Here is a 57493-nt window from a genome sequence, read left to right as displayed (position 1 = left end):
GGAAGGTTGTTTGTTTTTTGCTTGCAGATAACGGAAAGGGGCTTTGCGAGGTGCGGGCTACTGTAAACCGAAAGTCGGGAGGAGAACCAATCTCTAGCAAAAACCATTTTCATTTTTTCAAATTTACAAAAAAAATGAAATGGTTTTTTGCGGGTATTTTATAGAATATTTCTATGATTTCCTTCAACCCCGCATCTTGCAAAACCCATGTTAGCAGAAGTAGTTTTTTCTATTCAACAAATCTTGCAAATCCATTTTTGAAGGGGTATAATTGCTTATAATCATTATTAAAAACATTTTGTCCTCTTTCATTTATGAAAGTATAATTTCCATTTTCTAATTTTACTAAGGCAATATTATTTTTAAAAGGGAATGCCTCTTTGTAAATATTCGGTATAATAAAATTACCAACTTTGTCTATATAGCCATACTTTTCATCTTTTTTTGCAACAGCAACTTCGTTTTTAAAATTTCCATACCAACAAAATTCTAAGTCAGGTTTGATAACAATTTGATTGGAAAGATTTATATAACCTATTTTTTTACTGTTTAAGTCTTTACTGAAAAATGTAATATTTTCATGGAATGGATTTAAATAGTTATATTCAAAAGGAATAATTATATTGTTACTCATATCAATTGCTCCCCAAAAGCCATCTTTTTTTGTAATTATTTTATTTTCTGAAATATCTTTAACTTCATCATAAATTAAGGGAATTACAACATCCCTGATTTTATTGACATATCCTATTTTTCTGTTTTTAACCACTTTCATTAAACCATTTTCAAAATAACCTGAAATTTCATCGTAATCAGAAAAAGAGAGTAATTTGTGATTTTTTAAATCATATAGGTTTTCAGGAAAGTCACTGCCTTTTACTTTTGTCATAAACTCTGTCATTCCTGTTGTAATTGAAGTTAATTGTCCTTTTTTAATTTTATTTTTTTTCGTATCACTTACCAAAACAAGATTGTCTATTATAGGTTTGTATGAAGTTTCTAAATTTTTTAGATATTCAATTTCCTTTCCTTTTTTATCAATATAAAACCACTTTGCACCTTTTTTTACTGAAGCAAATCCTTTGTAAAAAGGAAATGCATCATCATAAATTAAAGGGACAATAACTTTGCCTTTCCTATTTATAAATCCATATTTATCTTTTTTTATTGCTAAACCTAATTCATCTTCATTCCAATAAGTTATTGAATATTCAGGAAAATATTTTATTTTTCCATTTTTAAAAATTAATCCAGGAATGCTATCTTTAATAATGTTTGCATAATTTCCTCTAAAATCAGATGCATAATCAAATTCAGCAGATTTAAAAACTTTTCCATTTTGAGAAATAAAACCGAATTTTCTATCTTTTTCTTTTTCTCCTGTTGTCATTAAGAAATTCATTATTTCAGAATAGTAATCAGCAACACCTTCAATAGGATATGAATTTATTTTCAAGAATTCTCTTTGTGAAACATCGGAGTAATTTTGATTTTGCGCATTTAGTGTTATTGAAAATAAAAAAAACAATAATAAAATTTTAGTCTTCATTTTTATAGTTTTAATACGGATTTTTGGTTACTATTTCTGCTAACGGAAAAAGTATTGGCGAAGTGCGGGCTGAATTTAACTGAAAGTTCAATTCAGACTGCGTGTAGCCGATGCTTTTTCAGATTGTTAAATTACACAAAAAAACAATATGAAAAGCAGCGGCGGCTAAATATTTCGAATATTTCAACTTAGACTTTCCTCCCGCATTTTGCCAATACAATGTTATCTGCAGTTATTTTATTCTTTTCCAATCTCTATCATAAAGTTTCTTCAATTTTTCCTTTACTTCTGTTTGAAAAACTTCTCTTGGTAGCTCTGATTTATCCAAAACAACTTCATAAGTCAATATTTCATCTTTGTCATCAAACAAATTATTGCCGTTGCTATCTTTTGTCGAAGTCATTATAACTTTATTTGAAGTTTGAATATATTTCCAACTATTTATGCTTGAATTTTTGGGTGAAATTTGTCTAAAGTTCTTACCAAATCGATCTGAAACAAACAAATAAATTGGATCTTTTTCATTTATTAATTTGTCTTTGTTATAATCTACGCTTCTAACATTATAAAAAATATGATTAGTTTTTTTCGAAACATTAATTCCTTCCTCAGCATTATATTTATAATCATAATCTAAAATTAGAATTTTGTTTTCCGTAAGTAAATGATATTCATTTGTATTTGAATTAAGAAACATTATATTCCAGAATCCATTATTTGGCATTTCTTTGTATGAATAATTTCCATCTTCTCTTGGATTCTGTCCCATTTGCAAGGGAAAAATTAAAACTCCAGTACTGTCAATTTCTGTAAAAGAATTCATTTGAATGTTTAGATTTTCAATTGAAGAAGGTTCTGTTTCTACACTTGAAGAGCTTTCTAAATTTGGCGAATTTTTGCTACACGAAAATAAAGTTAGTGTTAAAGTGAAAATGATAAAATTTGCTTTCATAGACAGTGTTTTGTGATAATTGCAGATAACGGGAAAGGGCTTGGCGAAGGCGGGGATAAGAAAGACATAAACTTCAACTGAACCCGAACCGAGCAAAAACCATTTTCGTTTTTTCAAAATTACAAAAAAATAAAAAAACGAAATGGTTTTTTGCGGCGAAAAGTGCTGAAATCTTCTAAATGATAACTTCACCCCCGCTTTTGCCAAACCCATGTTATCTGCAGGCATTATTTTCCCTTAAAGTCTTCAATTATTCTTTGTGTTGTTTTTTCGGTTTGAATAATATCAATTAATATCATTTTTAGCGTTTCCTTTTTGCTTTTTTCGGTTTCATGAAAGTTAGAATATAGAAATGTCATTAGATATTCAGTTTTATCTTTTAAGATTTCCTTTTGTTCTTCAATATTTGATAAAGAGGCAATTCTCTCATAATCTACTAAATCAATTTTTGAACTTGAAATCGCTTTCCAAGCATTTATCTTTATTTTTGGAATTTTTATTCCTTTTGCTTTTTTTACTACGTCCAAAATTGTAGCGTTTTTATAGTTTGCATACAACTCAAGACTGTCAGTTAATGCTTGTTGTAAAGGAATTATGTCTTTTATTTCCTCATTTGTTTCATTTAGTTCACTATTAACTGTAGCAAAAACTTGTTCAACATACTTTTTATCTTTCCGAGTTTCACTCCAATTATTAATAAAAAGCGCAATTAAAATACCTGCGATTACAGGTATTATTTCTTTTATAAAATTTTTACTATAATTCTTGATTTTCTCTTTCATAGACGCTGTTTTGATATGCTTGCAGATAACGGAAAAAGTATTGGCGAAGTGCGGGCTAAGAATGACTGAGTGGTCTATTGTTAACTGCATAAAGCAAAAAACTTTTTCGTGGAACTAAATTACATAAATTATGTGGAACGAAAAGTTTTTTTGCGACTAAATACACCTAATCCTCCTATTATACATTTTACCCCGCATTTTGCCAATACAATGTTAGGCGATCGCCCTTTTTTTGATGTTGCTTTGGGTTTTGATTCGGTGGGTGGAATAATTGTTTTTGCGGTCATGATAAATGTAATAGCGGATGCAATAAATATAAATGCGGATGCTATAAATTAAACTGCGGATGCTATAAATGTAATTGCGGTTGTAATAAATGAAAGTGCGGAAGCTATATTTTAGTTTGCGGATGCTAGTTTTATAAATGCGGTTGCAATATTTGTAATTGAGGTTTTGAATTATGCAACCGCAGTTCTTAGTATTATACTTACGGTATCTTTCTTTTAAAAATTGGTAGCTAACTTTATAAATAGGGTAGCTGTATTTGTTTTAGTGGGTTGTTGTTATTTAGGCTTTTTAAATTCTATTCCTTTTACTTGTGCGAATTCTGGACTTGTAGTACCGAAGATTGATTTGATGTATTTCTTAACTTCGGATGCGACTTCAAAAATGCTATCATCTTTTGTATATAATGTAGCATTTCTTGCGATGCGTGAATTGCTAATATCTGTATATGATATTGCAACTTCGTTATTCTTAGTTGCTAACTCGGTTTGTTTGGCTTGTAAGGTTGCAATTTGTAAATCGGTTTCGTTGGGTGTATAACTTGCTTCGCTTTCTAATACTGATATAAGACCTGCTAAATGTTGAATCTGTTGTGTATAAGATTGCTGACTTGTAGATATGGTTGTTGGTGCAGGTGTATTGGGGTCGGTTGGGGTAGTGGCACTTGGGGATACTCTTTGCCCTTGCATTTTTCTGTTATATCCTTTGGCATCTTTTATTAACTCGTCTGATGCATCGGTTGTTTGTAATGCGTTGACTAAACGAGTGGATAAAGATTTTAAACCACTAAAAGCGGCTTGACGTTCGTTAACCTTGGTGTTGTATGCCGTATTTTTCGCCACGACATCCGATAGTTTTGCTTCGGCATCCGCTAACAAGGCTTGTAGTTGTGGAAGTTTTAAAGCATTTTTTGATGGGTTGTAAGTTGCTCCATAGCCTTGTACAAAGGCAATTAGGTTTTGGAAGTTCGCAACATTTTTTGCGTGTCCTGTTTCACTCACAGATGCTTTTGTTTTTGTGGTGTTCGTGCTTGATAAGTCTTGAGTTGAAGCCATTTGTGTAGTTTTTATTGATTAATCTATTAAAGTTACTAAAAAAAACAATTGGTTAATAGATTGATATTAAAATAAATAGCTAATCTTTTGGATTAGCTATATTATTTTTTATGCGATAAAGGTTTTCAATAAATAATTGACTCGTTTATTCTTTTAAAAACTCGTACTCGTAGATTTTAGGTTTTATTTTGTCTGCGAGTATATTCAGTTTTGTTTTTAGTTCGGCGTTTAGTTCTGTGTACTTTTCGTCGGAACTTTTGGCGTTCATTTTTCCTTTATCATTTCTGCCTTGGAAATATTCTCTAATGTCGTAATAACTTGCATTAACATTAACGCTTGGTTGTTCATGATAATAACGCCATAGTTCTTTACCTGCTTCGAAAACGGCTTTTGCTTCTTCTGAAAATTCTAAAGCTTCATTTTTTTGTGTGGTATTTTCGAACAGAGTAACTTCGTTTGTATTTGGAAGTTTTCCTTTTATGAAGTTGGTCATAAAGTTACTTGCAAATTTTTCTTTCGCATTTACATCTTGTTCAGTAAAGGGAATCCAATGGTTGATGCCTTCACTTGTGGTGATTCTGTTCTGACCATGAAATAATGTAAATGCTAAACAATCTGTTTTGAATTCATTATCATTTTGCCAAGCATCTTTGGGAAATAAAAACTGGTCTCTGTCATTAAGCCAAGAAGCAGGAATGCTATGGCGAACTGCAAAGAAAACACATGTTTTCACTAAATTTTCTTTTTCAATATTTAAAGTACTTCTATATCTTCTATTTGATCTATCTGATATTTTTACAATATATGAGTTAATATTTACTGAACTTTGACCTTGAAAATCATTACCACCTCTACAACTCAAATGTCCAATTTTATTTTCGACATCTAATTTTTCGAAAATCCAATTACTAATAGGTATCCCAGAATTATATATGCTCTTTTGTTGTAAATATCCATTTTTAGTAAATATTTCAGCTTCTATTTCTAAGAATTCATCATTCTTTTCTGTATCCCATATTTTAAATCCAATTGGAAAGTCACCTTTTACATTATCAAAGGTATTAGCTGGAACTAAAAAAATTTTTTCGAGCTTCGCTCGATAGACATTTCTGAAATCCGAGAAGTTGGGAGATTGCAGAATTTTCAAAGTTGAAAATTCTGCAATCTTACATTGAGGTATTTCTCGATAAATTCTCATTAAAAATTGGGCAAAAAGTTCATTACTCCCTTTTTTCATTAAGGACTTATACTTTTCAACAATTTTAGTTTGTGAAACTCCTGTCTTATTTTGTTTATCTCCTTTTGAACCTACTTCCGCATAAGGAGGATTGATATAAATAACTAATTTTTTACGTTTTTCTGGATCGTTGATGATGTCTTGTAAACTTTGGGGAAGTTTGGAGAAATCGTCATTTAAGAAATCGAATTGAAAAACATGGCTTTGCAATAAGTTGGCACCGTGTTCTATACGTTCGTGCATTACATTAACATCTGCTTGGTCTAACGTACTTGCGTAAATGTTGAATTTATTAGTTAATCCCGCTAACAAATTACCCGTACCTGCGGCACAATCCCAAATATAATAATCGTCTTGCCAGTTCTCGCCAAGATAGTCTGTAAGATACTTTTGCGAAAGTTCTACCCATTGTCTTGGGGTAAAGAAAGCACCTTTGCGCTCTCTAATGTCTTGGGGAACGAGTAGGTCTCTACGCTCGATAATGTATTCTTGGTAGCTTTTGATAGGTGGTCTTTTGTAACGCTTCCAAAATTGTTGATAGGTTTCTTTGTTGCGAATGTTGATAGTAGCATCAAACATTTGCTTGATGTTTTCTTTCGCAATTTTGTAGCCTTGGTTTTGATAAATAACAAATAGATTGTCCCTAACTGTGGAATCGTCTTCTATCTTTTGCGTGTCTTTGTCATCTACAAAAAGGTCTGCAAGGTAAAAATCGGAATCGAGGATATTGGCTTTTTTAAGGTCGTCCCAATTGACTTCGATATTGGGTTTTACAAATTCTAACCAGCGGAGATAAATGGGGATAAAGTTGTTTTTATCTATTTTTATTTTTGCGGTTTCAGTAGCTTTTGCAATGTTATTGGCGATGAAGAATTTTAGTTCTTTTGCATCTTTTTCGTAATCGTAAACGTAAGAGCTTTGCTTTAAGTTAGCTTCTACACGTGTTTTGATGAGTTTGAATTCTTTTGTATCGTGGTTACTGGGCGTAACATTCCAATTGAAATCGTTAAGATAAAATATATCCTGAATGCTGATGTACGATACGAATGCAATTTTTTTGAAATCGAACGCTCCTAAAAATGCGGGTGGTAACGTTTTGTCGAATGTTCTCGCCTTACCAATTGTAAGGATTAATTGCACAAACATGGTGACTTCGTCATAGTTTCCTGTTTTGGCTTCCGCCCAAAGCAGGGGAGTTCTACCGAATAAATTGTCTTGTTTTGGAAATACGGAGAAATCTATATTTCCGATGATTTCGGTTGTATCAAAGTTCTTGAACCATTCTGCACCAACTTTATTTTTTAGTTCTTCTTCTCGGATGTTTTTGTATTTCATAGTGGTTGTTCTTGCAGATTTGTACGTTTTTTTGATGTTGTACAAAAGTAGTTTTTTTAAACTGATTTTAAAATATGAAAAGTTCCACTTTCGTGAAACTTTTGTTGCTATTTTCTTATTGTAACGATTGTAAATAGGGTGTCGCCTAACTCTCAAATATACGAAATAAATTAAAATCACAAAAATTTTTAAAACATTGACTATCAGTAGACTAATTTTATTTAACTTTAGTGCTATTCAAAAAACGAATAACCAAAATTATACAAAATGCGAACTACAAGGATTGTGAAGTCGTTGGATTCTAGTTTCGAGGCTTCTTGGTTTCACGCTGCTCCCGATTTTTTTAAGGGTAAGGAGATCATTTGGGTGGCTTTCAAGAATGAAAAAGCATTAATTGCGATGCTTCGCGAGCATTTTTTTGCACAATGGTCATCGAGCGAAAAGAAATGGTATGTCGCCGATACGAAACACAATCGTGAAAAACTTCAACTTCCTGAAAAGTGGATCGGAAAACGCTCTCTAGACAAAATCGCAGAAATCAATCAAAAAGAATTAATAAAATATCAAAATTACTTGGTTTTACAAGGGCTTTCGGGAAATACGATACGAACTTATTTGGCGGAGTTTGCGCAATTGCTTTACGAGATCAAAGAGTTTCCGGTGTATAATTTAACAGCTTCGAAACTTCAAAGTTACTTCCTTTTTTGTGCGAAGGAAAAGGAACTTTCGGAGAATCAAATTCACAGTCGGATGAATGCAATCAAATACTATTTTGAGAAAGTTTTGCATCAGCAAAAAATGTTTTTCGATATTCCTCGACCTAAAAAACATCAGCAATTACCGAAGTATTTTAACGTTCGTGAGATTAAGAAAATGTTCAATTCTATTGACAATCCCAAGCATTTAGTGATGCTAAAACTTTGCTACGGTTTGGGATTACGTGTGAGTGAGATTGTCCATCTTAGAATTGAAGATATCGACAGCGGTTCTATGAAAGTTCTTATCCAAAGGGGGAAAGGAAAGAAAGATCGCTATGTTAATTTGCCCAAAAGTATTTTGGAAGAATTACGCAATTATTATCGAACATATCTGCCGAAAGTCTATCTTTTTGAAGGCAAAATTCCTGGTGAACCACTGAATATTAGAACGGCTCAAATGGTTTTTCGTAATGCATTGTTGAAGGCTAATGTGAAAAAGAAAATTGGAATTCATGGACTTCGACATTCTTATGCGACGCATTTGCTGGAGTTGGGAACGGATATTTCTTTGATTCAGAAATTACTTGGTCATGAAAACATCAGCACAACGTTGACGTACACACAAGTCACGGATCCTATTGTTAATAATGTGATTTCGCCTTTAGACAGAATCTGAAATCGTCTCGGGATTTAATTTTTGACCAGTAAGTCGAGTAACCAGCATCGCAGCAACCGTATCTCCCGTAGCATTCAGTACCGTAGCCAAAGGATCAACTAAAGTTCCGATAATCATCACCGCAGGAATGGCTTCTGGAGGCAGACTATACACAGATATCATCAACATTTCGCCAATATAACCGCCATTGGGGATTCCGCCAGCAACAATACTTACGAAAACCGTGATTCCCACTGCTAAAAGTAGATTGCTTGGTTCGAAAAAGTTTTCACCAATAATTAAAAAAGCTACGTAAATTTTAATAATAGATGAGATGGACGATCCGTTCTTGTGAAGTGTCGTTCCAATAGGGATAACCACATTGGCAATGGAGTCGGGTATGCCAATTTTCTGAGCCGCTTGCAAATTGATAGGCATCGTTGCGAAGCTACTGCACGTACTCACCGCCGTTAGGGAAGGGTAAATATTGTTTTTCCAAAATAAGCGAACGCCTTTTTTTCCAAATGCAGCGAAAGCATATAAACTAAAAAATACGAAGAAATAAATGATTCCAGCAGCATAATAGAGGCCTAAAGGTTTGGCATAAAATCCAAATAATTCTGGACCTACAGTAGATACTTGAAAAGCGAAATACGCTCCTAAACCTATTGGTGCACCTTTCATAACCAGCAATAAAATTTGCTTCATGACTTCATAGCCAGAATCTAAAAAGTTTTTGAAGAAAACGCCTTTTTCACCAGACCGTCGAACTGCCGTGCCTAAAAGAAATGCGAAGATGAGTAACGCCAACATATTTTGGCGGGAAAATAATTGCGTGAATTCCCCAACCGTGAAAAAGCTTACAATTCGGTCGCCCCAATTTTGAGTTTCTGCAGGCGAATCTAAATGAACTAAATCATTGGAAGCTAACGCTTGTGTTGGGAATAACCATACTACAACTATAGTATAACAAGCGGCGATAACAATGAATGATAAAAACGTAATCGCCATACTAACCAAGATGCGACCAAACTTTCCTTGCTTTTCGACATCCGCAATAGAGTGGGCAACTGCAAAAAATACGAGTGGAACTACAGAGACAAAAAGCAAATTCAGAAAAATATCACCAATTGGTTTCAATGCAGGAACCACTTCTGGCCAATACAAACCAATGCCGCTTCCTACAAGAATTCCAAGTAAAAGTAAGATGATTCCAGAATAATTTTGAAACAGATTTTTCACACTATTTTTTTTCAAAGATAGGATTCTTCTCGATTTTGAAATCTTTTTTGTTTTAAATTTTTGAAAATCATTCGTTTATGGTCAAAAATTGAAAAACAATATTTCTTAAATATTTCTAAAAGTTAAGGGTGTAGAATTTTAATTTTTTGTTAAATCTGTAAAAATTACCACAGTTCTGATTTTTTTGGTAGGATTTTGGCTTTTTGTTTTAAAGTAATACAAAATACATAATCAGAAAAAACAGCGAGTGGTAGAAAATCAACTTTTTTAAAATAGAAACGAAATAGAACAAAAACCTAAAGTAGAATTTAGACTAAAAAAGTGGTTATATGTTGGAGAAATTGTATGTGAAGTATATGCCTTTGTATTTTTTTGGCTTGGTATATATGATGTTATTTGGATGCGGGAGAACCGCAGGAGAAATCGGGAATTTGCAGTTGAAACCTTTTCACATGATTCTCAATTTTACAAGCTTCAAAGTTCCTTTTGAAGATTTTTTCTTAAATATTGTTTGTAATGTTGTCGTGTTCATGCCTTTCGGATTTTTAGGTTTGATTCATAAAAACTGCAGAAATATTGGGATTTTACTTCCCCTTTTTATTTGCGGAATTATTTCAATAGAATTAACACAGCATTTTACAGGACGTGGCGTTGCCGATATTGACGATGTTTTCCTGAATACAATAGGAATGCTTAGTGGCTATTTTTTATTTTCAAAACTGCCTATTTCCGAGGAAGAAGAAATTCACGATTTGGAATGGCAGACAGAATCTTAATATAGAAATCGCGAATTCATTTTGATTCGCGATTTTTTTTCGATAATTTTATTCATCATAATTAGACAAGTATGGCCTACATCGATTATTATAAAATATTGGGCTTAACAAAAACTGCATCGCAAGATGATGTAAAGAAAGCCTACCGAAAATTAGCTCGAAAATACCATCCAGACCTCAATCCGAATGATAAAGAAGCGGAAAAACGTTTTAAAGAGATTAACGAGGCAAATGAAGTTCTTAGTAATCCCGAAAATCGTGAGAAATACGATAAATACGGTGAAAACTGGAAATATGGTGAGGAATATGAAAAAGCACAGCAGCAGCAGCAAAGAGCATCGCAAGGAGGTGGGTACGGAGGTGGATTTTCAGGTGCTGATTTCGGGGATGGTGAAGACTTTTCAGACTTCTTCCAGAACATGTTCGGCGGTGGAGGCGGCGGTTTTGGTCGCAGTTCGCGAGGAAGTTCTTCAGGAAAATTCAAAGGTCAAGATATTCATGGCGAGTTGAATTTGACTTTACAAGATGCAGCGACTTCGCATCAGCAGACATTTGATGTAAATGGAAATAAAGTACGAATTACCGTTCCTGCGGGAGTTTATGATGGTCAACAAATTAAACTGAAAGGGCACGGAAGTCCAGGTTACAATGGAGGTCCGAAAGGTGATTTGTATATAACCTTCAACATTGCGCCCGATTCTCAGTTCGAACGCATTGGTGATGATTTGAAAACTAAAGTTGAAGTTGATTTATACACGGCAGTTTTAGGAGGTGACGTTCAAGTGCGAACGCTTAACGGAGATGTTAAATTGAAAGTGAAGCCCGAAACGCAATCAGGAACAACCGTTCGTCTAAAAGGGAAAGGATTTCCGGTGTACAAAAAAGAAGGCGTATTTGGTGATTTGTTCGTGACCTACGAAGTGAAAATCCCAACGAACCTTACCGAAAAGCAAAAAGAACTATTCCAACAGCTTAAAAATTCGTAATCATGGAAGGAAAAATTTCACGAGAAGAACTCACCAAACTCTATAAAATCGAGATTTCGTTTTTTGATCAATTGGAAGAGTCTGGTTTGATAAAGCCACAATTACAGGATAATATCAAATATTTATTATTCGACGATCTTGCTTATTTTGAAAAGCTAACGTCTTGGCATTACGATTTGGATGTTAATATCGCGGGACTTGAGGTTATTGATCATTTAATGCAACGCATTGAGCGATTGCAAGCTGAGAATCGAAAGTTTTTGCAGAAATTTAGCGATTCCATAGGTCATTTCGAAGATATCGACTGGAAATAATAATTCAAATTTTGATTGGGATTGTTTTGTTATTTTTGTACAAAATTTTATCCATTTGAAGACTTTTTATGGAGTACTTTTTGGTGTCTTAGTGTTTTGGCAAAGTATCGTGTATGCACAAACGTGCTTGCAAATCACGGCAACCGATTTTCAAGATAATCCCAATCCGACACTTTCTTGTGCTACGCAACCTGCGGGACAGAAATGTATTGGTTTAAAAGCAAATCTACCAACATTATATAGCACAAGTTCTTATGCTTTAAGTACGATTTCTTTTAATGGAACTAGTCCGTATGGGGCTTTTAATGAAGGAACACCTTTACAGGCGAATGTTGATGATTTGTTTTTTACAAAGCTGAATATTCCTTTTTCTTTTTGTTATTTTGATGGTGTCTATAACGAATTGGTTGTTGGTTCTAATGGACTGATTACCTTTGAGAAAAACCAATTAGATCAGGTTTCTTATCCCAATTTTACAGATAAAAATCTTCCATTAAAATCGATATTTGCAGGAATGTCGGATTTGGTTTTTTCCGATGCTGATGATTCCGAAATTTATTACAAAGTTGTTGGTGATGCCCCGTGCCGTAAGTTCGTAATCAATTTTTATAAAGGGCGATTGTCAGCTTGTCAAGAATCGGTGACTTCGCAAATTGTTCTTCACGAAGGAAGCAATATGATTGAAGTTTTTATCAAAGACAAACCTGTTTCTTGTGCTGAATCAAGATTTAAAGAATCGGTTATTGGACTTTCTGGAACAGATTCATCAAATCCATTAGCCGTGTATCCACCAAACAGAAATACGGGCATTTGGGCTGCAACAAATGAAGCATACCGATTTTCTCCGAGTGGAGGAGCAATTTCGCCCTCCTCAATTTCTTGGAAAAATGCTGAAAATATAAATATAGGTTATGGTTCTACCGTACAAGTTTGCCCAACGGCGAATACGACCTATCAAGTGGAAGCAACTTATACATTATGTTCTGGTGCAACATTGAATTTAAAAGATACAATTTCGGTAACTATTGACCCTTTATTTCCTTTATCGGCAAACTACGTATATAATATTTGTGAAGTTGGTGCTCAAACGATCCATTTTCAGGATTTTAATACGAAAGTTACTACTCTGGATCCTACAAATTTTTCTTTTTCATATTATGCAAGTCAAAGCGATGCTGCTGCAAAATTAAATGAATTAACTTCCGATGTCACGGTTAATAACACAATTAAATATTATGTTCGGATGGAAAGCAAGGCGGATCCGAATTGTTACACCGTTTCTGAAATTTTAATTAATTATAATGGAGCCGAATTAGCAACGAACATTGTCCCAATATGCGATCAAAACAACGATAGTATTGAACAGAATTATAATTTAAGAAATTTTACTACTATTTTATTTCCTAATGGATTAGTTGGGACACTTGGGTACTTCAAAACCAAGGAAGATGCCGAAGCAAATCGCAATGCTATTTTAAATGCAGATATCTCTCCATCATCCGAATTTTGGGTTCGCATCGATAGAGGAAGTTGTGTGAGTATTCTAGGTCCTATTAAAGTTAGTTTTTCTCCTGGACCAGTGGTGAATTCATCTATTGATTACGCAATTACGACTTGTGACGATCTAGAAAACCAAATAGAGGAATATGATTTTAAACGTATTGATTCCTTAATTTCTAGTCAATCAGGAATTACAATAAAGTATTATGGTTTCTATGACGAGGCTTTCTATGGAGGCTTTAATGAATTAAGAGCAGTTACAGGTGGTTCTTACCCTATTTATGCTCGAGTGGAAAATGGTGGAGGATGTTTTAGTATTTCTAAAATTAATTTGACCGTTACCTTCAAAAGTGTGAAAGCGAAAAATGCTGATGTTTATTTATGCTTTAATGGTACCGAAGATGTTACTGTTGATTTAGAAAGCTATGCACCAAGTCTTTTAGTAGGTAATCAAAATGTAATTTATAGTTATTATGCAAATTTTGTTGATGCGAGTAGTGAAGATCCTGCGGATTTAGCACGTTTGCAAATTCAAAAAGATCAAACAATTACTGATGATGGATCTCGAGTTCGAAAGTCGTATTTCGTCCGAATAACTGATAAAGATTCTGGATGTTTTACCATACGAGAGTTAACTTTTTATTTACTTAATCCGATTCCTAGAACGCAAAATCTTGAAGTTTGTGATGTGTTGAATGACGGTAAAGAAACGTATATGATCAGAACGTTTTTGCAAAAACTTCAGAACTATTCTGATGAGGTTATTCAGTTTTTCCCAGATGCAACTTCTGAAGCAAATAATATTGGTGAAATAACGGGTAATTACGATTTTAATTCAACCAATACGCTTTATATTCGTATAACGTCACATGGATGTAAACGTGTGTTTCCAATCCAAGTTAAACTTGTTCCTACTCCAAATGTTTTGCCAATTAAAGAAATTATCATTGCAAATATTTGCGATAATAATGCTGATAGTCAAGAACCCATTGATCTTACAAAGTATCAGTCCCAGATTTATCTTGAAAACAAGCCTGCTCAGTTTTATTATTTTCTCGGATACGACGAAACGACGGGTTCACTGTCTAATCAGATTTACAATCCGACAACTTTTGTTGCTGCAACTTCGCAACGTGTATATGTACAAACGCGTTTTGTAGGCGGAGAGCGTTGTGCAAGTGTTACGATTTTAGATTTGAAGCAAAATTTTTTAGCACCAATCTACGTTCACGATGCTACTTTGAAAAAGTGTTCTTATGATTCGAGTTCGCTGGTTTCTTTCACTTTGTCTGACGCTTTGCCATTAATGTTTAATTCGGGCGAAAATACGTTAAGCTTAAACCAACTTCAAGTTACATATTATAAATCGTATGTAGATGCAAATAACGGAAATACGATGAATGCAGTTTCGGTAAATTATCAATCTTTGAGCTCTATGGAAGAGGTTTGGGTGCGTTTTTACGATCCCGTTCATCAATGTTACTCTGTTGCTAAAATTACACTGTTAACTTATCTGCCTCCAAAAACAACGCTTCAGAAATTATTGGTTTGTGACACCAATCTTAATGGGAAATATGATATTAATTTGACTTTGTATTACAATCAAATTGTTTCCAATTACAGTCCAGATTTTATATTTACATTCTTCAAAACAAAAGCAGAAGCGGACGATATCAACAATAAAAATGGACTGCAAGGAATCGAGTTTTTAGAATTGAATGATATTAATGAAACGATTTGGTTCCGTGCCGAGTCAATTCCTGGATGTTTTAGCGTAGCACCAATTAATTTTGTTGCTAATAAGCAAGTTATTTTAGCTAATTCAGGTCCACTTTCTTTGGTGGTTTGTGATCAATTAAATGATAGTAAGGAAGTGATTGATTTAACACAATTTGAATCTCAAATAGTTGCTGGCGGTCAGTTTGAGTATTTTTCGAGTCTTGCAGATGTTCATGCAAATACAAACAAAATAGAGGATCCAAATTCATATCAAGCAAATTCAGGATCTACGATTTACGTAAAGGTCTCTAAACCGAATGTGTGTCCTCAATTGGTTGAAGTGAAAATTACGTTGAATACAACTCCCATTTTCAAGATTAATGATTTTTATATTTGTCCAACAGGTGAGCAGATAGACGTAAAGCCTAATTTTTCTGGTTTAAACATTGTAAGTTATTCTTGGCGAGATCCCGATGGCAATGTAGTTTCCACAAATGCTGAATTATTGGGTGTTTCAAAACCTGGAAAATACGCAGTCACCGTAAAAAATAATCTAGATTGTACCTATCAAACAACTTTTGAAATAATTCATAAAGAAGTTCCAGTAATTACAGAATTGAAAGCGGTTGAAAGAACCATAACGGTGATTGCGACGGGAAGCAAACCAATAGAATTTTCATTGAACGGGGTTGATTGGCAACAATCGAATGTTTTCCCAAATCTTCCTTTTGGAAACATGTTTTTCTATGTTCGATTTGCAGGTGAAACATGCTTAGGAAATATGATGGAAGGTGTGATTCCAGAGGTATTCAATACGATTACTCCAAACGGAGATGGTATTAATGATGTTTGGAAAATGACCGGGTTGCATGTATTTAATGGAAAAGCTTCAACAATCAAAGTTTTTGATCGATACCAAAAACTGGTGTATGAAGGCTCTGGGGCGAGTGAAATAACATGGAATGGAAAATCAAATGGTAAAGAAATTCCATCATCTTCGTATTGGTACGTAATTACACTACCGGACGGACGAATTTTCACAGGTTGGATTTTGGTGAAAAATAGAGATTAAAGTCCATTTTAGGCTCGTTTTTAATGCCTAAATTTGTTCTATGGAAATTTTAGATTTGCTGATTATTGGTGGTGGTCCTATTGGACTCAATTGTGCTCTAGAAGCCGAAAAACATAACTTGAAGTATGTGATTATCGAGAAGGGAACAATTGTAAATTCACTCTATCATTATCCGTTGTATATGCGGTTTTTTTCCACGGCGGAGCGGTTAGAGATTGCAGAAATACCATTTATTACAACAGCTCCAAAACCTGGAAGGCAGGATGCTTTAGAATATTATCAGGGAATTGCAAGACAACGAAATCTAAAGATCAATTTATACGAAGAGGTTATTTTTGTTCAAAAACAAGAAGATTCTCTTTTTAAAGTTACCACATCGAAAGCCGTTTATTTAGTGAAGAATATCGTTGTGGCTACGGGCTTTTATGATTTTCCAAAAAAGCTGAATATTTCAGGAGAAAACTTACCGAAAGTAAAGCATTATTATAAAGAACCCTATCCATTTGCACAACAGAAAATTGTGGTAATTGGTGCAAGTAATTCGGCGGTGGATGCTGCTTTAGAAACGTATCGAAAAGGAGCTGAGGTCACGATGATTATTCGAAATTCTGAAATTTCATCTTCGGTGAAATATTGGGTAAAACCAGATGTTGAAAACCGAATTTCGGAGGGAAGTATTGCTGCGCATTTTAATGCCAATATACTTGAAATTAAGGAACGCTCAGTTATCTACCAAGATTCTGCCGGAGAAACACACGAGATCGAGAATGATTTTGTTCTTGCGATGACGGGTTATGTGCCGAATTTTGAATTTTTAACTTCGATGGGAATTAACTTAGTTGGAGATAATTTGAAGCCTCAATACGATCCAGAAACGATGGAAACCAATGTTGAAAATATCTATCTAGCAGGCGTGGTTTGTGGTGGATTGGATACGCATCTTTGGTTTATTGAAAATTCACGAATCCATGCAAAATTAATCCTAGAAAATATTTTAAAGAAAAGAGATTGAATTGATTCATTACAATGCTCTTTTCTCTAAAATAAGATTATGTTGTTTGAATTTAGTTTTTAGAACCCAACATTTTTGGGATCAAAATATAATAGCCAACTGCCGCAATAACGAGCAATAAAGCTGTTGAGAACCATAAGCTGCTAAAGCCAAAGTTCTCCGCAATGCTTGTTCCTAGGTACGGTGTGATGATGAAGGCTAATGAATTGGAAATTCCCAACAGTCCCATATACGCCCCTTTATTGTATGCGCCAGATTGCATCGCGGTTACCGTTGCCATAAAAGGTAAACTCCAAATTTCACCTACACATAGGAAAATCATAGCAAAATAGAGCAACCATAATTGGCTTCCGAATCCCAATAAAAAGAAGGAAACTCCGCATAGAAAGGTTCCTAAAAACATGGTGAATGCGACTCTAAACTTCGTTTCTGCAATTTGAACCAAAAGCATTTCCAGCAAAACAATCAATATCCCACTAAATCCTAAAAGATAACCCAACTGATGTTGTGAAAGCCCGGCTTCGCTTTTATAGAATATGGTCAACGTGCTAAATAGTTGGAAGAAACACATGGAGAACGCCAAACTCAGCAAGCAAAACAGCAAGAATTTAGTATCTCGATACGGCGATTCTGATTTCGCAACCACGTGTTTTTTTGGAGCATCGGGATTTCGATACGTTCTGTTTTTGAAAAACCAAACATACGTAATACCCGCCAAAACAGCTCCTGCAGCGTTAGAATAGAATAAAAAATCATACGAAATTGCAGATAAGATTCCACCCAAAGCTGGGCCAATAGAAAAACCAAGATTAATGGCCATTCGATTCAAAGAAAAGGCCCTTGTAATATTTTCAGGTTTTGCATATTTAGAAACCGCTACGGAGTTGGCTGGTCGAAACGCTTCACTTATACAGCTTTGAATAAAAATAATCGTTGCCAAACCCGCTTCGGTAGGGAACAATGGGATTAAACAAAATAGGGGAGCACTAGCAAATAAACTGACCGTTTGTACTTTAAACTCACCAATTTTATCAGTAAGCAAACCACCAACATACGAGCCTACAACTGAACCTACACCGAAAAAACTCAAGACTAATCCTGCGCTTTTCAACGAAAATCCCAAATGATCGGTCATATAAATACCTAAAAAAGGCAATACCATAGAACCAGATCGGTTGATAAGCATAACGATAGCAAGCATCCAGCTCTCTGCTGAAAGACCTTTGAATGAATCGATGTATATTTTTAGTAATCTCATTTTCAAAATTTTAAATAAAAAAAACAGGGCGAAAAAATCTGCCCTGTTTATTTATTGATATAAATAATACTAAGCAGGCTTGTAGGAATCCTTCAAGGTAACCGTTCTATTAAAAACAGCTTGATCCGACGTAGAATCGGTATCTTTTGTGAAATATCCTATTCTTTGGAACTGCAAAGGCTCTCCAATTTCTACTTCATTAAGAGCAGGTTCAGCGTACGCTGTGATCGTTTTCAACGAATCTGGATTAATGTATTCTAGGAAATCGGTGTCCTTTTCAGCATCCGGTTGTTCCACTGTAAATAATCTTTCGTAGATACGAACTTCCGTTGGTAAGGCATGTTTAGCCGAAACCCAATGCAATGTTCCTTTTACTTTACGTAAACTTTCTTCCGTTCCACTTCCTGATTTACTCAACTCGTCATAGGTCGCATAAATCGTCGTGATATTTCCATCAGCATCTTTTTCAACACGTTCCGCTTTGATGATATACGCTGATTTCAAACGAACTTCGCCTCCTAATTTTAGACGGAAGAACTTTTTATCGGCATCTTCTTTAAAATCTTCTCTTTCGATGTAGATTTCTCTTGAAAATGGGACTTTTCTGTTTCCAGCGTTTTCATCTTCAGGATTATTTTCCGTTTCTACCCATTCTTCTTTGTCTTCAGGATAGTTTTCAATAATCAATTTCACAGGATCCATCACAACCATGAGACGCTTCGATTTCTTATTCAAATCTTCACGAACCATGAATTCTAAAAGCTGAATGTCAATTAAGTTTTCACGTTTGGCAACGCCAACACGCTCGATAAAATTTTTGATGGAAGCTGGCGTATATCCTTTTCTTCGCAAACCAGAAATCGTAGGCATACGAGGATCATCCCAACCTGTTACAACGCCTTCCCCAACCAAACGTTGAAGTTTCCTCTTAGACGTAATCATATAGGAAACATTCATCCTTGCAAATTCTCTTTGTTTTGGTCGAACGTTTTCTTCATCATATACTTGATCCAAGTACCAATTATAAAGCGGTCTGTGGTTCTCAAATTCTAGTGAACATAACGAGTGTGATACTTGCTCTAGATAATCACTTTCTCCATGCGCCCAATCGTACATTGGGTAGATTTTCCACTCAGTTCCCGTTCTGTGATGAGGTCTTTTCAAAATTCGATACATCACAGGATCTCTCATGTTCATATTAGGGGAGGTCATATCAATTTTTGCACGTAGAGACATGGTTCCTTCTTCGAATTCCCCATTTTTCATGCGCTCAAACAAATCCAACGATTCTTCGATAGGACGATTACGGAAAGGCGACTCTATACCATCTTCCGTTGGGTTTTTACGTTGTTCCGTGATCACTTCCGAAGGTTGCTCATCAACATAGGCTTTCCCTTGGTTGATTAACGAAACTGCCCATGAATACAACTGATGAAAATAATCAGATGCATACAATTCTTTATCCCATTTGAAACCTAACCATTCCACATCCTTTTTGATAGAGTCAACAAATTCTTGCTCTTCTTTTTCTGGATTGGTATCGTCAAAACGAAGGTTTACAGGCGCGTTATATTTTTGTCCTAACCCGAAGTTAATGCAAATAGCTTTGGTGTGCCCAATATGCAAATAGCCATTGGGTTCTGGCGGAAATCGAAAACGAATTTCATTAGCCAACATCCCATTGCTAAGATCATCTTCAATGATTTGTTCAATAAAATTTAATGATTTTTTATCCTCTTCCATACGGTTTATCAATCTTGGTGCAAAGGTAGGAAAATTAAGTTTTTTAGACGAAAATTCGCTCGTTTTTTATGGGAAGTCGTTTTAATTTTTATTAAAAAGTAAATGTCAAATAAGGGGAAAAAACCTATTGTGTATGTTGTTGGGATGCAGTATTTTAGATGAAACTAATTTCCTATCCCATGAAAACACACGTGGCGATCGTTGAAGATGAAAAAAACTACAGCAATGCCCTGAAAAAAATAATTGACTTTGATGATGAACTCCTTTGTGTTGGTCAAATTTTTAATGGTGATGACGCATTAAAGGAGTTAAAAAATCTTGAGCCTGATGTTGTCCTTATCGATATTAAACTTCCTTTTGTTCGCGGTACGGAAGTCGTTGCTCAGCTAAAGCCAATTATGGAAAATACGCATTTTGTGATGTGCACGAGTTTGGAGGATGATGACAGTATTTTCAAATCGCTAAAGGCGGGAGCAAGCGGCTATATTGCGAAAGGGGAAAGTATGGAGAAGATTATCCAAGCGATCAAAGAAGTGATGAATGGCGGCGCACCGATGAGTTTCGGAATTGCAAGACGCGTTTTGGATCATTTTCATGATCATCAAGAAACAAAAATCCTAGAAAATCTTACCCGTTCAGAAAAAGAAGTCTTAGAAATGCTTTCCGATGGTCTTCAGTATCGCGATATTTCGGGTAAAAAGAATATTTCGCTGGATACGGTGAAAAAACATGTTGGAAATATTTATCGAAAATTACACGTGTCCAATCGTTACCAAGCGATGCGAATTTTTCAAAAAGTTCAACCGCCTAAGGATTAATCTACGCTTATGAAGCTCCAGGGTTTTTGGAATTTGGTTTTCCTTTTTTTTGGAATGTTGGGATTTGCACAAAAAAGCGTCCCGCTTGATTCTTTGCATTACACCAACGAAATTGCATTGCATGGTTTTTCTTCGTTTGCAACATCAAAAGAATTGAAATGTAAAATTCCAACAAAGTGGACATCTCACTCCATTTGGAAAGAGCCTAAATCGAATTCAAATTATAAATCAAAATGGCAAAAGTTTACGCTTTCGGGAGTATATGAAGATACTTTGTACGTGTATGCAAAGAAAAATATTGCGAAAATTCAACTGTTTTATGATGATGGTAAAACCATAAAAAAAATCGGACATTCGGGGTTTGCCAATCGCCTTTCCGATGCATCAGTTCCCGATAATTACAATGGAATTCAATTAGCTGCCCATCAGCCTGGAGATTATTATATTCAATTTCAAGCTGAGCGTTATCATTTAGAGAGTGAGCCTCTTTTTATCAGTCCGTACCTCTATAAAATTAAATCAACCGAGAAAATTGGCGTTATTTCGTTGATTGTCGCAGGGTTTCAGATTTGTCTTTTTGTGATTTGTATGCTCTTTTTGGCGTTGAAATGGTTTAAAGGATATCCGAAATTATTGATATTTTTCACGTTAATTAACGTGACAGATGCTATATATTTCTTGTCTCGTTACCAAATTATCAATTTAGAATTACCGTTTTTCCGATATACCAATAGCCAAATTTGGAATGTCATTGGGGATGTTAATATTATCTGTTATTATATTTTTTATTCCACGTTTTTTAAGATTCCGTCACGATCTTGGACAGGATGGATTATTAAATTGGGTTCCATTTTTTGGGTTGGACAAATTTTTATAGAGCTATCCAATTTCAATTCGGATTTTGGAAGTCAATTTGCCAAATATTATCTGAATAACGCTTCCGTTGTTGACTTTTTTGTTTTTATCGTGTTGGTCATTTTTGTCATAAAGAATCGATTGAATGAGCGATTTTTTGTAATTGGATTTGTTGGTTTGATATTCATTTTCTTTAGTACGGCAGAAGTCGCATGGCCACATCTTTTGGGCTTGAACGATTGGGTACAATTGGATTTTACATCGTTTGGCTTTATGCAATTCGCAGCGGTGATTAACATCTTTAGTATTGTTTGCGCCGTTTTGTATGACTACATATTGAAGGAGCGAGCTGCAAGTAAACTGAAAACGGAACTGGTACAGAAAGAGTTGGAGGAACTAACGATTTTGACGCGGGAAAGGGAACGTATTTCGCACGATATGCATGATGAATTGGGCGCTGGAATCTCTGCAATGAAGCTTCAAGCCGAATTTTTGAAGATGAAGTTGAAAAAACAAAATGTTGAAGAAGATATTGATGATCTCCTTAAAACAACCGAAGATTTGAATATTTCTATGCGTGAAATGTTGTGGAGTTTGAACTCGGGAAATGATACGCTTGGAAATCTCATTAAGTACATCAACATGTATGGAGAAACGTTTTTCCGAAAATCGAATATGGAGTTTTCTTATCAAATGGAACTTCAAGATGCCGAGCAAAAAATCAATTCTGAAAATCGAAGAAATATATTTTTATGCATTAAAGAAGCGTTTAACAACTGCTACAAGCATAGTGAAGCAACTCATGTTAATGCGAAATACAGTCAACAAAATAAAACTCTAAAAATTTCAATCGAGGATAATGGTAAGGGCATGCCTTTACAATTCAAACAAGGAAATGGACTGAAAAATATGCGTTTTCGAATGCTTAACGCAAACGGAACGATGGATATACAAAGCGATTCTAACGGAACCTACTTAAAATTTGAGATTCCATTAGATTAACTTTTACAGATGCCAAAGTTGGTCGCCTTTCAAAGCCAAATTTGTTGGAAAATTATTGGTGAAAAGTCCACCCGTTCCTAGTCCTTGCGGTATTTTCGGATTTTTGGAATACGTATATTGAGCAATCGCATTCAATCCGATATTGGATTCTAAAGCAGAAGTGATCCACCAACCGATTTGATTGTTTTCCGCAATGGAAATCCATTCATCACTTCCTTGAATTCCGCCAACCAATGAAGGTTTTAAGATAATGTATTGCGGCTGAATGGTTTCTAAAAGAACTTTTTTAGCTTCAAAATCCAGAACACCAATAAGTTCTTCATCCAAAGCAATAGGAGTTGGAGTTTCCGCACAAAGGTTAGACATGGCTTCAATTTGACCCGCTTTAATCGGCTGCTCAATGGAATGAATTTCTAAATCCGCTAATTCTTGCAAAACAATTTTAGCTTGTTCGGGTGAAAAAGCACCATTAGCATCAACACGTAATTCCAATTGATTTTTAGGGAAGTTTTTGCGAAGTTCTTCAATAACATTCTTTTCTTCGTCCCAATGAACACCGATTTTTAGTTTGATGCAATCGTAGTTTTGATCGAGTTTTTGTTCGATTTGCTCTTTCATGAAATCCACATTTCCCATCCAAATCAAACCGTTGATTTTAATTGATTTTTCACCAGAAGTGAACTCGTTGTCGAAATAGATGTCTTTACCTAATTCCCAATTTAAAATCGCTTGTTCCCAACCAAAAAGTATCGAAGGATATGCCTTTAAATAGCTTCGAATAACCGAATCATCTTCATTGATATGATCACAAAGCCACTGAAGTTTTTCTTCGTAATCAGGAAGGTCATCGCAACTTAACCCTTTAAATAAGCCACATTCGCCAATTCCTTTTTTTGATACGGAAGATACTTCCAAAATGTATGTTTCCTTATAATGTAAAACCCCGCGGGACGTGCCGCCGGGTTTTTTAAATTCTAATGTATGTTTGTAGAATGATGCTTTTTTCATGTTAGCTGTGTGCATTTCGCATAAATTCTTCCGCTTTTTCTACCATTTCAATACTTCCACAGAAGAAAGGAACTCTTTGGTGCAATTCGGTTGGTTGCAACTCTAAAATTCGAGTAAATCCGTCACTGCATTTTCCACCTGCTTGTTCGGCTAAAAGCGCCATAGGATTACATTCGTAAAGCAAACGTAATTTTCCATTAGGTGATTGAGACGTTGATGGATAAATGTAAATTCCACCTTTAATCATATTTCTATGGAAATCGGAAACCAAAGATCCGATGTAACGCGATGTGTATGGTCTGTCGTCTTCCTCTTTTTGGCAATACTTTAGATAATCTTTTACTCCTTGAGGGAATTTGATGTAGTTTCCTTCATTAATTGAGTAGATTTTTCCCGTTTTTGAAAACTTCATGTTCGGATGTGAAAGGTAATACGTTCCTAAACTTGGGTCTAATGTAAAACCATTCACTCCATGTCCTGTTGTATAAACAATCATTGTTGAAGATCCGTAAACAACATATCCTGCAGCAACTTGGTGAATTCCTTTTTGTAAGAAATCTTTTAATTCCACAGGTGTTCCAGGTTCGGTAACACGACGGTAAATAGAAAAAATAGTTCCAACGGAAACGTTCACATCAATGTTAGAAGAGCCATCAAGCGGGTCAATTAACACCACATATTTACTTAAATGTCCATTTTCACTTGGAATAATTTCAATGAAATCATCACTTTCTTCGGAAGCAATTCCGCAAACAACTTCACGTTGTGAAAGTGCGGCGATGAAAATTTCGTTAGCCAAAACATCAAGCTTTTGTTGCTCCTCACCTTGAACGTTGGTATTGCCAGCACGCCCAATGATATCGGCGATTCCAGCTTTGTTTACCTCTCTGTTTACCACTTTTGAAGCAAGACGAATGGCACTTAAAAGTCGGGATAATTCTCCACTAGAATATAAAAAATCTTCTTGTTTTTCAATGATAAATTCACCGAGTGTTTGTAATGAATTGTCGGACATGTTGATTTGTATTGTGAGTTTTCCCAAATGTAGAAGAAATATCGGTACTACACAATGATATATTTCACGGACTTTAAAAATTTGGAAATTAAAATTAGGTTTTGTTTATTCTCATATCGGCTAGATTTTCTATTTTTGAAAATTATTTTAACAACAAAATCAATCTAAGATTGATCATTTTTCTAGAAATTTAAGGGAAAAGATGAAAGTATTTAAGTTTGGAGGTGCATCCGTGCGCGATGCAGAAAGTGTGAAAAATGTTGGTGAGGTCCTAGAATCTCAAAGCTTTGAAAAGTGTGTATTGGTGGTTTCAGCGATGGGAAAAACAACCAATGCCTTAGAAAATGTGGTAGAAAAATACTTTAAGAAGGAAGATTATCAATCGGAGATTGCAGAAATAAAGAAAAATCATATTGATATTGCTCACGGATTGTTTGGTGAAAAACATTCTGTTTATAACGAAATTTCTTTGTTTTTTGATGATATCGAATCGTTTTTAAGACGTAATAAGTCTCCAAATTACAACTTCGTATACGACCAAGTCGTGAGTTGTGGTGAGATGATTTCTTCTAAAATTTTAAGCGAATTTCTAAATGAATCGGGCTATCCAAATCAATGGTTGGACGCTCGTGACTATATCAAAACAGATAATACGTATCGTGAAGGTGTCGTAAACTGGGATCAAACGGAAAGTAATATCAAAACCTTGAATCCAAGTTTATCCTATGTAACCCAAGGTTTTATTGGTTCGGATGATAATAATTTTGCGGTGACTTTAGGCCGTGAAGGTTCCGATTATTCTGCGGCTATTTTTGCATTTTGTTTGAATGCAGATGCTATGACGATTTGGAAAGACGTTCCTGGAGTAATGACGGGCGATCCACGAAAATTCAAAAACGTAAGTTTATTATCAAACATTTCCTACGAAGAGGCTATTGAAATGGCGTATTATGGCGCGAGTGTAATTCACCCGAAAACGCTTCAGCCGCTTAAGCAAAAGCATATTCCGTTTTTTGTGAAGTCTTTTATCGAGCCTACAAAAGAAGGAACGAAAGTGGGTAATTCCGAAAGCAACCAAAATACAGAATCGTATATTTTAAAAGAAAACCAAGTGTTAATGCGTATTGCAACACGAGATTTCTCTTTTATTGCAGAAGAACATATGAGTTTGATTTTCTCCAATTTGGCGAAATATCAAATTAAAATTTCATTGATGCAGAATTCAGCAATTTCATTAGCTTTATGTTTGGAAGACAAATACCAGCATATCGATGAGTTGAATAGCGAGTTGAGTAAATTGTTTAATACCGAGGTGGTGAAAAACGTTGCGCTTTTCACAGTTCGTAACGCAAATACCCAAGATTTAGCGCGTTTTTACGAGAACAGAAAAGTGTTGTTAGAGCAGCTTTCAAAACAAACCTTGCAAATGGTCACTCACTAATTTTTGCTTAAAAACACAACCATGAGTTTAATATCTAAAAATGAGCTAATTCAGGCGACAGGCCTTTCCAAATGGGGGATTCTGAAGAATCCAGCGGCTACATTTTTAATGGGTTTTACCAAACTTAATAAGGTAAACGAGCTTTACGATCGAGTTAAGGATAAGACCGGGAAGGACTTTTTTGATGCCTTCGTTCGTGAACGTAATATTCAATATATTGTATTCGAAGAAGATCTTGCCAAAATACCAAAAACAGGGCCTTTTATTATTGTTTCCAACCATCCGCTTGGCGCGATTGATGGTGTTTTAATGTGCAAAATCATTTCCGAAATTCGTCCTGATTTCAAGATTATGGGCAATTTTCTTTTGGAAAAGATAAAGCCGATGGAACCTTTTGTGATTCCGGTGAATCCGTTTGGTGGCGATCGTAAAAATATTAGGAACAGCTTGAACGGCATGCGCGAAACGCTTCGTTATTTAGAAGAAGGTGGCTGCGTCGGGATTTTTCCTGCTGGAGAAGTTTCTAACAAAAATAATCAGTACAACGAAATTCGTGATAAAGAATGGGAAAAGCCCGCTTTGAAGTTGATTAAAAACGCCAAAGTTCCTGTGATTCCGATGTATTTCCATGCGAAAAACAGTAATTTCTTTTATAATATAGCCAAAGTTCATCCGGATTTACAAACGTTATTACTTCCATCCGAAATGATGCGCGACCGAACGTCGCCAATCCGTATTCGTATTGGGAAAGCCGTTACAGTAAAGAATATTCAGGAACACGAATCACTAGAAGAACTTAACGAATATCTTCAAACGAAGATATACTTTTTACGTTCCTATTACGAGAAAAGAAAATCGTTGATGAATCTTCTTAAGTTACCAAATTTGAAGCTCAATTTCTCCATTAATAAAGAAGCAAACGTCGTTCAGAATATTATTGATGAAACGCCAAGCGAAGATTTAATTGCGGAAATAGAAAAGTTGAAAGCGGAAGACAAGCAACTATTTTCGAACGGAAATTACGAGGTTTATTTTACGAATTATGAAAGTATTCCTTCTATTATGAGGGAAATTGGTCGCCAAAGAGAGTTGACGTTTAGAGCTGTAGGTGAGGGAAGTAATTTACCTTTTGATTTGGACGAATACGATCAGTATTACCATCATTTGTTCCTTTGGGATAATGAGGCGAAAAAGTTGGCTGGAGCCTACCGTATGGCGCTTGGAAAGGATGTGATGCGCAAATATGGTATTGAAGGATTTTACACAGCTTCTTTATTTGAATTTGATCAAGAATTGCAGCCGTTTTTCCGAAAGGTTATTGAAATGGGACGTGCCTATATTAGCAGAGAATATCAACAAAAACCATTGCCACTTTTCTTATTATGGCGCGGAATTGTTCATGTTTGTTTACGAAATCCTGATCATAAATTTTTGATGGGTGGCGTAAGTATTAGTGATAAATTCTCTGAATTTTCGAAGTCGTTGATGATTGAGTTTATGCGTTCGCATTACTACGATTCGGCAGTTGCGCAATATATTCATCCAAAAAATGAATTTAAAGTAAAACTTCGCGATCGTGATAAATCCTTGTTTTTCGAAGCAATGGAGTCGGATTTGAATAAATTGGATAAAGTGATTGACGATCTTGAACCAGAAATGAGAATGCCGGTTTTAATTAAGAAATACATCAAGCAAAATGCAAAAGTAGTGGCATTTAATGTTGATCCAAGTTTCAATGATGCTATTGATGGACTGATGTATATCCGAATTAGTGATCTTCCCGAAAGTACAATAAAGCCCGTTTTAGACGAAATGAGTGATCAAATCAGGCACGAACAAGAAAAAAATCAGCCTGATAATCAGTAATTTTATACCAATTCTGTTTATTCAAGCTATTTAATTTGCATCAAAAGGAAAAACTTCCTATTTTTGCCAAACGTTATTACAACGAAGGTTTCTTAGCTCAGTTGGTAGAGCAACGGACTGAAAATCCGTGTGTCCCTGGTTCGATTCCTGGAGAAACCACTTAAAGCCCGAGTTTATCGGGCTTTTTTGTTATCTCCAATCGGAATTTTTAGTTTTGATTTTCAGGTGATTGAAGGTTTTTGTAACCTTTTTTGAAAATTTAATGCATTTATATTTGGTCTGTATGAGATAACTTTCTATTTTTGCACCACTAAAATCAACAAGGTTTCTTAGCTCAGTTGGTAGAGCAACGGACTGAAAATCCGTGTGTCCCTGGTTCGATTCCTGGAGAAACCACAAAAACCGCTTTTTAAAGGCGGTTTTTTTGTTTTTATTCGATAAATTTTCTTTTAACGTTTTCTTCTTTTTCAATTTTATCTTAAAAATAAATATCCTCTTTAAATCATAATTGAAGATTAGGTATCTTTGACAAATTATTTCAACGAAATACAAATATGAAAAAACTATATTTTTCCTTTCTTTTTGTGACTGGTTTTGCTTCGACTGCTTTTGCACAGTGGGCGCCTGTTGGTGCTCCGTCGGCGGGAAGACGAGTAGAAGTTACCCCAAAAAAGCATTATTCTTTAGATATTGATCAATTAAGATCCCAGTTAAAAGGCGCTTCAAAAATGGGAAAAGGAGCTCGTGGAACGATAATTTCGGTTCCTACTTTAAATGGCGAAATTGAGCGTTTTCAGGTGTATAGCCTTCCTGTAATGGATGTAGCTTTAGAAGAAAAATATCAGTTGGGTTCGTATTCTGGAGTTGGAATTGATGATCCCACGAAATCAATACGATTTTCTATTGCTCCGAACGATTTCCAATCCATGATTATGAAGGATGGAAATTTTGAGTTTATAGAACCCCAGTCAAAAGATAAAAAAGTATATGCGGTTTTTCCAAAGTCGCCCAAAGGCATTGTAAAAGGGCAATCTTTCGAATGTAGAACGCATGATTTTATTGGTGAAGGTTCAAAATCAAAACGTACATCGGCTAAAACAACAGCATATGATTCTAAAACAGAATCTACTTTTTCTAGCGATCGAAAGTTTCGAAATTATCGTTTAGCGATTTCGGTAAATGGAGAATACACGGCTCTATTTAATGGCGTTGCTGGTGCTTTGGCTCAAATTAACGCAACAATGACACGTGTTAATGGTGTTTTCGAGAAAGATTTTGCAATTCACATGACGGTTCAAAATTTTCCGCAACTTATTTATACCGATGCTGCAACAGATCCTTATTCTAATTTAACTTCAGGTGGTGATGCTCCTGACGCATGGAATCTTGAGCTTCAACAAACCTTAACAAACACTATTGGAAATGGAGCCTATGATATTGGGCATTTCTTTGGGCATCGTGGTGGTGGCGGTTTTGCAGGCGATATTGGAAACGTTTGTCGAAATCCAGCAAGTACAACCGACGCAACTTCGAAAGGAGCGGGAATAACATCTCCAGCAGTAAATGACCAGCCATTTGGTGATGCTTTTGATCTTGATTTCGTGGCCCATGAAATGGGACATCAATTTGGAGCATGGCATACATTTTCACAAGAGATTCACACGGGAAGCGTCGCACATATGGAGCCTGGATCAGGTTCAACCATTATGGGGTATGCTGGAATTACAAATTATAATGTTCAAGCTCATTCGGATCCATATTTTCATGCAATTAGTATAGAGCAAGTTCAAAATTATGTGAATACGCAAAATTGTGAGGTTAGTACGCCTATTGCGAACAATCCACCGCAAATTACGCCTTTGCCAACTAGAACAATTCCTAAGGGGACAGCATTTGCTTTAACAGCTTCCGCAACAGATGCCGAAAATGATCCGTTAACCTATACTTGGGAACAGTTTGATGCAGCAACCACGCCGATTACGGATGTTACCGTAAATAATACGAGAGGACCAAAATTTAGATCAATTATGGGAACTTCTACGCCTACACGCTATTTTCCAAAACAAGCTTTGGTTCTGCAAGGGATTTTAGCTAGTAAATCCGATTGGGAAGCAGTTTCCAATGTGGCTAGAGATTTAAATTTTAGAGTGACCGTTCGAGATAATAATCCGAATGTGTCACAACAGCAAACCAATTTTGCGAATCAGAAAATTACCGTTGGATCTGATGGTCCATTTACCCTTGATACAAAAAGTGTTTACAATAACTTTCCAACGTCAATTATTTGGAATGTTGCCAACACAAATAATGCTCCGTATAACGTAGCTAATGTGAAAATTGACTATTCAATTGATAACGGAACAACTTGGACTACAGTTCTCGCTTCAACTCCAAATACAGGAAATGCAACCGCAAATTTTCCAAATCTTACAACAAATCAAGCTTTGTTTATTCGAGTATCTGCTTTAGATAATGTGTTCTATGCGGTTTCTCCTGCTACGACAAAAACAATGCAAGTATGTGATGGCTCAGCACCAAAAGAATTATCTGAAAGTAATTTAACAGGTACTTCAGCTATGGTTTCTTGGGGACAAATTCAAAATGCAACGTATACCTTAAATTATAGAAAATCGGGAAATTCAACTTGGACTGTTGTTCCAAATGTAACAACTCCTTTTTATACATTAACAGGTTTAGAAGAAGGAATTTTGTATGAATATCAAGTAAATGCGGTATGTAGTGGTACACCAGGTGCATTCTCACCTACAAAACAGTTCAGAACTTTAGGATTAACATATTGTGCAATATCAAGTGCAAGTTCTGACAGTGAGTACATTTCGCAAGTTGTTGTAACACCTGAAGATGGATTAAACGTTATGACGAATAATTCTGGCGCTTCTACATACACTGATTTTTCAAAAGATTTGTCGAAAGAAATTAAATTAGTAAAAGGTTCTACTGCGAATACAATATCAGTATCGAAAGCTTGGCCAACGGCTTCGTATCGTGATGCAATCAGTGTTTGGATCGATTTTAATCGTGATGGTGTTTTTGATGCCAGTGAAAAAATAATGAGTACAGCACCAAATGCATTATCGCCAGAGAAAGTTACTTTTGCCGTTCCAGCGAATGCGTATTCAGATGGAAAGGCAACGAAAATGCGTGTTGTTATGCGTTATCAAGCAAACCATACGGATCCTTGTGCTAGTTTTGATGATGGTGAGGTAGAAGATTATAGTGTTTGGATAACCAATAATTTGAGTGTTGATGATACGGCAGTGGAGAAAGGTATTCGAGTTTATCCTAATCCGGCGACAGATATCCTGAATATTGCAGGGTTAAAAGATGAAGTGAACTATCAAATCTATAGCATGTCTGGTCAATTAGTCTTGAAAGGTGCAACTTCCAAAGAAATTAAAATTAACCAACTAGAAAGCGGGGTTTACGTTTTGATTGTTGAAAAAGATCAAAATAAAATTCGAACCAAGTTTATCAAAAAATAATAAAATTGAGAAAAGAGCTTCTGTTGAATGCTCTTTTTTCTTTGGTGTTCCTCATTTTTTAATAATGCGTATCTTTGCAGCTTAATTTTTCAAACATGAAATTGAAGTCCATTTTTTTAATGCTTTTTTTAGGTTTTACAAGTGTTTTGTATTCCCAAGAAAGTATTCAATTTGAAGATAAAACGTTTAGTGAGATTTTAGCAAAGGCCAAGAAAGAAAAGAAAATCATCTTTATGGATGCTTTTGCAGCTTGGTGTGGACCATGTAAAATGATGGAAAAAAATGTTTTCCCGAAAGAAAACGTTCGCAATTTTTACAATGAAAACTTTATCAACGCTCGATTTGATATGGAAAAAGGTGAAGGTCGTGAGATTGCAAAGAAGTATCAAGTCTTTTCCTATCCAACATTTTTGTTTTTAAATGGTGACGGAGAAGTGGTGCATAAATCTTTAGGATACCAGGAAGAAGCAGAGTTTTTACAAGTTGGAAAAAATGTAATTGCTAACGCTAAAGGCGGTTTTACAATGCGTCAACGTTTTGAAAAAGGAGAATCTGATCCTGCATTTTTGTTTGACTTATTTGTGCAGAATTACCAAACTGACCCTGCTTTTGCAAAGCAAGTTTCAGAAAGATATTTTCAAAGAAAAAAAGAACCTGCTTTCACGCAACAAGAGCTAATGATGTTAATCTATTTTTTGAGAACTTCAGAAGATCCTAATTATCGCGTTTTTGTTAATGCTAAAAAAGAAATTTTAAAATTTGTTTCGGAGCAAGAATATCAGCAGATGGATGTGAATTACAAGCTAAATGCGCTATTGAACAAAAATTTTGATGATAAAGCCAACCAATTTCATGAAGATAAATTTCTTCAAGAAGCCTATAAAGTGGTAGCGAAAGAAGAAGCAGATAATTTTGCAGATCGTTTCAAAGTTAAATTTTATTCAAGAACGGGGAATTTTGCCGAATTCTCAAAAGTAGCCTCAAAATTGTACAAAGATGGCGAAGGTTTTGATGCGAATGAACTTTATTTAGCGGCCTATCAGTACAGTCAAAATTCTAAAGATAAAGATCAACTTAAACAAGCTTTGACATGGGCGGAAAAGGTTGTTATGAAAGGTCCGAATACAGATGCTTTGCTATTAGTTGCTAAATTGTATTATCAAAATGGTAAAAAAGAGGAGGCGAAAATGTATGCAGACCAGTTAGTAACTATTTTAAAGCAAAATAACTTAAGTACAACAGAAATAGATCAATTAATAAAAGACATTAATAAATGATAAAAAAAATCGTTTTGGGATGCTTGGCTTTGGCTTCGGTTTCCGCATTAGCACAAGAGCAGGAAATCTCAAAAGAAAATTATGAAACTCATCTAAAAGGGAATATTCTTTTTGCACCTGTTTTAGTATTTAACGGAGCTGTGGAAAAGCAAATCTCACCAAAAATGACTCTACAAGGGGAAGTTTTTGTATCACCTTGGAAATCCTTTGCCAATCGTTATGCACAAATTTATATGGTTGGTCTTGATGCTCGATATTATTTTTCAAAAGCTTTTGAAAAATTTTATGTTGGAGCTAATGTTTCAGTCGCTGCCTTCCAACTTCAAAAATGGAACTATAATAGTAATAGTTATTATGTTTTCAAAAATGGTGAAACCAGCCCTTATTTAACAAAAAATCTATATCAACGTGGAATGACTGTTATAGTTGGAGTTGTTGGCGGGTATCAGTTTAAACTTAATGACAAAATGAACTTAGATTTGTATTTAGGCATAGGTTCTTCACAAGGTTTCTATAAAGGTTATGACAAACTTTCAGGGGATCGATATGACAATGTTGGCGAAACCAAAAATAGAGAGTGGAATCGTAGCGGTGAAATCCTTCCTTACAAAGGCGGATTAATGCTTACTTACAAACTAAACTAATTCATTAAAACATGAAACTTTTCGGGACAAAACATATTATCCTTTGTGTTATCACTTTTGCCATTTTATTTGCCATGAATTATCTTGGGAATGACCTTCCAGATAAATTGGAAAGAGCTTTATTGACCGCAGTTGCAGGCGTTGTAGGATTAAGTATTGGTATATTTATTTTATACAAGGCGAAAGATGATAAGCCTCACGACAATTTCGATTAGTCTGGATAAATTCTATACTTAGAACGAATTTTTTCAAAATCGGATAGCCCTTTTTGCCAACTAGATCGGATTTCAGCTTCGGTTTTTCCTGCAATGATTTGTTTTCTCAATTCATCGGTTCCAGCTAATTTATCGAAAAAAAAATTTTTCAAGAAAAAGTCTTGCTTTGGATTTTTGTAGCTTTTATACGATTTTAACAACCAATTTAAGTTCAAAGAACGTAAGTCTGTTCCTTGTTGAGAAAGGTTTTCACCGTAACAAAGTTTTCCATTCAAGAAAGGATCTTTTGCACCATAATTTGGTTTTGGAGTAAATTGATACGGCATATTTTTCGTCCAAGGACTACCATAAATTTGGAATGGTAAATCCGTTCCTCGTCCTACAGAAACTTGAGTTCCTTCAAAAAAGCATAAGGATGGGTACAAGTTTATTGAAACATCATTGGGTAAGTTTGGTGAAGGACGATCCAAAATTGGATACCGATTCTTTTTATGATATCCTTGCATCGGAACTACTGTATAATTCGCTTTTACATTATTTTTTAGCCAATTTTCACCATTCACCATAGATCCGTATTCACCTATCGTTAATCCGTAAACGACAGGAACAGGATGCATTCCAACAAAACTCGTCCAAGCAGATTTCAAAATTGGTCCATCAATATATCCATCGTGGGGATTTGGTCGATCCAACACAATTACTTGCTTGTTATTCTCTGCTGCGGCTTCCATAACATAGGCTAAAGTTGAAATGTACGTATAAAAACGAACGCCAACATCTTGAATATCAAATAGGATAATGTCAATTCCTGCTAATTGCTCTGCAGAAGGTTTCTTATTATTTCCATATAATGAAACAATAGGTAAACCCGTTTTCGCATCAACACCACTTTTTACATGTTCGCCAGCATCGGCATTTCCACGAAAACCATGTTCAGGGGCAAAAATACTTTTGATTTTAACCTGATTCTTCACAAGGAAATCCACCAAATGGGTTTTGTCACTCATCAAACCAGTTTGATTGGTAACGACACTAATGGTTTTATTTTTGAGCATCGGAAGATACAATTCTGAGCGATCGGCACCTGTTTTATAACAAACATCAGAATTTGTTTGAGCTTGAACACGAATGCTTCCCAAAAAAATTAGGGATATAAAAAGTAAATTGATAAATTTGAAGCGTAAAGTCATTGATTTGAAATTTCCTATCTATTTTTCACGAAAAATCGCTACAGCCAAAGATACTAAAAATAACCTTTCACGGGTGATTGTCTTCATTGGTAGGCTGTCTGTTGCTTTAGGCATCATCGTTTCCTTAATTACGGTTTCCACAGGACTTGGTTCTAAGAAAGCAATTAAAAGCAGTTTGTCAGATTTTAGTGGTGAAATTACCATCAAGTCAAATCGTTCCAATTCTTCCTATAACTCAACTGTTTTAGAGCAAAATGGTTTGAAGTTAGACCAAATAAAAAATCTTCCTCAAGTTCGTAATGTTCAAAGTTTTGTGAATACGAATGGGATTTTAAGAACAGAAGATAATTTTGCCGGCATTATTTTTAAAGGTGTTGGAAATGATTTTCAGAAAGATAATTTCAAGAAATTTCTTGTTTCAGGCGACGTACCCAAATTTTTAGATAAGGAAGTTACCAATGATGTTTTGGTTTCTCAAAAGATTGCAAGCGATCTTCATAAAAAATTGAATGATAGTGTTGTGGCTATTTTTTCAAAGGAAAATGAAAAACCGGTGTATCGAAAGTTTAGAATTGCGGGGATTTACAAAACCGACATTAAGATGTTGGATGATTTATATGTGATTGGTGGCATTAAACATTCGCGTCGTATTCAAGGTTTTGAAGATAATCAAGTTGGTGGTTTGGAAGTTTATTTAAAGGATGTTGAAGATATTGATTCTGCGTTTCCGCAAATTGAAAACCTGATTGGTTATAAGAATTATGCCGAAAAAATTACGGACCGTTTTCCGCAAATCGTTGATTGGATCAATCTTTTTGATACAAATATTGGGTTAATTATTGCCATTATGTTGCTAGTCGTGGTGATTAATATTATCATGGTTTTATTAATTCTCATCATTGAAAGAACCAATTCCATTGGACTTTTGAAAACGATGGGTGCAACCAACCAACAAATTCGAGCTATTTTCATCAATTATACCGTTATTATTATGATTCCAGGGCTGATTGCTGGAAACGTAATCGGAATTGGATTGTTACTTATTCAACAGTTTTTTGGAGTTATTAGCTTAAATCCAGAGAACTATTATGTAAGTAAAGTTCCGGTGGATCTTAATCCAGTTTACATCTTTGGAATTTCTGCAGGAATATTACTGGTTTCAGCAATTTCGTTGATTTTACCAAGTTATTTAATCAGCAAGATTTCCCCTGTGAAATCCATTAAATACAGTTAAAATTTCTTATTATTTTTTGATTTATAGTGATGTAATTTAGGATTTGATTAAAATTCTGAAATACACTCTAATACCCGTCAAAAATAGGTTTTTCGACTTAAAGCCGTATCTTTGTGATCTTTAAAATTAGAGAATGAAGTTTGCAAATAACATCCTTGAAACTATTGGGAATACCCCATTAGTAAAGCTAAATAAAGTTTTAGGTGATGATTTTCCAGCTTTGGTTTTGGCGAAAGTTGAAACCTTTAATCCTGGAAATTCAGTGAAAGACCGTATGGCTTTAAAAATGATTGAAGATGCAGAAAAAGACGGTCGTCTAAAACCTGGTGGAACCATTATTGAAGGGACTTCTGGGAATACAGGAATGGGACTTGCTCTTGCGGCTATTGTAAAAGGGTATAAGTGTATTTTTGTTACCAATTCGAAACAATCGAAAGAAAAATGCGATATTCTTCGTGCTGTTGGAGCCGAAGTTATTGTTTGTCCAACCGATGTAAAACCGACCGATCCTCGTTCATATTATTCGGTTTCTAAGCGTTTAGCAACGGAAACAGAAAACGGTTGGTATGTAAATCAATACGATAATTTGTCTAATAGAACAGCACATTACGAACAAACAGCGCCTGAAATTTGGGAACAAACGGAAGGGAAATTAACGCATTTTGTTGCTGGAGCTGGAACCGGAGGTACGATTACGGGTTGTGGTATGTTTTTCAAAGAGAAAAATCAAGATATTAAAGTTATTGGTGTGGATACGTACGGTTCTATTCTTCAAGAATACCATGAAACTGGAGAAATTCATTACGATCATGCTTATTCATACATTACGGAAGGAATTGGTGAAGATATTATTCCGGAAAATTACGATATGAAAGTGATTGATCAATTTGAAAAAGTAACCGATAAAGATGGCGCAATCTATGCTCGTAAACTGGCTTTGGAAGAAGGAATTTTCTGTGGTTATTCTGCTGGAAGTGCTATAGCTTCGTTAGTTCAGATGAAAGATCAATTTACGAAAGATGATGTGATTGTTGTTTTATTGCACGATCACGGCAGTCGTTATGTAGCGAAGATTTACAATGACGAATGGATGCGAGAGCAAGGTTGGTTAGATTAAGATTAATCGAGATAAAATAGAAAAAGATGGACTTTAGTCCATCTTTTTTGTTTTTTTAAGTATACGAGGTTGTTATTTTTTAACCAATTCGACACGTCTGTTTTCTGCTTTTCCAGCTTCTGAAGTGTTGTCCGCTATTGGATTTTTAGACCCGAAACCATTGGAGTTCATTCTATTTTTTGCAATGCGACTCGAAACTAAAGCGTTAAGAACCGCCGCCGCTCGATCTTTAGAAAGTTGCACATTATGAGGCTCGTTTCCAGTATTGTCCGTATATCCGTTGATATCAATTTTTAGATTTGAATCTGCATTTAATGCTTTTGCAATTTCCGAAACGGCATTTTGTCCATCCGGTTTTAACGTCGCTTTATCTGTGTCAAAATTAATGTGAAGTACGGATTTTCCTTTCTCTGTAAGATCTTTTTGAATTTGATCGGATTTAATAATTCCGATATCTTGTTTTAATTCGCCACTTTCGCCAACGTTAATAGCTCCATAAGAAGAGTTGGTGGAGATCACAAAATACGTCGGTTTTCCATTGTTTTTTACTGCGTAAACCACAATGTTTTCTTGCTGAGGCGTTCCGAATGTATAAAAATAATCATCTCGATTATTAGCTGTATTTAATGCTTTTTTCGCTTCCTCAGGAATTTTTCCTTCCCAAATTTTCTTCGCACCTAAGCTTTCAAAATGTTTAGAAAAAGCTTGAGTAAATTTATATTCGTCCCAAGTTCCTCTTCCCGGATCTTTTGGATCACTCATTGTGTAAGATTTTGAAAAAACAGGTCCTTCTACTTTTTGGAAACCATTTCCAGTATATACTTCAAGTTTTCCGAAATCGGTATTTCGATCACCTCCGTAACTCGACTTGTCATTTACCCATTCAGGAATAGTGAAATAAGGAAACTCTCCCATATCCGCTGTAGCATTCGGTATGGTTGATTCATCAAATCCAGCGCTGGTATTTGTATTGTTTAAAGAATCTTGCTTTACTTGACTGCTGTCTGTTTGGGTTGTTGTGGTTTGGTTTTCTGTTTTTTTACAAGAAATTACGAGGAATAAACTCGCAATAAGGGTCATTTTTACAATTTTCATTTTCAGTTCTTTTATTCAAATGTATAAATAAAAATGAATAAAAAATGTGAATTTCATGTAAAATTGCAAGTGAAAACTTGAAGGATAAACTATAAAATCTCTGTTAATTTCTTTGTTAAATTTCGTCTAGAATATTGATCAATAGAAGAGTTTTTAGAAGTTTCCGATTTTGATTTCCATTGATTGTAATGTTGTAGCAAGTAGCTTTTTACTTCTTTTTTCTGAGCGTAATAAAAATGATTTCCAGCTTTGGTTTCATTTAGAATTTGTGCAACATCCGCGTCTTTAGGTCCAAAAGAAAGAATCGGGTTTCCAGTCGCTAAATATTCAAACAACTTTCCAGGAATAATTCCTTTGGAAGCACTTTCTGGAAAATTTGTAATCAATAAAAGGTTGGCTTCTTGCATTATTTGTACCGATTCTTGATGCGAAAGATATCCTAAATTAATAATTGAATCTGATAATTGAAGTTCGTTTAATTGATTGAGAACTTTCTCATCCACACGGCCTGCAAAAGTAATTTTAAAGTCTTTTGCAAAATCTGAGTTCTCTTTTCGGAGTTCATGGATTGCTTCCCAAAGAATTTCTGGATTTCGCAACTGCTCTAAAACACCAATATAACTCAACGAAAAATAATCTGAATCGGATTTTACATTTGTTGAATTTGGATTTTGGTCGAATCCATTCGTGATACAAACTGCATTTGCACCGTTTTTCTTAAAATTTTCTGCATCGGAAAAGCTGGTGGCTAACGTAATATCCGCATTTTGAAAAACTTCTTTTTCTAGTCTTCGGTGTTTCGCATCCGAACTTTTGGTGAGTTTCAAATGTTTGTAATACGAGATTTCCGTCCACGGATCTCGAAAATCAGCAATCCATTTCAGATTCGGAAGTTCTTTTTTTAATCCTAAACCAATCAAATGCATAGAGTGGGGCGGTCCTGTTGTTACCAACGTATCAATTTGATTTTCGTGAAGATATTTTTTCAAAAACGAAATCGAAGGTTTTACCCAAAATACACGTGCATCGGGAATGAAAAAATTTCCTCGTACCCAAATGGATAATTTCGATTTCCAACTTTGATTTTCACCAACATCGAATTGACCTCCCTTGAATTTTTTATTAGATTTATTGAGTTTTTCAGCCAATTGATAGGGTTCCCAAATCTTGGTTTTAACCATTTTAATTCCATTAGGAACTTCTTGTAAAAGCGATTCGTCTACCAAAGGATAGCTTGGATTTTCTGGAGTATAAATAATCGGTTCCCAACCAAATTCAGGAAGATACGTCGCGAATTTCAACCAACGCTGAACGCCTGGACCGCCTGCCGGTGGCCAATAGTAGGTAACAATGAGAACTTTTTTGTTTTCCGCCATTACGAAACCGCTATTTCTGCATTTTCATCTTTTTTCTTTCCACGATAAAGAAGGTATAAACCTCCTGCAGAAAGAAGTATAAATAAACCAAAAGCTAGCATGGAAACGGTTTTACCTGTCGTTAAAACTTGAGGTTCAAATACCATTTTCAATTGATGATTTCCTGCCGGAACATGCACTGCTCTCAACAAATAATTTGCTTTGATGTACGGAACTTCCTTTCCATCCAAAAACATTTTCCAACCAAGAGGATAATAAATCTCAGAAAAAACAGCTAACTGAGGCGTTTTACTTTGAGTTTTCAATTCCAATTCATCAGCAGCATACTTTGTTAATGTAATTTGCGCTGTAGAATCGGCTGCTAAGTTTTTTCCGTTGAAATAAGCTTTGTCAGCAACATTTACAATAGCTGTTCGTTTTGTTATCGTTTTCCCAATAAGGTCAATTTCTTCATTCGGCGTGTTGACAAATTTAACATCCGTAACAAACCACGCATTTCCATTGGAAAGCGGATTGATTTGAACTTGTGGCTGCTCTGTAGAACCTCCAACGATGTATTTGGTGTTCAACATATTCAGGATTTCCGGAATTTGTTGTTGTCTCGTCGTGTCCGAAGAATAGAAATATTCATTAATCAAATCGTCGTAACGTCTCAGTTTTACAGCACTGTAACCTCCAATTGATGATTTGAAATACGATGTATTGGTTTCATTAAAAATTCCCAATGTTTGGTTGAAAATACGATAATGCGACTTGTCGTGATTAGTAATATCGTCCAACGTTTTGTTTACCGGAACGGCTTTCAAAACACTTTGAAGATTCGGATTGGAGCCTGCTTTTTCTACCAATAAATCTGAACTTTCGGTTTGGAAAGGCTCTTCGGCAAAAATTTGATCAACGAAATTGTCATTGTTTAAGTAACGCTTATTAACGCTCCACAAATCGAAAAAACTGATTAAACCAATAACGAGTAACGCAACGTTGGTATTTAATTTTTTAATCAATGCGAAATATAAAGTAGCAGCAACTACAGCAACATACAAAAGAGCTTTAATAGCGTCTTCGCGGAACATTTGGTAGCGTTCATCCACCAAATAATCTAATAAAAAAGGAGGAAGATAGGTTCTTTCATTGCTCGTTGAAAAACCTAAAATTGATTTTCCGAAAACTAAAAGAAGTAATGTGATTCCTAAAACGATTCCACTTACAATGAAAAGCGTTTTCTTTTTGTATTCGAAAGTTAAAATGTTTGCTTCTTGCGTTTCCGTTTCCAAATTGGAGTTGAAGAATCGGTACAATCCAACAGTCGCAATTAAAGGAAATAGTAATTCAACTACTACTAAAATAGAAGACGGCGCACGGAACTTGTTGTACATTGGAACAAAATCTATAAACAAATCAGAAAGCCAAAGCATATTGCTTCCCCAAGCAAGTCCAATGGTAAGTATCGTTGCTCCTAAAATCCAATAGCGGTATTTTTTCCAAGCGAAAAAGAATCCTAAAATCGCTAAGAAAACAACGATGGCTCCTTGATAAGCCGGTCCTGAAGTTCCAGGTTGGTCCCCCCAATAGGTTAAACTTCCTGAAAGTCCTTGTGAGATTCTTGGCAACAAACGATTGTATTCTTCTTCAGAACTTACATTTTCCATGATTTTAGACTGCAAACCTTCCGAAATTTTTTCGGAGCCAATTTCTTGACTTCCGCCACCCATTAATCTTGGAATGAATAGGTTTAGTGTTTCCACTTTTCCGTAACTCCAATTTAGGATGCTTTGTTTGTCCATTCCAGTTTTGTCATCGGAATGTTTGTCAGTATTTAAAATTTGCTTTCCACGAACGGTTTCTTTAACGTATTCAGCATTAGCCATAATTCGTTGTGAATTCATCGCTACCCCTAGAATACAAGCTACACCAACTAAGGCTGTTGATGTAAGAAAATGCTTCCACGTCGTTTTCTTTTGAAACGCTCTAATGAGTTCAGAAAGAAATAAAAATCCTAATCCTAAAAATAAATAATACGTCATTTGAGGGTGACTCGCTGTGATTTGCAAGCCCATAAATAGAGTAGTAACTATGAATCCCCAAATATATTTTTTACGAATATAAACCAATAAAATCCCCGCCAATAGTGGTGCGAAATAAGCTATGGTATGTAGTTTTCCGTTATGTCCAGCTGCAATAAGAATATAGAAATATGTAGACAATCCAAAAAATGTTGCGCCTAAAAGAGCGTATTTCCAATTGCGAACGGCAACCATTCCTAAAAAGAAAAACCCTGAAAAGAGTAGGACGAGATAGTTAACTGGTTTTGGAAAAGAGATAATCACTTTATCAATTTGCTTAATTAGATCCCCACGAAACTGAGAACCCATTTGATACGTCGGCATTCCGCTGAACATAGAATCGCTCCAATACGTTTCTTTTCCGTTTTGAGCGCGGTAATCTAAAAGCTCTTTGGCTCCACCTTTATATTGAATAATATCGTGCTGAAACAATTGTTTCCCGCTAATAACCGGACTTGCATACGTATAAGCAACGATAATAAAGAAAATAAGACTCCCAATAATAAAGAGTAAATTCTTTTTGTTTTTAAGCATAATAAGCGTGTTAAAAAAAATCCTTCCAAAAATACTATTTTGAAAGGATTTATAAGAATTATTTCGTTTGTTTTTCCTCTTTTACTTCTTCATAATCGACCGTTTCGGCATCCCATTTCAGATTTTTATCGATATTTTTTTTCGATTCTGCGGGTTTTTGCTGCTGCGGATTCTGTTTTGGAAACTTATAAAAACTCGAAAAGAAAAGTCTTTTCATAATGTTCCAAACAAAGAAAATGATGATAGTTGCGAGTATTAATTCTAAAACGAATTTCATGATGATTTATTACTTTATTTTGTTGCCACAACAGGGTTTACAATGATGTTAGATGTAGTCTCTGAAGACATACTTTGAGATTGTTTTCCGTCGGTCATTGCTTCCGTTTGTGTTGTTTTTACCGTAATGTTTTGGTTGGTAATCCAACCGGAATTTTGGTCGTATTTAATCGTTCCATTTTGGTTCAAAACGGATGACATACTGTGCGTAACGCCGTTTTGCGTTTGTTTATCCGCTTGTTTAGGAATTCCACCTTGAACTGAAATTTCAACAATTCCGTTTTCTACACTTTTAAGAGTGTAATTGGATGTTAATTTAATTTTACCATCAGCGCTCGCGTTTTCAGAATGCGACCATTTTTCACCAATTTTCGCTCCTTTTTCAGGTAAAACCATAATGTTTTTGCTGAACTGATCTTTCAAAACCTTCTCGTTGAAGCCTTTTTTAGTTTCAGCTAACAATTCGGTTTTCATTTTCGCATCTTTCGTTAATTGACCTAACGCCGTATTTACTTTAGCATAAATAGGATCAAAACCTGTAATTGAAATGATTTTCCCCGCTTTGGACATTTTCATTTTCAAAGTATTGCCCGTAAGCGCTTTGTCCATCGTCCATTTATTCTTCAAACCTTCATCTTTAGGTGCTGCAGTTCGTGTATCAACACTTACCGATTTTCCACCTCCTGATTGCGTTGCTTTTTTACCGATGAAATTGATCGTAATGTCGTAAATATCATTGGTAATTCCATCAACCGTAAAAGTTACTTCATCGGTGCTTTCGCTCGTTACACTTTGCGATTGGCCATTCGGAGCCGTAATCTTCGTAACATCTTTCTGAGAAGAGATAAAAGGATATGTTTTCCCTTTTTCTAAAAGGAAAGTTTGTTTGTAGATTCCTGCCGAATCTGTTATAGCAATAAGATCTTTTTCTTCAACGGGAACTTCAACTTGGACCGTTTTTCCAGTTTCGGGATCTACTTTGGTTACTGTTTTGGTTTCTTTTTTACAAGAAACAACTAATGTTAAAAGAATTGCGAAAACACTTAATTTTTTCATTCAATTGGTTTAGTGCCTTTTAGGCGTTATACTTCGAGAAACAAAAATTCGTTTCTCTTAACATGATCTTTGGCGGACAACTTCGTAAAGTACAGCTCCACAAGCGACGGAAACGTTCAACGATTGCGTTTTTCCTACAATCGGAAGTTTAATTTTCTCATCGCTATGATGCATCACTTCTTTCGAAATTCCGGTTTCTTCATTTCCCATCACGATAGCGCATGGTTCTTTGAAGTCCGTTTCATATATCAACTTTTGCGCCTTTTCTGTTGAAGCGAAAACGGAAATTCCCGATTGTTGCAGAAAATCAACGGAATGCGCTAGATTTTTTTCTTTACAAATTTTAATATTGTAAATCGCACCCGCCGAAGTTTTAATTGCATCCGAGTTAATTGGAGCCGCTCCTTTGTCTGGAATAACAATCGCATCAACGCCAACGCATTCAGCTGTTCTACAAATCGCACCGAAATTTCGTACGTCTGTTAAACGGTCTAGAATTAAGATAAAAGGCGTTTTTCCTTCTTCAAAAAGTTGCGGAATGATATCTTCAATACTATAAAACGGAATATCCGAAATAAATGCAACAATTCCTTGGTGATTTTTTCGGGTAAAACGGTTCAGTTTTTCGATAGGGACGTAGTTTGCACGGATGTTGTGTTGGGCAAGTAGCTTTTTCAAATCCATCACAATAGGTCCTTGTAATCCGTTTTGGATAAATATTTTGTCTATTGTTTTTCCAGCTTCTATGGCTTCAATAACGGGCCTTAGGCCAAAAATAAAGTCGTCTTTCATAAAATCTAAATTTCAAATCGGGATTAAAATTTCTCTCCGATTATAGCTCTTTTCTGAGCCATGATATAGCCATAATGCAGGCTTTCGTGCATGTTGTTGAAAATAATAGCGTCCTGAATATTTTTCAAATCCAAACCAAAGCTTGTAGTGTAAGGCGTGTAATCTGAAAAGAAATCGGAATCGTAATCTTTCATCAAAATTTTAGCGGTTTCGGTTAACAAAAAAGAAAGATCTTCTACTTCCGATGCCGAAACATTTAGGTTTGGTAAGGTTCCTTTTTTATAATTTTCAACCCAATACGAATCAATTCGGAAGGGGTTTCCACTTAAATAATAATGCAATAATTGTTGGGTTGCTACGCAATGTGCGATGTTCCAATACATATTATTATTAAATCCATCTGGAATCAGTAAAAGCTCATCCAAAGGGGTGTTTTGTAGCGATTGAAGAAGGTTTTTTCGTACTTCTCGATGCGCTAAGAAATGATAATTCATTTTCAACAGTTCTTAGGCTTCAAAATTAGACTTTTCCAATGAAAATTACAAAGATATACGGCTTCAAAATCACGATTTTAGGCTTGTTTTGTTAGAATTTGTTAAGGTCATTGCTTTTCTTTTGGAATTTCAAATCAGAAATTCTAAAATTTCTCAGGTTATTATCGGTATTTTAGGCTAGATTTACGTGATTTACTTTAAATTTGTATCCGTTTATTTTTAACAAACTTTAACTAATAATTGGCACTAATTGTGTTGACAAGTGCTTGTATTTATCGCATTTTTACACCTTATTTTGAAAATAGATTATGGCAGAATTACACCAAGCTGAAGATATTAGACAGCTTACAGAAAAGGTAAAAGAACAAAACTATTTTTTCACCCTTCTAAAACAAGAAATCAATAAAGTCATTATTGGTCAAGAATATATGGTTGATCGACTTTTGATTGGTTTGTTGGGAAATGGACATATTTTGTTGGAAGGAGTTCCTGGACTCGCAAAAACGTTGGCTATTAAAACGCTTGCAGATGCCGTTCACGGAGATTTTTCTAGAATTCAGTTTACGCCGGATCTATTGCCTGCTGACGTTATCGGAACGATGATGTACAGTGTGAAAGACAATGATTTTAGCATTAAAAAAGGACCTATTTTTGCGAATTTCGTTCTTGCAGATGAGATTAACAGAGCACCTTCTAAAGTGCAATCAGCATTGTTAGAAGCGATGCAAGAAAAGCAAGTGACGATTGGTGATGAAACGATGCCTTTGCCGAAGCCGTTTTTGGTTCTTGCAACGCAAAACCCGATTGATCAAGAAGGAACGTATCTTTTGCCAGAAGCACAAAGCGACCGTTTTATGCTGAAATGTAAAATTGATTATCCTGAATTTGAGGATGAGCGCAAAGTAATGCGAATGGTTTCTACGGCACATCAGCCAACGGTAAACGCGGTTATTTCACTTCAAAATATTGTGGATGCTAAAGAATTAATCAACCAAATTTATTTGGACGAGAAAATTGAAAAATATATTTTGGATATGGTTTTTGCAACGCGTTATCCAGAAAAATATGGTCTATCCGAAATTAAAGATTATATCAGTTTTGGTGCGTCACCAAGAGCTTCTATCAACTTAGCTGTTGCTTCAAGAGTGTATGCGTTCTTGAAAAACAGAGCATTTGTGATTCCAGAAGATGTGAAAGCGGTTGCTAAAGACGTTTTGCGTCACCGTATCGGATTAACATTCGAAGCGGAAGCAGAAGAAGTAACATCAGAATCTATTGTTGATCGTATTTTAGCTCGAATCGAAGCTCCGTAAAATTATCTAGAAAAGATTACGATTAGGATGGATATTAAAGACATCGTCAAGAAAGTAAAACAAATCGAAATTCTTACTCGAAGAAAGACCGATGCATCGCTGATGGGTCAATACCACAGTGCGTTCAAAGGTCAAGGGATGACGTTTGCTGAAGTTCGGCAATACCAATTTGGGGACGAAATCCGAAGAATCGATTGGAATAAAACGGCACGTTTCCAAGAACCTTATGTGAAAATCATGGAGGAGGAGCGTGAACTTTCGGTAATGTTAATGGTGGATATTTCGGCATCGATGGATTACGGAACACAATATTCTCTTAAACGAGAATATGTTGCGGAAATCTGCGCTAGTCTTGGTTTTACAGCGATCGGGAATAATGATAAAGTCGGTTTAATTCTTTTCGCGGATAAAGTTTATAAAGTGGTTCCGCCACAAAAAGGACGAAAGCATATGCTTTCTATTATATCGCAAATCCTTTCTACGCCTTATGTTCCTGGGGTTTCTTCTTTGGATAAAGCCATGGAATATATGATGAATGTTTTCAAAAAGAAGTCGTTTGTTTTTATGTTTTCTGATTTTGAAGATGAATATACATCCCGTTTATTGGGCGTTGTTTCCAAAAAACATTCGGTTTTGGGCGTTCGCGTTTCCGATGATAAAGACAATGAAATTCCCGATATTGGATATTCCTTATTTACGGATGCGGAAACAGGAAAACAAATTTGGGTGAATACATCCAATGCTCGGTGGAGATATCAGTTTGCCGAAGAGCAGAAGCAAAAATACAATCGAGTTAGAGTAGATTTTAAAAACGCTTCCGCTGGATATATGAATCTGAAGGCTGGCGACGATTATGTGAAACAATTTTATCAATATTTCAGAACTAAATAAGGAATGAAGCTGATTAAGATGCGCATGAAAACTATTTTTTACACTTTTTTATTCTTGTTTTTCGGAAGTTTTGCTTTCGCACAAACGATGTATTCTAATTTGGATAAAGAAAAAGTGTCTTTAGGCGAACCAGCGATTTATAAAATTAGAATTGAAAATTTAGCGGCAAAACCAATTCAAATTGCACCACGAAATGAGATGTTGCCTTTTCATTTTGAAGTGATTCGCGATTCTATCAATCAACAAGTTGATATTTACGAAAGAACGATTGAATTTGCGGTGTACGAAGAAGGAACATTTACGATTCCAAAGTTTGATATCAAAATTGGTGATCAAGTTTTAAGTACGGTTCCGTATAAAATAGAAGTCGTTAATTCTGCTAAAAAAGAAAATCAAATCAACGATATCATGAATAACAAGGAAGTAAAACTTGATATTCAGGATTATTGGCAGATGTACAAATTATACATTTTGGCGGCTTTGATTGTTATTGCATTGATTATTTTCACGTATTTATTAATTAGATACGGTAAAAAACGAAAATCAGCTCCAATTGTGACGACCAATCAAACGTTGAAAAAATTAGATGCTTTAAAGAAAAAAGGCTTTATCGAAAGTGGTGATTATCGTTCATTTTATGTGGATTTAATTGATATTTCGCGTGATTTCCTTTCGCAACAATACCATATTCCAGCGAATGTTTTGTTAACGGATGATTTGATTGCATACATGAAAACCAAAGATTCCATTTCGCAAGAAGCTGATAAAGTCGTTGAAGACGTGTTCTTAAGAGGTGATTTGGTGAAGTTTGCAAAAACGTTCCCAGATAGCGCAACGATGGAAAAAGATTGGAACGACATCCGTGCTATGGTGAAAAATTCCATTAAGGATGTAGAACTTGAAAACTTAAGAAAAGATGTTTAGTAATTGGAATTTTGAGTTTTACAGCCCTTGGTTTCTGCTGCTTTTCTTACTTTTAGTTCCTATTTTTATTCGGGATCTTACCAAGAAAAGAAAGACGGGAATTAAAGTTCCAACCATCAATAATATGAAGGAGAACCGGAGTTTTTTATTCATTTTATTCATCTTGAAATTAACAAAATACGGAATCCTTACGGCTTTAATTATAGCATTAGCGAGACCAAGAACGTTTTCAGTTTCGCAAGAACGGGACGATACCAAAGGGATTGATATGATTTTGGCGATCGACGTTTCGTATTCCATGTTGGCACGAGATTTAGAGCCAGATCGTTTGCAAGCTTTGAAGAAAATTGCAGTCGATTTTGTCAACAAAAGACCAAACGATCGAATTGGAATTGTTGCCTATTCAGGTGAAGCGATTGCGAAGGTTCCGGTGACTTTGGATCATCAGATTTTAAATGAAGAAATCCAAGAACTTAATTCAAATGAATTGTTGCAAGGAACTTCTATTGGTGATGGTTTAGCGGTTTCGGTGGCCCATTTAAAAGACAGTAAAGCCAAAAGTAAAATTGTGATTTTGATGACCGATGGTGTAAACACAGTTCCAGATGCGATTTCTCCTTTAGTGGGAGCTGAGTTGGCGCGAAATAATAACATCAAAGTGTATACAATTGGTATCGGAACCAATGGATATGCGTTAATGCCAACTGCTGTGGATAGTTTCACGGGTGATTTAATTTTTACCCAAGCCAAAGTAACCATTGATGAACCAATTTTACGAGAGGTTTCTCAAATTACGGGTGGAAAATATTATCGAGCGACCTCTACACAGAGTTTGGCGGATGTGTATAGTGAAATTAATCAATTGGAAAAATCCGATTTGAAGAGCAATACCTTATTCAATTACGAAGAATATTTTAGAATATTTCTTTGGATTGCCTTTGGATTATTGCTTTTTGATGCGCTTTTGCGTTGGGTTTTATATAAGAGTATAGTATAATGGAGTTTAGTTTAGGAAATTACACCTATTTAGCTTTATTGTTGGTTCTTCCCGTTTTGGGAGGGCTTATTTTGAATTATATTCGTTGGAGAAAAGCACGAAAAAATCAGTTTGCAGACAGACGTTTTCAGGATCATTTATTTCCGAAAACAGGCTTTTTTTCGAAGCTATTTCCAGCGTTATATTTCATTGCATTTTTGTTTTTAATCTTTGCTATTATTGATCTTTTGGCGGGAAAAGAACAAATGAAAAGTCAGCAAAAAGTGAGTAATGTGATGTTCGTAATGGACGTTTCTAACTCGATGAATGCGGAAGATATTGAGCCAAATCGTTTAACGGAAGCCAAGAATATTGTCATTAATACCTTGCCGAAATTAGGTTCGGATCGGGTAGGTGTCGTGGTTTTCGCTGGCGACGCTCATAGTATTATGCCTTTAACAACGGATTTGTCTGCTGCAGAAACCTATATTGCCGGAATCGAAACCTCGATTGTTCAAATTCAAGGAACGGATTTTTTGAAGGCCATTGAAGCAGCTGTGAAGAAATTTAAAGGTGTGGCGAAAGGAGCTCGACAAATCGTTTTAATCAGCGATGGTGAAGATAATGAAGGGAAGGAAAACGCAGCCATTGATTTAGCTAAAAAAGAAGGAATTCAGATTTCAACTGTTGGTGTCGGAACCAAAGAAGGAGCGCCAGTTCCCGAGTATTTTTATGGTCAATTAATGGGCTATAAAATGAATCGAAATGGTGAAACTGTAATCAGTCAAAGGCAAGAAAATGCTTTGAAAAATATGGCGAGCAAGACGGGCGGGACGTACATTGACGGAAATTCTATGGAAGATGCGGTGAGCAAGTTAACACACCATTTGAAAAACTCAACAACATCATCTACGGTTATGGTAGATAGTCATAATGCTATTCATTATTATCAGTATTTCCTAGCGGTTTCTTTATTCTGCTTTTTAATCATCTATTTGTTCAATCCGAAGCGTGATTTGAATATTTAAAACCTTAAAATCAGCATCATACTAAAGACTTTAACCCAATTTTAACACTCTAGACGATACTTCTTAACAATTAAACGGATATTTTTGCAAGAGAATGATGAGAAAACTCTTTTCCGCACTGATTTTAGTTATTAATCTGAGCATATTATTTGCACAAGATCAATACAATGCCTTAATTTTTGAAGGCAATCGGTCATTCGACTCTAAAAACTACGAGAAAGCTGCAACGAAATATATGGAAGCAGCAAAACTTAAAGCCAATGATTTCGGCTCTCATTACAATATGGGAAATGCGTTGTACAAGCAGAAAAAGTACGATGAAGCAAAAGCGGAATATCAAAAAGCGTTGTCCTACGCTAAAAATTCTGACGACATTAACGCAGTCAATTACAATTTAGGAAATGCCTACATGCAATCCAACGACGCATCCAAAGCGGCCGAATTCTATAAAAAAGCCTTAAAGAAAGATCCATACAACGAAAAGATTCGTAAAAACTACGAAATCGCCATGTTGAAAAATAAAGATCAGAACAAGGATAAAAAAGATCAAGGCAAAGGTGGCGGTCAAGGTGGAAATGGAGACGGTAAAGATCCTAAAGAAGAACAAGACCCGAATGGTAAAAACCAACAAGGTGGCGGCAATGGAAATGAAAACCAAAATGGTCAAGGAGAAGGAAAAGACGCCAATGATCAAAAGAAAAACCAAGGTGGAAAAATGCCGAAAGACTTAGAAAATGCTATCTTGAATAATATTAAAGGAAGAGAACAAGAGACTGCTCGAAAAATATTAAATAAAAACTCGTATACCGTGCCACAAAGCAACGAGAAAGACTGGTAAATGAAGCAAAAACTTTTGCATACTGTATTCTTAATGTTAACTGTATTTATGTACGGTCAGGTAAATATTGGCCTGGTTACAGATAAAAAAGAATATACAACAAAAGATTTAGTCGTTGTTACCATCGCGGTAGAGATTACAGGGCAAGATTTCGTGCGTGAAGGTCCAATCATTTTACCCGATTTTTCCAAATTTATTGAGCGTGGAAGTTCTTCCCAAACCAATACGTTTCAGGATCCGAATACCAATGAAGTGGTTAGTCAAATGCTTTATTTGGTTCAGCTGCAACCAAGAAAGGCGGGAACATTTAAGATGGGATCTGCCATTGTTCGTGTAAATGGAAAACCGTATAAAACAGAACCTTTTGATATCGGTGTTGAAGAAGCGGGAGAGCCCGTTATTCAAGCGCCGCAAAGCGAAGTTGTTATTAATTGGGAAATGCGTGAGCGCGAAGTTTTTGCGTATCAGCCTACAGTAGCGACTTTAAAGGCGTATTCTAAAAATTTCAACAGTCTTAGACGTATTGGCGAAATTATTCTGCCCGTGCAATCCAATGTTGATTTTAAGCCAATTAGCACCAATCGTTCGGATATCGAGATGAATCAAAGAACGCACATGTTATCTCAGATTTTAGGAATTTATCTTTTGTTTCCGAAAGAATCTGGGAGTTTGAGCATCAATCCTGTCATGGTGAAAATGAAAGATCATCATCATGTTAAACAAGACCGAATTCGAGCACAGAAATCCAATTTGTATGTGAAAGAATTACCTGATGAGGCACCTTTCAATTTTCAAAATGCGGTTGGAAATTATCATGTAGAAGTTTCTACCTCTTCAAAAGAGAAGTTTGTAGAGCTTCACAAACCTATGGAAATTGTTGTTAAGCTTAATGGTCATGGGAATTTAAGTCCAGACCAACTTCCTGTTTTAAAACAAACGGGGAATTACAAAATTTTCCCACCGAAAATCATTAAAAATGTGAAAACTAATGATTCAGGAATGGTTGGAAGCATTGAGGCGCATTATGTTGTTGTACCTCAAAAAGCAGGAAATTTGAATATTCAAGCGGAAGATTTTGCTTTTTTCAATCCTGATGAAAAGAAATATGTGAATCTTGGTCAGAAATCACTTCCTGTTAAAGTAATGACAGCGGAGCAAATTGAAGCTTCTAAGTCAACTTTGGAGAAAGTTAATGAATATACAAGTACGGTTTTAAATAACGTGCCACTTCCGATGATTAAAGAAGCGGATGTTTCTAAAGATACCAAAGGAAAGGGAGTTATGGCATTTCTAGGAAATCATTTTGCCACTTTGAGTTTGGTTGCGGGGTTACTAATTGTTTCGTTGATTTTTATTCGACGAATGAAAAATGCGGAAGTTGAAGCGAATTCAGGAACGAAAACGAAAATAGAATCTATTGCTGAACTTGAGGAAAAAATAAAAAGCAATCAAAAAGTGGACTTTTCGGCTCGATTGGATTTTATGAAAAAAGAATTGAATTCAGAAAATGCACAAGGTTATTTTCAAGATTTTGATTTTCTAAAACGAGAATTGAATGATTTTGCTTCAAAACAAGATTTTGCAGATTTAAAAGACTTAATACAAGCTAAAGTTTCTGATAAGACTGCAGCAGAATATCAAAGTATTTTAGAAAAAATGCAGATGGAACGGTACGCGCCAGCACCTTCAATTGACCTTTTGAAAGATTTGCATCGTGATTTCGCGTTGATTCTTTCAAAAATTTCATAATTCTCAAAAAAAATTGATATTTTTGCGAAATTTCTAATTTATGGAATTCTTTGAACACTTTGACGTAAAGCAAACTTTATCCGCAACAATGGTACTTTTCGCCGTAATTGATATTTTAGGATCGATTCCTATTATTGTGAGTTTGCGTAAAAAATTTGGTCATATCGACGCTGGTAAAGCCTCTTTGGTTGCCGGTGCTTTGATGATTGGGTTTTTGTTTGTTGGAAACAAAATTTTGAAATTTTTAGGGGTTGATGTCAACTCATTCGCAATTGCCGGAGCATTTGTGATTTTCATCATTGCGATTGAAATGATCCTAGGAATTGAAATTCAGAAAAGTGGGGAAACCAAATCAGCTTCCATTGTTCCAATTGCATTTCCATTAATCGCTGGTGCAGGTACATTGACAACGACATTGTCCTTAAAAGCGGAATATTACGATATCAACATCATTGTTGGGATTATCCTGAATACCGTTTTAGTTTACGTCGTTTTGAAAACCGCCAACTGGCTAGAGCAAAAATTAGGAGACGGAACGCTGCAAGTTTTGAAAAAAGTTTTCGGAATTATCCTTTTAGCGATCTCTATTAAATTATTTACTGCTAACTTTGCACAGTTATTTCAGACGTACGTCCATTTTTAAGAAATTAGATTATGAAAACCGTTTATAAAGTATTTTTAGTATTATTCGTTTTGTTTATTGCATTCAATTTTTATGCGATTGATTACAACTTAGGCTTTATGCATGAAGATAATACCAAGTATATTTTCTCTTTGGCTGCGGCTATTCTTGGGCTAATCATTGTTTTCGTGATGGATACGTGGAGCCGAGTAGGTGCTGCTAAGAAATAACCATATTTTTCAATAACGCTTCCGATTTTAATTCGGTTTCTTGCCATTCTTTTTCAGGATTGCTAAGAGCTGTGATTCCGCCACCAACGAATAATTCGGCTTGGTTGGTATAGAATTTTCCACATCGTAAATTCACGAAATAGTACGTTGTTTCTTTCAGTTGAATTTTGGAATAGCCCGCATACAATTCGCGATCAAAATTTTCGAATCTCGCAATAGCCGATTTACAAAAGTCTTTCGGAATCCCACAAACGGCTGGTGTTGGATGCAATTCTTGAATTAAATTTTCAACTTGAGATTCCTCTAAAATTCCTTTAAAATCATTTCGCAAGTGTTTGATATTTCCTGACGGATGATCGTAGGTTTCGGATACCTGTAAATCGGTCACAAAACGTTTCATACGTTCCTCAATATAGTTAGTCACGGGCTTTTGCTCTTTAATTTCCTTTTCCGTCCAATTTTCATTGATGGGTAGTGTTCCTGCTAAACTCATGGTTTCAAAAACCTTCGTTTTTGGTGTATATTTTCCTAATAATTCAGAGAAAGCGCCCATCCAACAAATTCCATCTTGTACAAAAGCATAGACGAATGTAGAAGGGTAGGTTTTAATTAGGTTTTTGAAGGATTCAACTATTTGGATGTTCTTGTACAGAACTTGCTTCTTTCGAGCGATAACAAGCTTTGGAAGTTCATTTTCTTTGATGAATGCGACTGTCGATTTTATTTTTTCAACATACTCATCAAAAGTTTCATTTGGAGTCGACTCATCTTTTGTAGGCAGCGAAAAAGAAACTGCTTTCAACTCATCTTCAGAAAGCGGAAAAATCTCGCCTTGAATTTTAATTTCTTGGGAATTGTCGAACGAAAAAAAACTGATGAAATCTCCATCAGTATTTTCTTTCGTGCTATAAATGGTATTTTCAAAAGGAAGTCTGAAAATAATCATGTCTTAAGGTAATTTAGAATGCGGAACAATATTGTTAGTCATCGTTGTATGGCAAATTAGGTTGCCTTTTTCGTCACGAATTTCGATTTGAGAAACATGAACCGAATGTCCTTTTCTAATAAACGAAGCCGTTCCGGTAACGATTCCTTCTTTTTTAGCTCGCAAATGATTGCAGTTCAAATTAGTTCCTACAGGGAAAAACTTTTCAATATCAACATGCAAATAAGATAAGCAAGAGCCTAACGTTTCCGCCAAAGCTGCGCTTGCTCCACCATGTAAAATTCCATAGGGTTGATGAACTTTTGACGTCACAGGCATTGTTGCAGACAACGTATCTTCGGTAACATCCGTAAATTTCATATCTAAGGTCCCACCCAAAGTTTTTGGTCCCCAATTATTTAAAAAATCGAGCGTTTCTTTCTTCTTTTGTTCGTCCATAATCGTTTATTGAATAGTTGGATTCCAGTTTTCTGGAACTTTTGGTTGAATATTATATTTGATTAAATAGTCTGAAATTTCTTTCAAAATCTCTTCATAACTACTAGAAACAATTTTTTCGTACGGGATTTTATACCCCAAATACATCGTTTTGGTACCGAAATCTCCAACGGCAAGACAAATAGGAACTTTTGCTTCTAAAGCCATATAATAAAAGCCTTTTTTCCATTTAGTCACGTAGCTACGCGTTCCTTCAGGCGTAATTACCAAACTGAAATTATCTTTTTTAAATTCATTCGCAACGAAATTAACTAAATCGTTTTTTTGGCTACGATCAATTCCAATTCCGCCCAAACCTTTCACAACACCGCCGTACCAAGCTTTGGTGTGCGCATCTTTGATAATCACTTTTAATTTTTTACCCAAAGACCAATACGCCAAGTTTCCAAGAATATATTCGCTATTGTGGGTGTGTGGCGTTACTACTAAAATACAACGGTCTAGGTTGTCTACATCGCCATGAAGAACGACTTTCCAGCCAACAAGTTTTAAAAGTAATTTACCAAGAAATTTTTTCATAAAAAATAGAGGTTATAAAATGCAAAAAAGTATAACCAAAGCAGGTTATACTTTACAAATATATTGAAATATTATAGTTCTTGAAACTTAAAATAGGCTGCAAACGAAATCGATCAGTTTGATTACGATTTCAAAAACGACTTGTACCATAATGACATTTTTTTGTGTTGGTGTTTTTTTTCATTACAAATGTACTGATTTTCTTGAGATTCTATAGTAAAATTGATTTTTTTTACGAATCTTTTTATGAAAATCCTTGATTGGTTTTTAACCGTTCAATTTTGGGCTTACAATAAGAGAAAAGTGGTTTTCCGTAAATTAGGATATCGTTGTACTCGCCACTTTTCAGCTTATCACTCTCTAGTCTTTATCTGTTTTTATGGTAATTTCTTTTTTACCGTCTTTTATCTGGATGTTAAGATCATTAACACTTGTAGGATCTAACTTTAATGAGTCTTTGAAATATTGTTTCACATTTTTCGCAGGAACTCTTTTACCGTTTACAATCAAGCTGTCTTTATCGTCGTTAGAATACTCAATTGTAGAACCATTAATAGTGATTTTATTTTCATCGAAATGAATTCCATTTTGACTATTGAAATTTCCATATTCATCATCCGAATCATTAAATCCATCGTTATCTAAATCTCCATCAAATCTAATTCCTTTGTTTTTTGATGGAATAACCATTGTTGTTGTTGGTAGTACCAATTCATAATCGATGCTGTAGTTTCTGAAACGGTGCTCGTACGGATATTTTACAAAGTTCGGGATATAAAGTTTGTTGTCACGAATTTCTACAGGAACCGAAACGTTAATAGGTAAATTGTATCCTTTTGCTTCTTTTTTGATGATTAGATAAGGTGTTTTTACATCCGCTCTTCTTGTGATTTCCATATGTGGCCAGTTGTCCTTCTCATAAACCATTTTCTTGTCCGAATAGATATCATCATCGTAACCTATAAAGTTTTGCGGAATCGTTACTTGCTTCATGTCAACAAAAATAGTGTCCGAAGTGGTGTTAATAGCAACTTCTTCTGTATCTTCTTTATGACCTTTCAGGAACATTTCACGTTTTGCCATACTTAATCCGAAATACGTTGAAAGTCCGATTAGTAGTACAAATAGACCTCCGATTACCCATCCAATATTTCTCAATTTTGTCGTTGGAGAAATCAATTTGATTGCTAGAAGTCCGAATAATAATGCTGGAATCAAACTTCCTAAAACAATCATCGTACTTAAGATGTAAGACAAGTTGTTTTCATCAAAATAGAAGTTCATTTCGTTGAAAGGAGGGAAATCTGCTTTTGCTGAAATTCCAACTCCGAAGAACGCTCCAATCAAGAACATAATCGATATGAAAGCGAAGAAAACTCCTAAAATATATCGAATCACATTCCAAGCTCCGGTACCTGCCGAATTAATCATGGGTTTGCTGTCTTGATACATTGCACCTACTTTTTGAGTAGATTCATTTGCAAACTGAACGATTTTATTCGATTCTTCTTTAATGGTATCGAAGTTCACAGGCTTTCCTTTCATTTTCAGGATATCAGATGTTGATTGTGCACTTGGCAAAACCGCCCAGAAAATGATATATACTAAAGGAACTAAAAATGGCGTTCCTGGAAGTGGGATTAAAGCGAAGAAAAGCAATACCCAAATGATTCGCATCCAAGTGATTTCCATTCCTGTATAGTGTGCTAATCCTGCGCAAACTCCACCTAATTTTCCGTTTTCAATATCACGGAAAAGATGTTTTCCTGAAGGTGAAAATAAAGGTCTTTGTTGCTTCTTTTGGCTCTGGCTATTCGTTTCAGAATAGTATGCTTCTTCTTGCTCTTCGATGGCTTCTGGGCTACCGATTTGGGCAATTACTTTCTCTACGTCGTCGTCGTTGATTACCTCACGTTTT

General features: G+C 35.3%; 48 protein-coding genes and 2 tRNA genes (1 of these 50 running past the window's edge). 28 read left to right on the top strand and 22 right to left on the bottom strand.

Annotation, left to right across the window (positions count from 1 at the left end; all coding sequences use genetic code 11):
* Positions 1 to 229: 229 nt before the first annotated feature.
* From AC5XHR_RS12450 to AC5XHR_RS12440, 3 genes are all read right to left on the bottom strand, one after another.
* Complete coding sequence (locus tag AC5XHR_RS12450; protein ID WP_495951122.1) at positions 230 to 1549, bottom strand: WG repeat-containing protein; 1320 nt, start codon at positions 1547 to 1549, stop codon at positions 230 to 232.
* Positions 1550 to 1781: 232 nt separating this feature from the next.
* On the bottom strand, positions 1782 to 2729 hold the full coding sequence (locus AC5XHR_RS12445) for a hypothetical protein (protein ID WP_495951121.1): 948 nt from the start codon (positions 2727 to 2729) through the stop codon (positions 1782 to 1784).
* Positions 2729 to 3283, bottom strand: a complete 555-nt coding sequence (locus AC5XHR_RS12440) for a hypothetical protein (RefSeq protein ID WP_495951120.1) — start codon at positions 3281 to 3283, stop codon at positions 2729 to 2731. The genes AC5XHR_RS12445 and AC5XHR_RS12440 overlap by 1 nt, the downstream gene beginning before the upstream one ends.
* A gap of 108 nt (positions 3284 to 3391) precedes the next feature.
* On the opposite strand from AC5XHR_RS12440, the gene AC5XHR_RS12435 reads away from it, so the two are divergent.
* The gene (locus AC5XHR_RS12435) at positions 3392 to 3622 is read left to right on the top strand and encodes a hypothetical protein (RefSeq protein ID WP_495951119.1); all 231 of its coding nucleotides are present in this window, start codon (positions 3392 to 3394) and stop codon (positions 3620 to 3622) included.
* Positions 3623 to 3846: 224 nt separating this feature from the next.
* Here AC5XHR_RS12435 and AC5XHR_RS12430 read toward each other — a convergent pair whose 3' ends face one another.
* Complete coding sequence (locus AC5XHR_RS12430) at positions 3847 to 4623, bottom strand: hypothetical protein (protein WP_495951118.1); 777 nt, start codon at positions 4621 to 4623, stop codon at positions 3847 to 3849.
* 145 nt (positions 4624 to 4768) lie between these two features.
* Positions 4769 to 7195 (bottom strand): hypothetical protein, encoded by a 2427-nt coding sequence (locus AC5XHR_RS12425; protein WP_495951117.1) that lies wholly within the window; start codon positions 7193 to 7195, stop codon positions 4769 to 4771.
* 267 nt (positions 7196 to 7462) lie between these two features.
* On the opposite strand from AC5XHR_RS12425, the gene AC5XHR_RS12420 reads away from it, so the two are divergent.
* Positions 7463 to 8569: a tyrosine-type recombinase/integrase gene (locus AC5XHR_RS12420; RefSeq protein WP_495951116.1), complete on the top strand. Its 1107-nt coding sequence runs from the start codon at positions 7463 to 7465 to the stop codon at positions 8567 to 8569.
* On the opposite strand, the gene AC5XHR_RS12415 is transcribed toward AC5XHR_RS12420, so the two are convergent.
* Positions 8555 to 9790: a dicarboxylate/amino acid:cation symporter gene (locus AC5XHR_RS12415; RefSeq protein WP_495951115.1), complete on the bottom strand. Its 1236-nt coding sequence runs from the start codon at positions 9788 to 9790 to the stop codon at positions 8555 to 8557. The genes AC5XHR_RS12420 and AC5XHR_RS12415 overlap by 15 nt on opposite strands.
* Positions 9791 to 10119: 329 nt before the next feature.
* On the opposite strand from AC5XHR_RS12415, the gene AC5XHR_RS12410 reads away from it, so the two are divergent.
* The 5 genes from AC5XHR_RS12410 (at position 10120) to AC5XHR_RS12390 (ending at position 17169) form a co-directional block, all read left to right on the top strand.
* Positions 10120 to 10566 carry a VanZ family protein gene (locus AC5XHR_RS12410; RefSeq protein WP_495951114.1) on the top strand — a complete coding sequence of 149 codons (447 nt, stop codon included), beginning with the start codon at positions 10120 to 10122 and terminating at the stop codon, positions 10564 to 10566.
* Positions 10567 to 10637: 71 nt separating this feature from the next.
* A complete protein-coding gene (locus AC5XHR_RS12405) occupies positions 10638 to 11552 on the top strand; it encodes a DnaJ C-terminal domain-containing protein (protein WP_495951113.1) in 915 nt (304 codons plus the stop codon).
* A gap of 2 nt (positions 11553 to 11554) precedes the next feature.
* The gene (locus tag AC5XHR_RS12400; RefSeq protein WP_495951112.1) at positions 11555 to 11866 is read left to right on the top strand and encodes a chaperone modulator CbpM; all 312 of its coding nucleotides are present in this window, start codon (positions 11555 to 11557) and stop codon (positions 11864 to 11866) included.
* 55 nt (positions 11867 to 11921) lie between these two features.
* The gene (locus AC5XHR_RS12395; RefSeq protein ID WP_495951111.1) at positions 11922 to 16157 is read left to right on the top strand and encodes a T9SS type B sorting domain-containing protein; all 4236 of its coding nucleotides are present in this window, start codon (positions 11922 to 11924) and stop codon (positions 16155 to 16157) included.
* A 40-nt stretch (positions 16158 to 16197) separates the two neighbouring features.
* Positions 16198 to 17169, top strand: coding sequence for a YpdA family putative bacillithiol disulfide reductase (locus tag AC5XHR_RS12390; protein WP_495951110.1), 972 nt, complete (start codon positions 16198 to 16200; stop codon positions 17167 to 17169).
* 52 nt (positions 17170 to 17221) lie between these two features.
* Here AC5XHR_RS12390 and AC5XHR_RS12385 read toward each other — a convergent pair whose 3' ends face one another.
* Positions 17222 to 18427, bottom strand: coding sequence for an MFS transporter (locus AC5XHR_RS12385; RefSeq protein WP_495951109.1), 1206 nt, complete (start codon positions 18425 to 18427; stop codon positions 17222 to 17224).
* A 69-nt stretch (positions 18428 to 18496) separates the two neighbouring features.
* A complete protein-coding gene (locus AC5XHR_RS12380; RefSeq protein ID WP_495951108.1) occupies positions 18497 to 20170 on the bottom strand; it encodes a glutamine--tRNA ligase/YqeY domain fusion protein in 1674 nt (557 codons plus the stop codon).
* Positions 20171 to 20349: 179 nt separating this feature from the next.
* Between AC5XHR_RS12380 and AC5XHR_RS12375 the strand changes: the two genes are divergently transcribed.
* A complete protein-coding gene (locus AC5XHR_RS12375) occupies positions 20350 to 20988 on the top strand; it encodes a response regulator (RefSeq protein ID WP_495951107.1) in 639 nt (212 codons plus the stop codon).
* 9 nt (positions 20989 to 20997) lie between these two features.
* Positions 20998 to 22845: a sensor histidine kinase gene (locus AC5XHR_RS12370; protein WP_495951106.1), complete on the top strand. Its 1848-nt coding sequence runs from the start codon at positions 20998 to 21000 to the stop codon at positions 22843 to 22845.
* Positions 22846 to 22848: 3 nt separating this feature from the next.
* Here AC5XHR_RS12370 and AC5XHR_RS12365 read toward each other — a convergent pair whose 3' ends face one another.
* Together AC5XHR_RS12365 and fbp are read right to left on the bottom strand one after the other, a co-directional pair.
* Entirely contained in the window at positions 22849 to 23853 is a 1005-nt protein-coding gene (locus AC5XHR_RS12365; RefSeq protein ID WP_495951105.1) for an o-succinylbenzoate synthase, read from the bottom strand.
* A 1-nt stretch (position 23854) separates the two neighbouring features.
* Complete coding sequence (gene fbp, locus AC5XHR_RS12360) at positions 23855 to 24868, bottom strand: class 1 fructose-bisphosphatase (RefSeq protein WP_495951104.1); 1014 nt, start codon at positions 24866 to 24868, stop codon at positions 23855 to 23857.
* A 202-nt stretch (positions 24869 to 25070) separates the two neighbouring features.
* Between fbp and AC5XHR_RS12355 the strand changes: the two genes are divergently transcribed.
* The 8 genes from AC5XHR_RS12355 to AC5XHR_RS12320 all read left to right on the top strand — a co-directional run bounded on the left by AC5XHR_RS12355 (position 25071) and on the right by AC5XHR_RS12320 (position 33814).
* Positions 25071 to 26309, top strand: a complete 1239-nt coding sequence (locus AC5XHR_RS12355; protein WP_495951103.1) for an aspartate kinase — start codon at positions 25071 to 25073, stop codon at positions 26307 to 26309.
* A gap of 21 nt (positions 26310 to 26330) precedes the next feature.
* Positions 26331 to 28175, top strand: coding sequence for a bifunctional lysophospholipid acyltransferase family protein/GNAT family N-acetyltransferase (locus AC5XHR_RS12350; protein ID WP_495951102.1), 1845 nt, complete (start codon positions 26331 to 26333; stop codon positions 28173 to 28175).
* A gap of 86 nt (positions 28176 to 28261) precedes the next feature.
* A tRNA-Phe gene (locus tag AC5XHR_RS12345) sits at positions 28262 to 28334 on the top strand.
* 164 nt (positions 28335 to 28498) lie between these two features.
* Positions 28499 to 28571 (top strand) — tRNA-Phe (locus AC5XHR_RS12340).
* A 158-nt stretch (positions 28572 to 28729) separates the two neighbouring features.
* Positions 28730 to 31678 (top strand): reprolysin-like metallopeptidase, encoded by a 2949-nt coding sequence (locus tag AC5XHR_RS12335; protein ID WP_495951101.1) that lies wholly within the window; start codon positions 28730 to 28732, stop codon positions 31676 to 31678.
* A 95-nt stretch (positions 31679 to 31773) separates the two neighbouring features.
* A complete protein-coding gene (locus AC5XHR_RS12330; protein ID WP_495951100.1) occupies positions 31774 to 32955 on the top strand; it encodes a thioredoxin fold domain-containing protein in 1182 nt (393 codons plus the stop codon).
* On the top strand, positions 32952 to 33599 hold the full coding sequence (locus AC5XHR_RS12325; protein WP_495951099.1) for a DUF3575 domain-containing protein: 648 nt from the start codon (positions 32952 to 32954) through the stop codon (positions 33597 to 33599). Before AC5XHR_RS12330 ends, AC5XHR_RS12325 begins: the two co-directional genes overlap by 4 nt.
* An 11-nt stretch (positions 33600 to 33610) precedes the next feature.
* Positions 33611 to 33814: a hypothetical protein gene (locus tag AC5XHR_RS12320; RefSeq protein ID WP_495951098.1), complete on the top strand. Its 204-nt coding sequence runs from the start codon at positions 33611 to 33613 to the stop codon at positions 33812 to 33814.
* Here the strand turns inward: AC5XHR_RS12320 and AC5XHR_RS12315 are convergent.
* Entirely contained in the window at positions 33811 to 35004 is a 1194-nt protein-coding gene (locus AC5XHR_RS12315; RefSeq protein WP_495951097.1) for an exo-beta-N-acetylmuramidase NamZ family protein, read from the bottom strand. The genes AC5XHR_RS12320 and AC5XHR_RS12315 overlap by 4 nt on opposite strands.
* A 4-nt stretch (positions 35005 to 35008) precedes the next feature.
* On the opposite strand from AC5XHR_RS12315, the gene AC5XHR_RS12310 reads away from it, so the two are divergent.
* Both AC5XHR_RS12310 and AC5XHR_RS12305 read left to right on the top strand, forming a co-directional pair.
* Complete coding sequence (locus AC5XHR_RS12310) at positions 35009 to 36238, top strand: ABC transporter permease (protein ID WP_495951125.1); 1230 nt, start codon at positions 35009 to 35011, stop codon at positions 36236 to 36238.
* A gap of 133 nt (positions 36239 to 36371) precedes the next feature.
* Complete coding sequence (locus AC5XHR_RS12305) at positions 36372 to 37355, top strand: PLP-dependent cysteine synthase family protein (RefSeq protein WP_495951096.1); 984 nt, start codon at positions 36372 to 36374, stop codon at positions 37353 to 37355.
* 72 nt (positions 37356 to 37427) lie between these two features.
* Here AC5XHR_RS12305 and AC5XHR_RS12300 read toward each other — a convergent pair whose 3' ends face one another.
* From AC5XHR_RS12300 to AC5XHR_RS12270, 7 genes are all read right to left on the bottom strand, one after another.
* Positions 37428 to 38450 carry an OmpA family protein gene (locus AC5XHR_RS12300; RefSeq protein WP_495951095.1) on the bottom strand — a complete coding sequence of 341 codons (1023 nt, stop codon included), beginning with the start codon at positions 38448 to 38450 and terminating at the stop codon, positions 37428 to 37430.
* Between the two features lie 89 nt (positions 38451 to 38539).
* Positions 38540 to 39826 (bottom strand): glycosyltransferase family protein, encoded by a 1287-nt coding sequence (locus AC5XHR_RS12295; RefSeq protein ID WP_495951094.1) that lies wholly within the window; start codon positions 39824 to 39826, stop codon positions 38540 to 38542.
* Positions 39826 to 42423 (bottom strand): YfhO family protein, encoded by a 2598-nt coding sequence (locus AC5XHR_RS12290; RefSeq protein WP_495951093.1) that lies wholly within the window; start codon positions 42421 to 42423, stop codon positions 39826 to 39828. The genes AC5XHR_RS12295 and AC5XHR_RS12290 overlap by 1 nt, the downstream gene beginning before the upstream one ends.
* Before the next feature lie 58 nt (positions 42424 to 42481).
* On the bottom strand, positions 42482 to 42700 hold the full coding sequence (locus AC5XHR_RS12285) for a hypothetical protein (protein ID WP_495951092.1): 219 nt from the start codon (positions 42698 to 42700) through the stop codon (positions 42482 to 42484).
* Positions 42701 to 42714: 14 nt separating this feature from the next.
* Positions 42715 to 43755, bottom strand: coding sequence for a DUF6263 family protein (locus AC5XHR_RS12280; RefSeq protein ID WP_495951091.1), 1041 nt, complete (start codon positions 43753 to 43755; stop codon positions 42715 to 42717).
* A gap of 57 nt (positions 43756 to 43812) precedes the next feature.
* A complete protein-coding gene (rlmB, locus tag AC5XHR_RS12275; RefSeq protein ID WP_495951090.1) occupies positions 43813 to 44547 on the bottom strand; it encodes a 23S rRNA (guanosine(2251)-2'-O)-methyltransferase RlmB in 735 nt (244 codons plus the stop codon).
* Positions 44548 to 44570: 23 nt separating this feature from the next.
* Entirely contained in the window at positions 44571 to 45041 is a 471-nt protein-coding gene (locus tag AC5XHR_RS12270) for a DinB family protein (RefSeq protein ID WP_495951089.1), read from the bottom strand.
* Between the two features lie 308 nt (positions 45042 to 45349).
* Between AC5XHR_RS12270 and AC5XHR_RS12265 the strand changes: the two genes are divergently transcribed.
* From AC5XHR_RS12265 to AC5XHR_RS12225, 9 genes are all read left to right on the top strand, one after another.
* Positions 45350 to 46354: an AAA family ATPase gene (locus AC5XHR_RS12265; RefSeq protein WP_495951088.1), complete on the top strand. Its 1005-nt coding sequence runs from the start codon at positions 45350 to 45352 to the stop codon at positions 46352 to 46354.
* 27 nt (positions 46355 to 46381) lie between these two features.
* Positions 46382 to 47245 (top strand): DUF58 domain-containing protein, encoded by an 864-nt coding sequence (locus tag AC5XHR_RS12260; RefSeq protein WP_495951087.1) that lies wholly within the window; start codon positions 46382 to 46384, stop codon positions 47243 to 47245.
* A 24-nt stretch (positions 47246 to 47269) separates the two neighbouring features.
* Entirely contained in the window at positions 47270 to 48169 is a 900-nt protein-coding gene (locus AC5XHR_RS12255; protein WP_495951086.1) for a BatD family protein, read from the top strand.
* The gene (locus AC5XHR_RS12250) at positions 48162 to 49166 is read left to right on the top strand and encodes a VWA domain-containing protein (protein ID WP_495951085.1); all 1005 of its coding nucleotides are present in this window, start codon (positions 48162 to 48164) and stop codon (positions 49164 to 49166) included. Before AC5XHR_RS12255 ends, AC5XHR_RS12250 begins: the two co-directional genes overlap by 8 nt.
* Positions 49166 to 50173, top strand: a complete 1008-nt coding sequence (locus AC5XHR_RS12245; protein WP_495951084.1) for a vWA domain-containing protein — start codon at positions 49166 to 49168, stop codon at positions 50171 to 50173. Before AC5XHR_RS12250 ends, AC5XHR_RS12245 begins: the two co-directional genes overlap by 1 nt.
* Positions 50174 to 50270: 97 nt before the next feature.
* Positions 50271 to 51011: a tetratricopeptide repeat protein gene (locus AC5XHR_RS12240; RefSeq protein WP_495951083.1), complete on the top strand. Its 741-nt coding sequence runs from the start codon at positions 50271 to 50273 to the stop codon at positions 51009 to 51011.
* Complete coding sequence (locus AC5XHR_RS12235; protein WP_495951082.1) at positions 51012 to 52760, top strand: BatD family protein; 1749 nt, start codon at positions 51012 to 51014, stop codon at positions 52758 to 52760.
* A gap of 40 nt (positions 52761 to 52800) precedes the next feature.
* A complete protein-coding gene (locus tag AC5XHR_RS12230; RefSeq protein ID WP_495951081.1) occupies positions 52801 to 53403 on the top strand; it encodes a MarC family protein in 603 nt (200 codons plus the stop codon).
* Positions 53404 to 53414: 11 nt separating this feature from the next.
* Positions 53415 to 53612, top strand: a complete 198-nt coding sequence (locus tag AC5XHR_RS12225) for a hypothetical protein (RefSeq protein ID WP_495951080.1) — start codon at positions 53415 to 53417, stop codon at positions 53610 to 53612.
* Here the strand turns inward: AC5XHR_RS12225 and AC5XHR_RS12220 are convergent.
* The 4 genes from AC5XHR_RS12220 to AC5XHR_RS12205 all read right to left on the bottom strand — a co-directional run.
* A complete protein-coding gene (locus tag AC5XHR_RS12220) occupies positions 53602 to 54558 on the bottom strand; it encodes a chorismate-binding protein (RefSeq protein WP_495951079.1) in 957 nt (318 codons plus the stop codon). The genes AC5XHR_RS12225 and AC5XHR_RS12220 overlap by 11 nt on opposite strands.
* Positions 54559 to 54561: 3 nt before the next feature.
* Positions 54562 to 54996: a PaaI family thioesterase gene (locus tag AC5XHR_RS12215; protein WP_495951078.1), complete on the bottom strand. Its 435-nt coding sequence runs from the start codon at positions 54994 to 54996 to the stop codon at positions 54562 to 54564.
* Positions 54997 to 55002: 6 nt separating this feature from the next.
* Positions 55003 to 55575: a 1-acyl-sn-glycerol-3-phosphate acyltransferase gene (locus tag AC5XHR_RS12210; RefSeq protein ID WP_495951077.1), complete on the bottom strand. Its 573-nt coding sequence runs from the start codon at positions 55573 to 55575 to the stop codon at positions 55003 to 55005.
* Positions 55576 to 55935: 360 nt separating this feature from the next.
* On the bottom strand, positions 55936 to 57493 hold the 3' portion of the coding sequence (locus AC5XHR_RS12205; RefSeq protein WP_495951076.1) for a PspC domain-containing protein. 179 nt of this gene lie beyond the right edge of the window; 1558 of the gene's 1737 nt are visible here — the last part of the coding sequence; the start codon falls outside the window, past its right edge; its stop codon occupies positions 55936 to 55938.

The sequence above is a fragment of the Kaistella sp. CFF1-2 genome (genome assembly GCF_059509915.1).
Note: the sequence above shows the minus strand (reverse complement) of the source record. Positions and strands in the feature narration are given on the sequence as shown.

Coding starts and splice junctions, on each gene's coding strand:
- AC5XHR_RS12270 (WP_495951089.1), bottom strand. CDS start 45,041: ATGAATTATCATTTCTTAGCGCATCGAGAAGTACGAAAAAACCTTCTT.
- AC5XHR_RS12215 (WP_495951078.1), bottom strand. CDS start 54,996: ATGGACGAACAAAAGAAGAAAGAAACGCTCGATTTTTTAAATAATTGG.
- AC5XHR_RS12450 (WP_495951122.1), bottom strand. CDS start 1,549: ATGAAGACTAAAATTTTATTATTGTTTTTTTTATTTTCAATAACACTA.
- AC5XHR_RS12440 (WP_495951120.1), bottom strand. CDS start 3,283: ATGAAAGAGAAAATCAAGAATTATAGTAAAAATTTTATAAAAGAAATA.
- AC5XHR_RS12330 (WP_495951100.1), top strand. CDS start 31,774: ATGAAATTGAAGTCCATTTTTTTAATGCTTTTTTTAGGTTTTACAAGT.
- AC5XHR_RS12370 (WP_495951106.1), top strand. CDS start 20,998: ATGAAGCTCCAGGGTTTTTGGAATTTGGTTTTCCTTTTTTTTGGAATG.
- AC5XHR_RS12350 (WP_495951102.1), top strand. CDS start 26,331: ATGAGTTTAATATCTAAAAATGAGCTAATTCAGGCGACAGGCCTTTCC.
- AC5XHR_RS12260 (WP_495951087.1), top strand. CDS start 46,382: ATGGATATTAAAGACATCGTCAAGAAAGTAAAACAAATCGAAATTCTT.
- AC5XHR_RS12245 (WP_495951084.1), top strand. CDS start 49,166: ATGGAGTTTAGTTTAGGAAATTACACCTATTTAGCTTTATTGTTGGTT.
- AC5XHR_RS12390 (WP_495951110.1), top strand. CDS start 16,198: ATGGAAATTTTAGATTTGCTGATTATTGGTGGTGGTCCTATTGGACTC.
- AC5XHR_RS12305 (WP_495951096.1), top strand. CDS start 36,372: ATGAAGTTTGCAAATAACATCCTTGAAACTATTGGGAATACCCCATTA.
- AC5XHR_RS12255 (WP_495951086.1), top strand. CDS start 47,270: ATGAAAACTATTTTTTACACTTTTTTATTCTTGTTTTTCGGAAGTTTT.
- AC5XHR_RS12405 (WP_495951113.1), top strand. CDS start 10,638: ATGGCCTACATCGATTATTATAAAATATTGGGCTTAACAAAAACTGCA.
- AC5XHR_RS12210 (WP_495951077.1), bottom strand. CDS start 55,575: ATGAAAAAATTTCTTGGTAAATTACTTTTAAAACTTGTTGGCTGGAAA.
- AC5XHR_RS12380 (WP_495951108.1), bottom strand. CDS start 20,170: ATGGAAGAGGATAAAAAATCATTAAATTTTATTGAACAAATCATTGAA.
- AC5XHR_RS12220 (WP_495951079.1), bottom strand. CDS start 54,558: ATGATTATTTTCAGACTTCCTTTTGAAAATACCATTTATAGCACGAAA.
- AC5XHR_RS12315 (WP_495951097.1), bottom strand. CDS start 35,004: ATGACTTTACGCTTCAAATTTATCAATTTACTTTTTATATCCCTAATT.
- AC5XHR_RS12250 (WP_495951085.1), top strand. CDS start 48,162: ATGTTTAGTAATTGGAATTTTGAGTTTTACAGCCCTTGGTTTCTGCTG.
- AC5XHR_RS12445 (WP_495951121.1), bottom strand. CDS start 2,729: ATGCCTGCAGATAACATGGGTTTGGCAAAAGCGGGGGTGAAGTTATCA.
- AC5XHR_RS12265 (WP_495951088.1), top strand. CDS start 45,350: ATGGCAGAATTACACCAAGCTGAAGATATTAGACAGCTTACAGAAAAG.
- AC5XHR_RS12230 (WP_495951081.1), top strand. CDS start 52,801: ATGGAATTCTTTGAACACTTTGACGTAAAGCAAACTTTATCCGCAACA.
- AC5XHR_RS12335 (WP_495951101.1), top strand. CDS start 28,730: ATGAAAAAACTATATTTTTCCTTTCTTTTTGTGACTGGTTTTGCTTCG.
- AC5XHR_RS12365 (WP_495951105.1), bottom strand. CDS start 23,853: ATGAAAAAAGCATCATTCTACAAACATACATTAGAATTTAAAAAACCC.
- AC5XHR_RS12325 (WP_495951099.1), top strand. CDS start 32,952: ATGATAAAAAAAATCGTTTTGGGATGCTTGGCTTTGGCTTCGGTTTCC.
- AC5XHR_RS12300 (WP_495951095.1), bottom strand. CDS start 38,450: ATGAAAATTGTAAAAATGACCCTTATTGCGAGTTTATTCCTCGTAATT.
- AC5XHR_RS12225 (WP_495951080.1), top strand. CDS start 53,415: ATGAAAACCGTTTATAAAGTATTTTTAGTATTATTCGTTTTGTTTATT.
- AC5XHR_RS12410 (WP_495951114.1), top strand. CDS start 10,120: ATGTTGGAGAAATTGTATGTGAAGTATATGCCTTTGTATTTTTTTGGC.
- AC5XHR_RS12355 (WP_495951103.1), top strand. CDS start 25,071: ATGAAAGTATTTAAGTTTGGAGGTGCATCCGTGCGCGATGCAGAAAGT.
- rlmB (WP_495951090.1), bottom strand. CDS start 44,547: ATGAAAGACGACTTTATTTTTGGCCTAAGGCCCGTTATTGAAGCCATA.
- fbp (WP_495951104.1), bottom strand. CDS start 24,868: ATGTCCGACAATTCATTACAAACACTCGGTGAATTTATCATTGAAAAA.
- AC5XHR_RS12295 (WP_495951094.1), bottom strand. CDS start 39,826: ATGGCGGAAAACAAAAAAGTTCTCATTGTTACCTACTATTGGCCACCG.
- AC5XHR_RS12385 (WP_495951109.1), bottom strand. CDS start 18,427: ATGAGATTACTAAAAATATACATCGATTCATTCAAAGGTCTTTCAGCA.
- AC5XHR_RS12235 (WP_495951082.1), top strand. CDS start 51,012: ATGAAGCAAAAACTTTTGCATACTGTATTCTTAATGTTAACTGTATTT.
- AC5XHR_RS12280 (WP_495951091.1), bottom strand. CDS start 43,755: ATGAAAAAATTAAGTGTTTTCGCAATTCTTTTAACATTAGTTGTTTCT.
- AC5XHR_RS12375 (WP_495951107.1), top strand. CDS start 20,350: ATGAAAACACACGTGGCGATCGTTGAAGATGAAAAAAACTACAGCAAT.
- AC5XHR_RS12400 (WP_495951112.1), top strand. CDS start 11,555: ATGGAAGGAAAAATTTCACGAGAAGAACTCACCAAACTCTATAAAATC.
- AC5XHR_RS12320 (WP_495951098.1), top strand. CDS start 33,611: ATGAAACTTTTCGGGACAAAACATATTATCCTTTGTGTTATCACTTTT.
- AC5XHR_RS12285 (WP_495951092.1), bottom strand. CDS start 42,700: ATGAAATTCGTTTTAGAATTAATACTCGCAACTATCATCATTTTCTTT.
- AC5XHR_RS12420 (WP_495951116.1), top strand. CDS start 7,463: ATGCGAACTACAAGGATTGTGAAGTCGTTGGATTCTAGTTTCGAGGCT.
- AC5XHR_RS12430 (WP_495951118.1), bottom strand. CDS start 4,623: ATGGCTTCAACTCAAGACTTATCAAGCACGAACACCACAAAAACAAAA.
- AC5XHR_RS12425 (WP_495951117.1), bottom strand. CDS start 7,195: ATGAAATACAAAAACATCCGAGAAGAAGAACTAAAAAATAAAGTTGGT.
- AC5XHR_RS12290 (WP_495951093.1), bottom strand. CDS start 42,423: ATGCTTAAAAACAAAAAGAATTTACTCTTTATTATTGGGAGTCTTATT.
- AC5XHR_RS12240 (WP_495951083.1), top strand. CDS start 50,271: ATGAGAAAACTCTTTTCCGCACTGATTTTAGTTATTAATCTGAGCATA.